Source organism: Trueperella bernardiae (assembly GCF_001469025.1).
GTDB classification, from domain to species: domain Bacteria; phylum Actinomycetota; class Actinomycetes; order Actinomycetales; family Actinomycetaceae; genus Trueperella; species Trueperella bernardiae.
On record NZ_LNIZ01000006.1, the window covers coordinates 57,672 to 115,342 of the forward strand.

Sequence of the window (57,671 nt, forward strand, 5' to 3'; positions counted from 1 at the left end):
TCTGTTCTTGTCCCGGGGAATCGGGGCCGGTGACGCGGTTGCCGTCCAGCTCAACAACTGCCCCGAGCTCATCGAGTGCATCTTCGCACTGTGCCGGATCGGCGCGATCTACGTGCCGATCCACCCGGAGTACACCGTGGAAGAAGCCAGGACGATCATGGCCGATTGCGATGCGCACACGCTCGTGATCGAGCAGTGCTTCTTGGATTTCGACCCGGCTTACGGCGAGGGGCTCGACACGATCGTGGTTGGGGGAGACTGTGTCGATGTGTGCTTCACACAGCTCAAGCAGACCCAGGCCATCACCGCTCCCGCTCGGCGCGTTGAACCGATGCCGATCATGGAGATCCTCTACACGTCAGGGACGACGTCGGCGCCGAAGGGCGTGATGATCACCGAGCAGAACTTCGTCTTCTCGGGGTACTACGTCAACTGGCAACTCCAGATGCGCGAAACCGACAGGTACGTGACGACGATGGCGGCAAGCCACGTCAACATGCAGCTCAGCGCGCTGGCACCTGTTGTGACGGCGGGTGCCACGCTGGTCCTGCTGCGCCGATACTCGGCCAGGCGCTTCTGGACGCAGGTGCGCAAGCATGGCGGGACCCTCGTGCAGGCCATGGCCATGATGGCGAAGACCATGATGGCTCAGCCGGTGAGCCCGGGTGAGACCGAGCACGACGTGCGGGAGGTCCACTACTTCCTGCCCATGTCAGCCGCGGACAAGGAGCGTTTCGAAGCTCGCTTCAACGTGCGCCTGCTCAACAACTACGGCTCGACCGAGGACCTGGTGGGGGTGGTGACGGACTATCCCACCGGGCCCCGCAACTGGCCATCGATCGGCCGTGTCGGCCCCGGCTACAACGCGCGGATCATGGGTGACGACGGCGAGCTCGGGCCCGGCCAGGTGGGCGAGATCCAGATCCAGGGGGTGCCCGGCGTGTCGCTCATGGCGGGCTACTGGAAGAAGCCCGAGCTCACGGCGCAGACCCTCGTGGACGGCTGGCTGCCCACCGGCGATTTCGGTTACGTCGATGAGGAGGGGTGGATCTACTTCACCGACCGTCACACCGACATCATCAAGCGCTCGGGGGAGAACATCTCGTGCGCCGAGGTCGAATCGGTCCTCGCCCGTTACCCGGGAATCGCTGAGGTGGCGGTGGTCGGCGTCGAGGACTCGATTAGGGATCAGGCCGTCAAGGCCGCGATTGTCGCCGAGCCCGGGGCCAGGATCGACGTCGATGACCTCACCGAGTTTTGCCGGAGCTATTTGGCCTACTTCAAGATCCCCACCGTTATCACCTTCCTCGACGCCCTTCCGCGCGGCACGTACGGAAAAGTCCTCAAGTCAGAACTCAAGTAGATACAGTGAAAGGAATTGAACAATGACGATCAAGACCGAGATGGTTGGACAGACCTTTGGTCCGTTCATCCGCGAATACACCTTCCGTGATCTTGAGCTATTTGCCCTGGGTTGCGGTGCGGGAATTGACGGCCGCGATGGCCTGGAGTACCTCAACGAGAAGGACGAGCGCAACCCGCAGCTCAAGGTCCTGCCGATGTTTGGAGCCATGCTCATCGTTGATTCGGAAGTGACCCGGACCATCGACTACGGCTATAACTACGCCGGCTCCCTGCACTGGGGGTTCGACATCCGCTTCCACCAGCCGATCACGAAGATGGCCGACACCGTGCAGACCAAGGTCAAGCTCGAAGGACTCTACGACCGCGGTGAGGGGCGGGGCCTGCTCGCCCAGCATATCGGCGACACCTACGATTCGGACGGCAACCTCCTGTTCACGAACGAGTCCTGGGACTGCCTCATTTACGACGGCGGCTGGGGCGGCCCGGCCGCGCCGAAGGACATCGTTGACATGCCCGAGCGCGAGCCGGATGTCGAGGTGGCCGAGCGCATTCCTGAGAACCAGGCGCTGATCTACCGCCTGTCGGGTGACTACCACCCGCAGCATATCGACTGGGATTACGCGGCAGCCAACGGCGAACCGCGCCCGATCCTCCACGCGATCTCGTATGCGGGCATTGTCATGCGCCACGCGATCAACGAGTTCATGCCGGGCGAACCGGAGCGCATCAAGCGTTTCAAGACCCGCATCACCTCGCCCGTCCACCCGGGCACCACGCTGAAGACCCAGCTGTGGAAGGTCGGCCCCGGCGAACTGCGCTTCCGCCTGGTCGACGTCGACGTCGAAGAGACGGGCGCGAAGCCGCACCTGAACTGGGGAATCATCGAATTCGAAGAGTAGAACGCGTTGGATCCCATGAGTGGGTCGAGCCAAAGAAAGGAGTAACCGTGAACAACGAGCCAAAAGTCAGCCTCGACGATATCGGGATGTCGCCATTCCTCGTGCGGCTCACCGCGTTTTCTGCCGGTGGCCCGTTCCTGGAGGGCTACGTCCACGCGATCATCGGCGTGGCCTTGCTCAAGATGGTTCCCGACCTGGGTATTGACGATACCTGGAAGGGAATGATCGGCGTTGCCGCCCTCGTTGGTCTTTTCTTTGGCGCCATCTTCGGTGGTTACTTGACGGACCTCATTGGCCGAAAGCGGATGTTCATCATCGACGTGATGTCCATTGCGGTGCTCTCGGTCCTGTGCATGTTCGTGAGCGGCCCACTCATGGTGGTCCTTTTGCGTTTCCTTATCGGCGTCGCCGTTGGCGCGGATTACCCCATTGCCACGTCCATCATCGCCGAATTCACCCCGCGCAGGTATCGGGCGATCACGATGGGTTTCCTCGCGGCCGTGTGGTACCTCGGCGCGAACGCCTCGTACCTGGTGGGCTACTTCCTGCTTGACATCGACAACGGTTGGCGGTGGATGCTCGGCTCGTCGGTCATCCCGTGCGTCGTCATCCTTCTTGGCCGCTGGTCGATCCCGGAATCGCCGCGGTGGCTCATGTCGAAGGGGCGCCACGAGGACGCGGCGAGGATCGTACGCGAAACCTTCGGCCAGAACGTGGTGATCGAGGACGAGGTGGCCGAGCATACGTCCTACTCCGCGATCTTCCGCCGGCCCTACTTCAAGCGCATGATCTTCGTCGGGATCATTTGGCTGTGCCAGGCCATCCCGATGTTCGCGGTCTACACCTACGGCCCGGATATCATCGCCGCCTTCGGTCTGGGCGAGGGCAGGGCTGCCCTCATCGGGGAGCTGGTCATCGGCACGTTCTTCATGCTCGGAACGATCCCTGCGATGTTCCTCGCGGAGTACTGGGGCCGCCGCCCGCTGTGCATCTGGTCCTTCGTCATCATGACGGGCGCCCTCGCCATCCTGGGCGTCGTGCCCGCCACCTCGATGGCCTTCGTCATCATTGTTTTCGGCATCTACGCCTTGGCGTCGGGCGGGCCCGGCAATCTGCAGTGGCTCTACCCGAACGAGATCTTCCCGACCTCAATTCGGGCTTCAGCGATGGGCACGGCGATGGCCTTCTCACGCATCTCTACCGTGATCTCGATCTTCGTCCTGCCCGGCTTGCTGTCCACCTACGGCAATGGCCCGATGATGGTCGCCGGCGCGCTGATCTCGCTCATTGGCCTCATCGTCTCGATCGCGTGGGCGCCCGAGACCCGCGGCCTCACCCTGACCGAGGCCGGTTCGAGCGAGTGGAAGGAACGGTAATGTACAGCATCGATGTGCGGGTGGTGGGCTCGTGGAAGGCGAACTGCTACCTGTTGCAGTCCGACTCCGGCGTCGTCATGATCGACCCGGGAGCTGAACCCGAGGTACTCCTTCGCGCCCTGGGGGAGCGCAAGCTGGAGGCCATCCTCCTCACGCACTGCCACTCCGACCACATCGGGGCAGTCAACGAATTGGTCGCCGCCACGGGGGCTCCCGTCTACATTGGCGTGCACGACGCCGTCGGCGCAGCTGACCCCCGACTGTCCGGGTTCGCCGACGAGGGCTCGGACTACGCGGTCGAGGAGGTGACGGCAGAGTGGGACGATGAGACGATCTTCAGCTGGTCGGGCGGCAGGCTCCACGTGATCGCCACACCGGGCCACACGCCAGGATCGATCTGCCTCCTCGACGCCGACAACGAGGTGCTCTACACGGGCGACACGCTCTTTTCCAACGGGATCGGCTCCACGCAGTACGCGCGGGCAAACAGGCGCGACCTGCTCACGTCGCTCAAGAAGCTGGGCACCCTGCCCGACGACATCCGGGTGCTCCCTGGGCACGGGCAGCCAACCACGATGGGAACAGAAAAGCTACGAAATCCGTATTTGGTATGACATCGACCCGGTGTCATACACCCCAAGCTCGCCGGCCGACCTGACGGGCCGGGGCACGAAGTCAAGATGAGGAAGGAGGTCAGTGATCAGGTCATGAGCGTACTCAGGAATCTTTTCCAGGAAGCAGTCAACATCGTTGGGCGGAAGCCAGATGGAGCGCAGGAGCACGGAACCCTCGATGGCGTCCACCAAGCGCACGATCGACACGTCAGACGGGATCTCGCCTGCCTTCTTGTAGTACCACAAGCCTTGGCGCAGGGTCTCCAGCGGGTCGGTGCAGACGTACCGGCACGCTTGCTGGACCACGGGTACATCCGTGGGCGCCTCGACGATGAGTCGGCGGATGGCGGCAGAGTATCGGCCGAGGTAGGCGTGCATGCGCGCGTCAATTTCCTCGAAGAGCACGTCGTACAGGGTCTTCCCCGTGAACTGGCGGCGGGGATAGGCGTGATGAAACGCCGTGAGCAACAGGGTTTCGGCGGTAGGCCAGCGCGAGTACAGCGAGGACTTCCCAACGCGTGCGCGTTCGGCGACCTTCGTCAGATTAAAGCCGCTCCAGCCGGTTTCGCCGTAAAGCAGGAGGGCGGCGTCGTAGACGCGCTCGTGAAGAGAGAGCGTCGCTTCTTCCTGAGGCGCCGTTATCGACAACGAGGTCACTCCCTTCTTCCCGTCGTTGGAAAAGTACAGACAGTCTAACCCTTACCAAGAACCGACAACAGACCAAATAGCAAGACAGGCACCTTCGCGGGTGCTGACAACTACCGAAAATCACAGAAGGAGTGGAAATGTCCATCATCGTGGCATACAAGTACGCGGGTAATCCGCAGGACGCGAAGGTCAGTTCCGACGGCGTCGTCGATTGGGCGCGAGTGAAGAAGGCGGTGTCCGAATACGACCCGGTCGCGGTGGAGCTCGCCAGGAGCCTCGCCGCCGAGGGCGCCGGCGAGGTCGTCGGCGTGTGCGTGGGCGGGGCGGACGTCGCCTCGTCGCTGGCCAAGAAGAACGCCCTGTCCAAGGGGCTCGACCGCGCGCTCGTGGTGGCCGACGACGCGACCGCGGACTGGTCGAACACGCAGACCGCTGCGGCTCTCGCCGAGCTGGTCAAGAGGGTCGACGACGTCAAGGCCGTCTTCACCGGCGACGCTTCGGTGGACGAGGGCGCCGGCGTCATGGGTCCGCTCCTCGCGGGCGCGCTCGGCTGGCCCTGCCTGCTCGAAGTCCTCTCGGTTGAGACGGCCGGCGACGGCGTGAAGATCCGCCAGCGCACCGAGTCCGGTACCCGGACGGTCGAAACCTCCGGGCCCGTGGTGCTGAGCGCGGCCACGGACGCGGTCGAGGTCAAGGCCGCGTCGATGAAGGAGATCCTTGCGGCGGGCAAGAAGCCGCTGGAGACCGTTGCCCTGGCCGACCTCACGGTGGCGGAGGTGGGCCGCAACGTCCAGGCGGCTCGCCAGCCTGAGATGCGCGAGCGCAAGAAGATGGTTTTTGAGGGAGACAACGCGGCGGCGCAGCTGATCGACGCGCTCAAGGCCGACGGTATTTTGTAAAGGAGAGAACACATGTCGACCATTATTGCTTTGAATTCCAACGTCTCGACGATGCTTGCCTGGGCGAACGAACTGCCCGGTGAGGCCGCCGTCATCTCTGTCGGTTCTCCCGACCTGCCGATGGCCCACGCCGACGTGGCGCTGGGCGAGGGCGTCCCGGAGGAGGCCGTCGCTGCCGGCCTCGCCGCCCACGTCGACACCACCGGCTTCGTCTTCCTGCCCGCCACCCCGGCCGGGCGCGTGTTTGCCGGCGCGATCGCCGCGGCGGCAGGCCTGCCCGTCGTCACCGGCGCCAAGGGCGTGCGCGATGGCAAGGTGCTCGCCGCCCGCTTCGGCGGCATTGTCGAGGAGGAGATCGGAGCCCCCGCCGTCGTCCTCGTCTCGGGAGGCGCGCCGGTTGAGGGCGAGCCCGTGGCCGGAGATCCGCTGGCTGCCGACGCCGCCGATCTGCGCGTGAGCGCCACCGAGAGCGCCGAGACCAAGTCGGTCAACCTCGGCGCGGCGAAGAAGATCGTGGCTGTGGGCCGCGGCTTCAAGAATGAGGACGACCTCAAGCTGGCCTTCGACCTCGCCTCCAAGATGGGTGCAGAAGTGGCCTGCTCGCGGCCGATCGCCGAGGGCAACAACTGGCTCGGGCGCGACCGCTACGTGGGCGTATCCGGTCAGCACGTGACCCCCGACCTCTACCTCGCCGCCGGCATCTCCGGCCAGATCCAGCACACCGCGGGCATGAACGAGGCCAAGACGGTCGTCGTCGTGAACTCGGACAAGAACGCACCCTACTTCGAGCAGGCCGACTACGGCATCGTGGGCGACCTGTACTCGGTGCTGCCGGCCCTGACCGAAGCGCTGTAGCCATGGCAGAGGTGGATTTCGACGTCATTGTGGTCGGCGGCGGCGTGGCAGGATCAGTCTGTTCCTACCTGCTCGCCAAAGACGGCTATGAGGTTTTGCTGATCGAGCGCGGTGTCGAGCCGGGGTCGAAGAACCTGTCCGGCGGCGTGTTCTACTGCCGCGTCATGCAGGAGATCTTCGATAACTTCCTCGAGGAGGCACCCATCGAGCGCGTCATCACGCGCAATTGCCTGAGTTTCCTCAACAAGGACAACTTCGTCAACATTGACTACTGGGACGGCCGACTGAGCGAACCGGTCAACGCCGTGACGGTGCTTCGCGCGAAGTTCGATCCGTGGCTCGCCGAGCAGTGCGAGAACGTGGGCGTGACCGTCATGCCCGGCGTCAAGGTCGACGAACTGGTTCGCGACGGCGGCCAGTTCGTGGGCGTGCGCGCCGGCGAGGACGAGCTACGCGCTCATGTCGTGGTGGCAGCCGACGGCGTCAACTCCTTCCTCTCCCAGTATGCGGGCATCCGCGCCAAGGAGCCGAAGGAGAACCTGGCCGTGGGCGTCAAGTCGGTCATCGCCCTCGACCCGGAGGTGATCGCGGAGCGCTTCAACCTGACGGGCGACGAGGGCGCGGCGTACGCCGTCGTGGGTGATTGCACCCAGGGCGTGGCCGGAGGCGGCTTCATGTACACCAACCGCGACTCCATCTCGATTGGTATCGTGGCCCGCCTCGACGACCTCGAGAAGTCGGGCAAGAGCTCCTCCGATTTGCACGACCACTTCCTCACCCACCCGGCGATCGCGCCGTTCCTCAAGGACGGCGAGCTCCTCGAATACGGGTGCCACCTGGTGGCCGAGGGCGGGAAGAAGATGCAGCACGACCTGGTCCACCGCGGACTCCTCGTCATCGGAGACGCCGCGGGATTCACGCTGAACACGGGCTTTACCGTGCGCGGCATGGATCTCGCGGCAGGCTCGGCCCGCGCCGCGGCCTCGGTGATTTCCGACGCGCTCAAGGCCAAGGATTTCTCTGCCGAGGCGCTGGGGAAGTATGTCGAGGAGTACAACGCCTCGTTCGTCGGCAAGGACATGGACACCTATGCCAAGGCCCCGGACTTCCTCGAAAACCCGGCGATGTACGGGGACGTGGGGGAGCTGGTCGCAGACGTCCTCCACGGCGTCTACAACCACGACCTCACGCCGCGTAAGCCGCTGCTCAAGGTCGTCATGGGCGCGGTGAAGAGGTCTCGCCTATCGCTGGCGGGGCTTGCGAAACTCGGTATCAGTGCTGTGAGGTCGATGTAAGATGGCAAACTTCGAACCGGGAACGATCAATGATCGTTTGGCGATGAACGTCTACGAGATTGACGAGGGCAATCCCCACATCGTGGTCAACCAGGAGCGCGTGCGTGAGACCGGCGCGGCGAAGCTGTTGGTCAACGTGTGTCCGGCCCACGTGTACTCGGAAGAAAACGGCGAGGTTGCGGTGGAATACGCCGCCTGTCTCGAATGCGGCACGTGCCTTGCGGTCGCCCCGCCAGGGACGCTGACGTGGCACTACCCGGCAAGCTCGATGGGAGTGGTCTACCGCGAGGGGTAGGAGCGCCGGGCGTTTGAAAACACTGGACGATTCCGGGGCGATCTGCGCATATACGAAGATCGCCCCGGAATCGTCCAGAGTTTTTTAATCTGGCCGAGCGATGAGGGGCGCCCAGGAGAGTAGCCCCTCCGCAGCCCCGGGCTTTGGTCCCAAAACGCGCCGACGCGCCGAAAGTTACGGTTTAGTAACAATGATCACGGGCGCCCACACCTTCCCGCGTCATGGCGTCAGGCGGCCGGCCGAGAAGAGTCCGACGCGCCGCTAACTTACCCTACCGTTCGGTAACTTGCGTTAGTCTGTCCACATGACTGGCCTCGTTGACCACCGCCGGAGCGTCACCTCCACCCAGGACGTGCTACGCACCCTCGCGCGCGCCCCGCACCTGACGACCATCCGCGCCGACGTCCAGACCCAAGGCCGCGGACGCCTCGGCCGCACGTGGGAGTCGGGCGCGGGCCGCTCGCTGCTCGCTTCCACGCTCGTGGTCCTTCCCGCCGTCCCCGCCCTGCGCGAGCGCGGCGGCTTCCTCACCCTCATCGGCGCGCTGTCGATGCGCGCGGCCTTCGCCGACTTCGGCGCGCCCGCGAAGGTCAAGTTCCCCAACGATGTGGTCATCCGCGGCCGCAAGATCTGCGGCGTGCTTGGGGAGTTCTACGCCGACATGTCCGCCGCGCGCGGGGAGCTAAGCGCCGCGATTGGCGTGGGCGCCAACGTCTTCCAGGAGGGCGACGAGCTATTTGAGGGCGCCACCTCGCTTGCCGCCGAGGGCCTCCTTCCCGCCGAGGACCTCCGTCCCGACGACGCCGACCCCGCCGGCATCCTCCTCGATCGCTACCTTGCCGAGCTCGCGGCGCGGGTCGAAGCCTTCGCCGCCGATCCGAACGCCCCCGCCACTGCGCCCATCATCGCCGAGCTCAACGTCCACCTCGCCCAGCGCGGGCAGCAGGTGAGCGTGGCGGGCCGCACCGGCGTCGTTGACGAGATCGGGCCGCACGGCGAGCTCATCCTCACCGCCGCCACCGCCCCCGCGTCCACCAGCGTCCCCGCGTCCAGCGCTCGACCCGAGGTGGCCACCCCCGCACGCATTCGGGTCTACCCGCACGAGGTGGCCATGTTCGCCGAGCACAACTGCTGACAGAAAGGACCTCAATGAAGATCCTCATCGCCAACCGCTCCGAGATCGCCCTGCGCGTGATCCGCACGGCTACGGAGCTGGGAATCGACACCGTGGTCGGCTACGCGGACGCCGACTTCGACACCCCGTTTACGCGCGCGTCCGGTGAGGCCCACGCACTCGGTGGCGACACGCTGGCCGAGACCTACATGAACGGTGACAAGCTCATCGAGCTCGCGCGCGCCACCGGCGCCGCCGCCGTCCACCCCGGCTACGGCTTCCTCTCCGAAAGTCCAGAGTTCGCCGAGGCCGTCGTGGCTGCGGGCCTGACGTGGATTGGGCCGTCGGCGGACACGCTGCGCGAGCTGGGGGACAAGATCAGCACTCGCCAGCTGGCCGAGCGCGTTGGCGTCCAGCCGGTGCCGGGTATCTCCGAGCAGATCAGCGGCCGGGCCGAGGTGGAGGACTTTGTGGCCCGCTGGGGCTACCCGATCGTAACGAAGAAGGCCGACGGGGGCGGTGGGCGCGGCATCACCATCATTCGCGACGACGCCGGGCTCGACCACTTCTTCCAGGCCGCCGGCCCCGACCCGCAGGGCGTGTTTGTGGAGAAGTTCCTCGAGACCGCACGGCACGTAGAGACTCAGTGCATGCGCGACGTCCACGGCAACTTCGCCGTGGTCTCCACGCGTGACTGCTCGGTCCAGCGCCGCAACCAAAAGCTCATCGAGGAGGCCCCCGCGCCTGGGCTCACGACCGAACAGGAGGCGACGCTCGAGCGCTACTCGCAAGCCCTGTTCGACGGGGCCGGCTTCGTGGGGCTGGGCACGTGCGAGTTCCTCGTGGGGGAGGAGATCTTCTTCCTCGAGGTCAACCCGCGCTTGCAGGTGGAGCACACGGTGTCCGAGGAGGTCACGGGCCTTGATCTTGTGGCCGAGCAGATCCGTATCGCCCGCGGCGAGGCCATCAGCCCGGTCCCATCCCCGCGCGCGCATTCCTTCGAGTTCCGCATCACGTGCGAGGACCCGGCGCGCGACATGCAACCCTCGCAGGGCACCGTCGCGGCCCTCACCTGGCCGCTCGGCCACGGCGTTCGTATCGAGACCGGGGTGGTGGCCGGCGACGTCGTTACCTCCGGTTTCGACTCGATGCTCGCCAAGGTCATCGTCACTGCTCCCACGCGCGACGCCGCCATCGCCCGTTCCCTGCGCGCACTCGGCGAGTTCCGCCTGGACGGGCTGGCCACCCCGGTCCCGCTCTACCGTGACATCATCGCCGACCCCGACTTCGCCGCCCTCCACTACTCCACGCGCTGGTTCGAGGAGTCCTTCCTCCCCGCCTGGAACGCCGAGCATGCCGAGCACGCTGGCACGACGCCGGCGCCCGCCCCCGCGGAGGCGCCCGCCGAGCGGCAGACCTTTACCATCGAGATCGACGGGCGTCAGGCCACCCTCACCGTGCCCAAAGGCATGTTCGCCCAGGGAGCGCCCCAAACCCCGCGTCCTCAGCCCCTGCGCCGCTCCTCTCGCTCCAGGACGGTGCCAGAGGCTGGAGAGGCGGCCAGCGGCGACGTCCGCTCGCCGATCCAGGCGATCGTGGTGCGGGTGGTGACGGAGCCGGGTGCCGTCGTCGCCGAAGGAGACCTGCTGGTGGTGCTCGAGTCCATGAAGATGGAGAGCTACGTCTATGCCCCGCTGGCCGGCCGAGTGGAGGACGTGGCCGTGGAGGCCGGCTCGAGCGTGGCGGCCGGCACCGCCCTGCTGACCATCACCCCCGAAGAGAAGGAGTGACCATGTCTCACATTGTTGACGAATCCTTAACGATTGACACTACCTCGCGCGAGATCGACCGGGAGGCCTTCATCGCCTACGCCGCCTCGCTCTCGGTGAAGGCGGAGGGCAAGGCGCTCGAGTGCCAGCACGCCAAGTCAAAGCTCACGGCCCGCGAGCGCATCGCCACCCTCCTGGACGAGGGCAGTTTTTCCGAGATCGGCCAGTTCGTGGGCGGGAATGTGGCCCAGGGCTTTGCCGGCGCGGCGGTGGTGTGCGGGCTGGGCACGATCGGCGGGCGGCGCGTGGCCGTCTACGCCCAGGACTTCTCGGTGCAGGGCGGCACGCTCGGCGAGGCCGAGGGTAACAAGATCATCGCCACGATTGACAAGGCACTGTCCCTGCGTATCCCCGTGATCGGGATCATGGATTCGGGCGGCGCGCGCATCCAGGACGGCGTGGTGGCCCTCGGCCAGTACGGACGCATCTTCAAGCGCACGTGCGCCGCCTCCGGCGTTATCCCGCAGATCTCGCTGATCCTCGGCCCGTGCGCTGGGGGAGCGGTGTACTCCCCGGCCTTGACCGACTTCATTATCATGACCCGCGAGACCTCGCACATGTTCGTCACCGGCCCGGACGTGGTGCGGGCGACGACGGGCGAGGACGTCTCCTTCGCCGACCTCGGCGGGGCGCAGGTCCACAACTTCCAGTCCGGCGTGGCCCACTACCTGGCCGAGGACGAGGAGGACGCGCTCGACTACACCCGCACGCTTCTCACCTACCTGCCAGCCAACTGCGACGACCAGGTCCCCGCCTACGACTTCGACCTGGCGCTCGCGCCTGCGGCCCCCGCGGACCTGTCGGCCCTGGTACCCGAATCGACGAAGGTGCCCTACGACGTCGTCGAAGTTATCGAAGCAATCGTGGACTATGGCGAGTTCGTGCAGATCCAGGAGTTCTTCGCCCGCAACATCGTGATCGGCTTCGCCTGCATTGAGGGCCGCTCGGTGGGGATCGTGGCGAACCAACCACTGCACGACGCCGGCACGCTCGACGTGGACGCTTCGGAGAAGGCGGCCCGCTTCGTTCAGTTCTGCGACGCCTTCAAGATCCCCGTGGTCACGCTGGTGGACGTGCCGGGCTACCGGCCGGGCACCGAGCAGGAGCAAGCCGGTATTATTCGCCGCGGCGCGAAGCTCATCTGGTCTTATGCCACCGCCTCGGTGCCGCTGGTGACCGTCATACTGCGTAAAGCCTACGGAGGGGCCTACATCGTCATGGGCTCCAAGTCGTTGGGCGGGGACCTCGTCTACGCCTGGCCCGGCGCCGAAATCGCGGTGCTCGGGGCCGACGGCGCCGTGGCGATCGTCCACCGCCGTGAGCTTAAGGCCGCCGAGGCTGAGGGTCGTGGCGACGAGGTGTTCGCCGAGCTGTCCGCCCGCTACACCCGCGAGAACGTCAACCCCTACCTGTCCGTGGCACGCGGCGAGCTCGATGGCATCATTGCCCCGAACGCCACCCGCTCCACCATCGCGGTCTCGCTCGAGGCCCTCCAGTCCAAAACCACCATCCACCAGGGCCCTGCCCGACACGGCAACATGCCGATGTAGCCCAAGGAGAAACATGTACGAGATTCATGACCCCTACGTCCTCCAGTTCGCCGGCCAGGCCACCCCGTGGCGTGCCGCCCTCGCCGAGGCGGCCGAGGATCCGGCGATCCGCGACACCCTCGAGCGGCTTCAGGCCCGCGCCGAGGAGCTGCTGGCCTCGGTGTTGCCCGAGCTGACCCGCATCTGCGCCGGCCCGCTCGACCTGCTGGCCACCACCTCGGGCGAGGCCTTCGCCTCCGTGCCCGGCATCTTGCTGGCCCAGTATGGTTCCTACCTCGACCTCCCGCTCGGCGCGCAGCCGCAGGCGGTGGTTGGCCACTCGCAGGGCGTGCTCGCCGTTCACATGCTCGCCTCCGAGCACAAGGCCCACGTCCTCGCCCTGGCCCGCCTGATTGGCGCCGCGGCCACCCAGGCCACCCGTGCTGAGGGTGCCTCCCGCTTCGGCGAGCTCACCCCGATGTTGGCCGTGCGCGACGTGCCCGAGCGTGTGCTGTCCGAGGTGGCCGCCCGTCACGGCGCCCAGATCGCCATCCGCAACACGGCCACCTCCTTCACCCTGGCCGGCTTGCCCGCCTCGCTTGAGGCAGTGCGCCGCGACCTCGACGCCCTCGCCAGTGCCGAGGCCAAGGCTCGCACCGAGAAGACGATCGGCGGCGCTGCCCTGACCCCGATCACCGAGTTCCTCGACGTCTCCGCGCCCTTCCACTCCGCCCTGCTCGCGCCCGGGCTCGAGCAGGTGCTCGCCTGGGTGCGGGCCTGCGGCTGGGCCGAGGATGCCACCGATCCCATCGACATGCACGACGTCGAGCACCTGGCCGCCGCCGTCCTCACCGACCGCCTTGACTGGGACAGTGTCTTTGCCGAGGCAACTAAGGGCGTTGGCTGGGTGGTCGACCTTGGCCCCGGCACGGGCCTGGCCCGAATCACGCGGGACAACGTGCGTGGGCGGGGCATCGGCGTCGTGAACGCGGGCTCTGCTGACGCGCGCGACGCGCTTGCCACGAAGGATGCCTGGGTGCCGGGAGAGGACTGGTCCGCGTTCGCCCCGAAGCTCGCCATGATCGACGACGGGCGCGTGGTGGTCGACACCCGCTTCACGCGCCTGACCGGCCGTGCCCCCGTGCTGCTCGCCGGCATGACCCCCACCACCGTGGAACCCGAGATCGTGGCCGCCGCCGCGAACGCCGGATACTGGGTGGAGATGGCTGGAGGCGGGCAGGTCACGGAGGAGGTCTTCGAGAAGAACCTCGCCGGGCTGGTTGCCGGGCTCGAGGAGGGCCGCACCGCCCAGTTCAACGCGATGTTCATGGACCGCTACCTGTGGAACCTCCAGTTCGGCACCCAGCACATCGTCTCCCGTAACCGCCAAAGTGGAGCCCCGCTGGACGGGGTCGTGATCTCGGCCGGCATTCCCGAGACCGAGGAGGGCGTGGAGCTGGTCGAGCGCCTGCGCGGCGAAGGATTTACGTACGTGGCCTTCAAGCCCGGCACGATCGGGCAGATCCGCCAGGTGCTGAAGATCGCCCGCGCCACCACCGCCCCGATCCTCATCATGGTCGAGGACGGGCACGCCGGAGGCCACCACTCGTGGGAGGACCTCGATCAGCTGCTGCTCGCCACCTATGCCGAGATCCGCGCGCAGGACAACACGGTGCTCATCGTGGGCGGCGGTCTGGGCGTGCCCGAACGCGCCGCAGGCTTCCTCACCGGCACGTGGGCCCTCGAGCATGGCCCGGTGCCCATGCCCGTGGACGCGATCATGATCGGCACTGCCGCGATGACCGCGCGTGAGGCCAAGACCAACGACGACGTCAAGCAGCTCCTCGTCGACACCGCCGGCGTTCCCGTGGATCGCAACGCCGGATGGGTGGGCCAGGGCGCCGTGGACGGTGGGGTGACCTCCGGCCTGTCGCACCTGTTGGCGGACATGTATGAGATCGAGAACTCCGCCTCGCGCGCCGCCCGGCTCATCGTGGAGGTTGCCTCCGACCCCGAGGCGCTCGTCACCCGCCGCGCCGAGATCATCGGGGCGATCGACGCCACCGCCAAGCCTTACTTCGGCGACCTGGAGGACATGACGTACGCCGAGGTGCTGCGCCGCTTCGCCGAGCTGTCCTACCCGTTCACCGACCCGTCGTGGGCCCAGCGCTTCTTCGAGCTGGCCCAGCGCGTGGAGGCCCGCCTCTCGCCCCAGGACTCCGGCGAGCTCGTGTCGATGTTCGATAGCGTGGAGGCGGTCGCCGACCCGGCCGCGGCCATCGACAAGATTGTGGCCGCCTACCCCGACGCCGAGCGCGTGGAGGTCACCACCTTCGATGCGGCCTGGTTCGTGGAGCTGTGCCGCAAGTACCCCAAGCCGGTGCCCTTCGTGTCGATCATTGACGCTGATCTGTTGCGCTCGTGGGGCACGGACGGCCTGTGGCAGTCCCACGATCCGCGCTACACCGCCGATCAGGTGCGCATCATCCCCGGCCCGGTGTCGGTGGCCGGCATCACCACGGTCAACGAGCCCGTGGCCACGATCCTCGCCCGCTACGAGGACGCCACGATTGAGGCGCTCGGGGGCGAGGCGGGTGAGCGCCGCTTCTCGCGCGCGTTTGCCACGGTGGAGGACTACCTGCGCGGGGCGGAGAACATCTCCTGGCACGGTCATGTCATCACCAACCCCGCCCGCGTGGTCGAGAACTACGACATCGTGGCCACCGACGCCGGCTATGACATGGTCATCCACCTCGACACACTGTGGGATGGCAGCGGGGTCCGCCAGCACGCCGTGCGCGAGTTGCGCGTGCCGTTCCGCATCCCGGCCGGCGCCTCGACCGGCGCGATCCCGGTGGTCGACGACGAGCGGCTGCCCGCGGCCATGTTCGCTCTCCTCGCGGTCACGGCCGGTGTGGGGGCGCAGAACGTGCTGGGCGACCACATCGGCGAGCTGCCCGCCATCACCGACTCGGCTGATTCACAGTTCGGCGAGGCCCACTACCGCTTCTCCTTGCGCCCCGAACTTGGCGCCCTGCACGCCGGCGTCACTGCCGACCTGCCCGGCTACAAGCTCGCGCCGATCGTGCCCTCGGCGGTGCTTGGCATGTGTTGGCCCTCTATCTACGCCGCCCTCGGCTCGGCTTTCGTGGGGGACTACCCCGTCATCGAGGGCCTGCTCAACGCGGTCCACCTCGACCACACCGAGGACCTCGATACCGATCGGCTCGCGGGCCTTGACCACCTTGACGCGCGCTCGCGTTGCACGTCGCTGACCGAGTCGAGCTCGGGCCGGGTTGTTGTCGTCGAAACCGAGCTCAGCCACGACGGGGAGCGGGTGGGCGCGTTCACCGAGCGCTTCGCGATCCGCGGGCGAGTGTTCGGCACGGACCTGCCCGCCGACCCGCCGTACGCGGGCGAGGTGGAGCGCGAGATCCGCGACACGCCGCGCTCGCTGCTGCGCCGCGTCACCGTGACCGCGCCGGCGGACATGACGCCGTTTGCAATGGTTTCGGGCGACTATAACCCCATCCACACCTCCTACCGGGCCGCGAAGGTGGCCGGCATGGACGCGCCGCTCGTGCACGGGATGTGGCTGTGCGCCGCGGCCCAGCACGCGGTCAGCGCCACGGGCGAGGACGGCAAGCGCTGGCACATCGCCGGGTGGACCTACCGCATGTACGGCACCGTGGACCTGAACGACGAGGTGGAGATCAGCGTGGAGCGCGTGGGGGTGGTTGACGCCGGCGGGCTCATCCTCGAGGTGACCTGCCGCGTGAACAAGAACGTGGTCTCCGTCGCCTCGGCCCACGTCACCCCGGCCGTCACCGCCTACGTCTACCCGGGCCAGGGAGTGCAGAGCCAGGGCATGACGCTCGACGAGCGCGCCACCTCGCCAGCCGCCCGCGACGTGTGGGAGCGCGCCGATGCCCACACCCGCTCCGCGCTCGGCTTCTCGATCCTGACAATCGTGCGCGACAACCCCACCGAGATCATCGCCGGCGGCGTGGCCTACCGCCACCCGCAGGGCGTGCTCAACCTGACCCAGTTCACTCAGGTGGCACTCGCGACCGTTGCCTTCGCCCAGAGCGAGCGCCTGCGCGAGGCCGGCGTGCTCGTGGAGGGCGCCTACCTTGCGGGCCACTCGCTTGGCGAGTACAACGCCCTGTCCGCCTACGCCGGCATCTTCCCGCTCGAGACCGTCATCGAGATCGTCTTCCACCGCGGCTCGACCATGCACAACCTCGTGCCGCGCGATGCCGAGGGCCGCTCGAACTACCAGATGGCCGCTCTGCGCCCCAACCAGTTCGGGGTGGGCGACGCCGACGTGGCCGCCTACGTCGCCTCGATCGCCGAGGCGAGCGGGGAGTTCATCGAGATCGTCAACTACAACTTGGCCGGCGAACAGTACTCGATCGCCGGCACGGTGGCGGGCCTGGCCGCGCTCGCGGCCGACGCCGAACGCCGAACCGAGGAGGCCGGCGGGCGCAGGCCCTTCATGCTCGTGCCCGGCATCGACGTACCGTTCCACTCCAGTGTGCTGCGCGGCGGGGTGGCGGACTTCCGCGAGCTCCTGCAGGGCCTCCTGCCGGAGCAGATCGACCCGGCGGTGCTCGTGGGGCGCTACATCCCCAACCTCGTGGCCCGCCCCTTCGAGCTGACCGCCGACTTCCTTGACTCCATCCTCGAGGTGGTGCCTGCCGACTCGGTGCGGGCTCTGCGCGAGCGCTGGGACGACGTCGACCTCGCCTCCGAGGCGGGGACGATCACGCGCGAGCTGCTGGTCGAGCTCCTGGCCTGGCAGTTCGCCTCCCCGGTGCGCTGGATCGAAACCCAGGACTACCTCTTTACCCCGCGCCCGGACGGGGCCGGCGTGGAGAGCTTCGTGGAGGTCGGCCTTGGGGCCGCACCGACGCTGGCTAACCTCGCCGCCAAGACCCTCGCCCAGCCGCGCCACGCCTCGGCCTCCGTGGCGGTGGCCAACGTCCAGCGCGATGCCGCCCCCGTCTACTTCACCGACCAAGCGGTCGCGGCCGAGCCCGAAGCGGCAGATGAGATCGCGGAGGCAAAGGCGCAGGCTGGCGAGGCCCCCGCAACGCAGGCCCCCGTGGCTCCCGAGCCGACCCAGCCCGCACCCGAACCGCACGCCGCACCCGCGCAGGTAGGTGCGGCCACGGCGTCGCCGGAGGACCTGGCGTTCGCGGCGGCGGACGCGATTACGGTGCTGCTGGCGGAGTCGAACAAGATCAACCTCGACCAGGTGGGCGCGGCCGACACGGTGGAGTCGCTGACGAACGGCGTGTCCTCCAAGCGCAACCAGGTGCTCATGGACATGTCCGCCGAACTCGGCCTCACGGCCATCGACGGTGCGGCGGACGCGAGCGTGGCCGAGCTGTCGGCCACGGTCAACAAGCTCGCCCACAACTACAAGCCCTTCGGGCCCGTCCTGTCCGATGCGATCGGCGACAGGTTGCGCAAGCTGTTTGGCGCGGCCGGCGTCAAGCCCGACCGTGTGGGCGCCCGCGTCCGCGAGGCATGGGCGCTTGGCCACGGCTGGGGTGCGTGGACCACCGCGGTGCTACTGCTCGAGACCCGCGAGGGCAAGTCCGCCCGCGGCGGGGAGCTGGCCGGTCTGCCCGGTTCACCCGCCACGGCCGCCGAGGTCGACTCCCTCATCGACGCCGCCGTGGAACGCGTGGGCGCCCTGCGCGGGGTGAACGTGGTCAAGCCGAGCGCAGGCGGGGCGAGCGGCGGGGTCGTGGATTCCGCGGCACTCGACGCCTTCTCCTCCCACATCACCACCATCCTCGCCGACAACGCCCGCGACCTGCTGGCCCGCCTCGGCGACGCCGCCCCCGTTGCGGCTAACGAGGCCAGCGACGAGGCCGTGGTGGAGGCCGTGAGCGCCGAGCTCGGCGCGAACTGGGTATCCCAGGTGGCGCCCGCCTTCGACGCGAAGAAGGCCGTGCTCCTCAACGACCGTTGGGCGAGTGCCCGCGAGGACCTCGCCCGATTCGCGGCCGGCGCCGCCGAGCTTCCCGCCGAGGCCACTTTCGTGGGCACTGGTGCCGAGGTGGCCCGCCAGGCCGAGTACTACGCGGACATCGCTGCGTCCGACGCCGACCGCGTGCGTCTGCTCCAGGTGGCGACCGCCGCGCGTGACGAGAGCGCCGGGGAGTTCTCCGGCAAGGTCGCGGTGGTCACGGGCATGACGCCGGAGTCTATCGGCGGCGGCGTCGTGGCACGCCTGCTCGCCGGCGGCGCGACCGTCATCGCCACCGCCTCCCGCGTGGACCAGGCGCGCCTACTCGCCGGGCGCAAGATCTACCGCGAGAACGCGCGCGGGGACGCGGCCCTGTGGCTCGTGCCCGCCAACCTCGCCTCCTACCGCGACATCGACGCGCTCGTGGACTGGATCGGAAACCCCGTGCGCGAGACCGTGGGTGGGGCGACCGTGGAGAAGAAGTCCGCGATGATCCCCGACCTCCTCTTCCCGTTCGCCGCGCCGCGCGTGTTCGGCATGATGAGCGACGCCGGGGGCGCGGCTGAGATCCAGACCCGCCTCATGCTGTGGGGCGTGGAGCGCTTGCTCACCGGGCTCGCCGCCATCGGCGCGGACACCGTGGTGGGCCACCGCCTCCACGCCGTGTTGCCCGGCTCGCCCAACCGCGGAACCTTCGGCGGCGACGGCGCCTACGGCGAGGTCAAGGCAGCCTTCGACGCCGTGGTGAACAAGTGGCACGTGGAGCCGTGGGCGCAGCGCGTGAGCCTGGCCCATGCCCACATCGGGTGGGTGCGCGGCACCGGCCTCATGGGCGGCAACGACCCGCTGGTCGCGGCCGTGGAGGAGCGCGGCGTGCGCACGTGGTCCACCTCCGAGATCGCGGGCGAGCTGATCGCCCTTGCCACCGACGACGCGCGGGAGCGCGCGGCGAGCGCGCCGATCGACGCCGACCTCACCGGCGGTCTGTCGAACATCAACCTCGCCGAGCTCACCCGCCAGATCGAGGCCGCGCCCGCGGCCGCGACTAGCTCCGAGCGCCAGGGCGGCACCATTTCGGCACTGCCGCGCCCGCAGGTGGTGGGCCTGCCCGAGTACGCCGATGTGTGGGGCAGTGGCACCGCCCGCCCCGAGGACACGATCGTCATCGTGGGGGTTGGCGAGGTGGGCCCGTGGGGCTCGGCCCGCACCCGCCACGCCGCCGAGCTCGGCATCAGGGCCGACGGCGACGTGGACCTCACCGCTGCGGGCGTGCTCGAACTGGCGTGGATGACCGGTCTGCTCACCTGGCACGAATCGCCGAAGGCCGGCTGGTACGATGCCGAAGACAACCTGGTGCCCGAGGAGGAGATCTTCGAGCGCTACCGGGACGAGGTGGTGGCCCGCTCCGGCATCCGCCGCCTCACCGACGACGGCCCGATTCAGGCCGGCGGCACGGTGGACATGGTGACCGTCTTCCTCGACAAGCCCGTCATCTTCACGGTGGCCACCGAGGCCGAGGCACGCGCCTACGAGGCGGCCGACCCGCAGTTCACGCAGGTCGCAGCCCCGCAACCGGGAGAGTCGGAGTGGTCGGTGACCCGCATCAAGGGCGCCACCGCACTCGTACCGCGCAAGACCACCCTGTCCCGCTTCGTGGCCGGCCAGCTGCCCACTGACTTCGACCCCACCCGCTGGGGCATCCCGCAGTCGATGGTGGAATCGGTGGACAAGATGGCGGTGTGGAACCTGCTGACCACGGTCGACGCCTTCATCTCCGCCGGCTTCACCCCGGCCGAGCTGCTGGCCCACATTCACCCCACCGAGGTCGGCTCCACTCAGGGCACCGGTTTTGGCGGAATGAGCTCGATGCGCAAGCTGTTCGTGGAGCGCTTCCGCGGGGAGGATATCCCGCAGGACATCCTGCAAGAGACCCTGCCGAACGTGGTTGCCGCACACACCATGCAGACCTACGTGGGCGGCTACGGCGCCATGGTCCAGCCGGTGGCGGCGTGTGCCTCGGCCGCTGTCTCACTCGAGGATGGCGTGGACAAGATCGCAGCCGGCAAGGCGAAGTTCGTGGTCACCGGCGCGGTGGATGACCTGTCGGTGGAGTCCCTCGAGGGCTTCGGCTTCATGAACGCCACCGCGGACTCCGCCTCGCTCGAGGCCCAGGGGATCGCCGACCGCTTCTTCTCCCGCGCCGGCGACCTGCGCCGCGGCGGCTTCGTGGAAGCCATGGGCGGCGGCACCGTGCTCATCGCCCGCGGCGACCTCGCCCTCGAGATGGGCCTGCCCGTCTACGGCGTGGTCGGCTACGTCCAGACCTTCGCCGACGGAGCCCACACCTCCATCCCCGCGCCCGGGCTCGGCGCGCTCGCGGCCGGACTCGGCGGACGGGATTCCCGCCTGGCCCGCCAGCTCGAGGCACTCGGGGCGAGCGTGGACGACGTCGCAGTGCTGTCCAAGCACGACACCTCCACGAACGCCAACGATCCCAACGAGGCCGAGCTCCACGTTCGCCTCGCCCGGGCGCTCGGGCGCAGCGCGGGCAATCCGCTGCACGTCATCTCACAAAAGACACTGACCGGGCACTCGAAGGGTGGCGCGGCACTCTTCCAGATCGCGGGCCTGACCGAGGTGCTCGCCACCGGCGTGGTGCCGGGCAATCGTTCGCTAGACAACCTCGACCCGGTCTTTGCTGAGGACCCCTTCCTCGTGTGGCTCCGCGAGCCACTCGACCTCGGCAAGCGGGGCCAGATCAAGGCGGCGATGGCTACCTCGCTCGGATTTGGCCACGTGTCCTCTCTCCTGGCGATCCTTCACCCGGGCGCCTTCGAGGCTGCGATTCGGCGGGCGCACGGTTGCCAGGCCGCCGATGCGTGGCGCGCTCAGGCGGAGGCTCGCCTCAAGGCCGGCGCCCGCCACCTCGAGCAGGGCATGGTGGGCAATCGGGCCCTGTTCGAGCCGATCGCCTCGCGTCGCTTCGGCGCGGAGCGCCCCGGCTACGACCCGCACGAGGTAGAGGCAGCGATGCTCCTCGACCCGGCGGCCCGCCTTGGCGAGGATGGGCTCTATGCCTAGCGGGCTGGGGGTGGACCTGGTCCACATCCCCACGTTTGCCGAGCAGCTCGCCGCGCCGGGCACGCGCATGGCCCAGGTCTTCTCCGGGGCCGAGATGCGCGGAGCCCGGCGGCGGGCGGCGGCTACCGGCGCCGACGTCGCCCACCACCTCGCCGCCCGCTGGGCCGGCAAGGAGGCCTTCATCAAGGCCTGGTCCTCGACGCTCGTCGGCCGTCCGCCCCTGATCGCGGAACAGGACGTCAACCTCACCGAGATCCAGGTCCTCTCCGACCCCTACCACCGCCCCTACATTGCCCTCACCAGCGCCATCAAGGAGGCCTTCGGGGATACCGACATCCTCCTGTCCCTGTCCCACGACGGCGACTACGCCATCGCCGTCTGCCAGATATCAACCAAAAATAAGGAATACTCATGACTCAGAACTCATCAACCGTCCCCGCCAGCTCCGCCCCCGCTGCCTCCGCCGGCGCGCGCACAACCAAGGCGGGAATTGCCCGCAACGCCCTGGCCATCGGCGCCGGAGTGGTCGTGCTCGCGATCGCCGCCCAGCTCGCCATCCCGTTCAAGCCGGTGCCGGTCACCATGCAGACTCTCGCAGTGGTGCTCGTGGGCTGGGCCCTCGGCGGCGGGCGCAGCCTCGCGGCCGTCAGCATCTACGGCGCGATGGGCGTGGCCGGCCTGCCGATCCTCTCCGCCGGAACGGCGGGCATCTCCCCGTCCACCGGCTACCTGCTCGGTTTCATCGTGTCGGCCGCCTTCGTGGGCTGGATGCAGTCGCGCCAGCCCCTGGCCGGTCTGCGCGCCCTGGCGGTCTTCGCCGTGGCGCTCGCCATGCCGTACATCCCAGGCCTCATCTGGCTCTCGGCCTTCACGGGCATGGGCGCGCCCTGGTCAGCCCAGGTGCTCGCCGCTGGCATGACACCGTTCATTCCCGGCGACATCCTGAAGCTCGTGGCTGCCGCCGCGGTGGCCACCGGCGCCACGGCCCTGCGCCGCTAAGAGCAGCGCGGGGGCCGTCCGAGCTCGGCCGGATTGCGCCCCCGCGCCCGCTTTGTCCTATCCTGTTGCAATGACTGAGGACCTCATCCTGACCGTAAAGTGCCCCGACAAGCCGGGCATCACCTACGCCATCACCGGGCTGCTCGCCTCCGTGGGCGGCAACATCATGGAATCCCAGCAGTTCAATGACCCCGAGTCGGGATACTTCTTCGTCCGCATCCGGGCGCGCGTGCCCGGCGGAAAGGCCACGATTGAGGCGGCGTTCGCCCAGCTCGCGGCCAACCACCAGATGACCTACCAGCTGTCGGAGGCTGACGCGCCCCTGCGCACCCTGGTCATGGTCACGAAGGACGCTCACTGCCTGTCCGACCTCCTGTCGAAAAACCGCGAAGGGCTCCTGCCCATCGACATCGTGGGCGTGGTGGGTAACCACACCACTCTCCAGCCGCTGGCCGACTTCTACAACAAGCGTTTCATCCACATCCCGATCAGCGCCGAGACGAAGGCGGAGGCCGAGGCCGAGCTACTCCAGCTCATCGAGGACGAGGGCGTGGAACTGGTGGTGCTCGCCCGCTACATGCAGATCCTGTCCTCGGAGCTGTGCGAGCGCCTGGCCGGCAACGTCATCAACATCCACCACTCCTTCCTTCCCTCCTTCAAGGGGGCCCGCCCCTACCAGCAGGCCTTCTCGCGCGGGGTCAAGCTCATCGGCGCCACCGCCCACTACGTCACCTCCGACCTGGACGAGGGCCCGATCATCGAGCAGGACGTGGTGCGCGTGGCTCACGACGACGACGAGCGCGAGCTTCGCGCCAAGGGCGCTGAGGTCGAGCGCCAGGTGCTTTCCCGGGCGGTCAAGTGGCACGCCGAGCATCGCATCCTCATGAACGGCAACCGCACCGTTATCTTCTCCTAAACGTCTGGTGGGCGACGCCGGCCGCGCACCATCGCCCGCCGCGCCGGGGACGCGGGCCCACGGCTCGGGCGTCGTTCGCGCTCTAAGACGGTAAGTCTCACAGCTCGTACCGCCCGGTCGGCAAGAAGAAGGGCTGGGGTAGACTGGGCGGGTCGCGACTGGCGTAGGTGGTCACCACCGGGGAGCGGCACAGAATTGACCGCGGGTCGTTCGCCTGGGCACGTGGTCGCATAGGGCCTACGGGCCAGATATGGGGAGATTCTGATGACCGACCTTTTCAACCAGTCGCTGCGCGACCTCGACCCGGACATCGCGAAGGTTCTTGATGATGAGCTGAACCGCCAGCGCGAACAGCTCGAGATGATCGCCTCCGAAAACTTCGTGCCCCGCGCCGTGCTCCAAGCGCAGGGCTCGGTGCTGACCAACAAGTACGCCGAGGGCTACCCTGGCAAGCGCTACTACGGTGGGTGCGAGTTCGTGGACGTGGCCGAATCACTCGCGATCGAGCGAGCCAAGGCCGTGTTCGGCGCCGAGTACGCCAACGTCCAGCCGCACTCGGGCGCCCAGGCGAATGCCGCCATCTACCACGCCCTGCTCAAGCCAGGGGAGACGATCATGGGCCTCGAGCTCTCCCACGGCGGCCACCTCACCCACGGGATGAAGATCAACTTCTCGGGCAAGAACTACAACGTGGTCGCCTACGGCGTCTCGCCCGACACGTATCTCATCGACATGGACGACGTGCGGGCCAAGGCCCTCGAGCACAAGCCGAAGCTCATCATCGCCGGCTGGTCGGCCTACCCGCGCCACCTCGACTTCCAGGCCTTCCGCGACATCGCCGACGAGGTCGGCGCCTACCTGTGGGTGGACATGGCGCACTTCGCGGGCCTTGTGGCCGCCGGCCTGCACCCGAACCCGGTGCCCTATGCCGACGTCGTCACCACCACGATCCACAAGACCATCGGCGGGCCCCGCTCCGGCATGATTCTCTCCCGTGACGCGGAGACCTTCGGCCGTAAGCTCAACTCGGCCGTCTTCCCCGGCCAGCAGGGCGGCCCGCTCATGCATGTGGTGGCGGCCAAGGCGATCGCGCTGAAGATCGCGGCCACGGACGAGTTCAAAGACCGTCAGCGCCGCACGCTCGAGGGCGCGAAGATCCTGGCCGAGCGCCTCGCCCAGCCCGACGTGGCCGAGAAGGGTATCGCGGTGGTCTCCGGTGGCACCGACGTCCACCTCGTGCTGGTGGACCTGCGCGACGCCGAGCTCAACGGCCAGGAGGGGGAGGACCTGCTCCACGAGGTCGGCATCACGGTCAACCGCAACACCGTGCCGTTCGACCCGCGCCCGGCCGCTGTCACCTCCGGCCTGCGCATCGGCACCCCGGCGCTTGCCACCCGCGGCTTTGGCGCGGATGAGTTCCGCGAGGTCGCTGACGTCATCGCCACCGCCCTGCGCGACGGCAAGGATGCGGACGTGGCGGCCCTACGCGCCCGCACTGCCAAGCTCGCCGCCGACTTCCCGCTGTACGAAGGGCTGGACCAGTTCGCATGATCCTCATGGACGGAAAGGCCACGGCGGCCTCGATCAAGGAAGAGGTCGCCGCGCGCACGGCCGCCCTGCGCGAGCGCGGAGTTGTGCTCGGGCTGGGCACGATCCTCGTAGGGGATGACCCGGGGTCGAAGATCTACGTGGACGCCAAGCACCGCGACTGCGCCGAAGTCGGCATCCAGTCGCTGCGCATCGAGCTACCACGGGAGGCCAACACCGAGGACGTGCTCGCCGCCGTCGAGCACTTCAACCAGGCCTCGGCCGTCACCGGCTTCATCGTCCAGCTCCCGCTGCCCCCGCAGTGCGACACGGAGCGGATCGTGGAGGCGATGGCGCCGGCGAAGGACGTGGACGGGCTGAGCCCGCTCAACGTCGGCCGGCTCGCCTCCACCTCGCGCGGCGAGCTGCCCACCCCGATCGCCTGCACTCCGCGCGGCATTGTGGAGCTCGGCCAGCGCCACGGCGTCGAGTGGGCCGGCGCGGTGGTGTGCGTGGTGGGTCAAGGCCAAACTGCCGGCCGCCCGCTCTCCCTCCTGCTCACCCACGAGAAGGTCGGCTCTACGGTCATCTCCTGCCACGTCGGCACCCGCGACCTCGCCCGGCACACCCGGGAGGCCGACGTCGTGGTGGCCGCCGCCGGCGTGGCCGGACTCATCACGCCCGACATGGTCAAGCCCGGATCCGCCGTGTTCGACGTGGGCGTCACCCGAAGGCTCGATCCTGCAACGGGCAAGAACAAGATCATCGGCGACGTCGACCCGGCGGTTCGAGAGGTGGCCGGCTACTTCTCGCCCAACCCGGGCGGGGTGGGGCCGATGACCCGCGCCACTCTCCTGCTCAACGTGGTCGAGGCCGGGGAGAATGCCGCGGCCGGGCGGGTCTAAACGGACGTAACCGGGGGCGCCGGCGTCGTTAGTCACGGGCGTAGCGGCACCGGCCGCCCCTGCGAATGTCGGAGCCAGCCCGTATGCTTGGAGCGAGGAGGTCGCATGCTTGTCGCCACAGTCAACGTCAATGGAATCCGTGCAGCCGCCCGCAAGGGCATGGGGGAGTGGATCGAGGCCGCGGACGCGGACGTCATCTTGCTCCAGGAGGTGCGCGCGCCCGAGGAGCTGGTCGCTGGCCTGATCGGCGATCGCTACCACGTGGTGGAGCAGGCCTCCGCCCTCAAGGGGCGCGCCGGCGTGGCGGTGGCGGTGAAGACCGAGTATGAGCTGGGCGCCGTGCGCCGCGGCCTGCAAGCGGGTTTGGAACCGGACGATGCGGGCGCGCTCGCGGAGCCGGCCGTGGATACTGGGCGCTGGATCGAGGTGGACGTGCCGGAGCTGGGCACCACCTTCGTCTCGGCCTACCTGCATTCGGGGGTGGCGGATAACGCGGAGAAGATGGCGGCCAAGTATTCTCACCTTGACAGGGTGACGTTGCGCTTGGCCGCGCTACGGGCCGAGCGCCCGGCCGACCTCCCGCACGTGCTCGTGGCGGGGGACTTCAACATCGTCCACACCCCGCTCGACATCAAGAACTGGAAGCCCAACCACAACAAGACCGCCGGCGTGCTCGATTCCGAGATCGCCTACCTCGACCGCTGGTTCGCCGACTATGTGGACACGCAGCGGGCGCTGGTGGGCGAGGCGCAGGGCCCATACACGTGGTGGTCCCAGCGCGGCAAGGCCTTCGATAACGACGCCGGGTGGCGCATCGACTACCAGATGACCACCCCGGACCTGGCAGCGCTCGCCGTCGATGCCCGGGTGGATCGGGCCAGCCAGTACGATATGCGCTGGTCGGATCACGCGCCGCTCGTCGTTGACTACCAGGACTAAGGAGAGACATGAGCGCGCAGATCCGAGAAAAGAAAAGCCCTCCGCCGGTGGCGGTGCGCAAGGCCATCCGGCTCGTTGAGTGGGTGATGAACCTGCGGATCGTACGGGCCTTCCAGCGCTACGGGGTGGCTCGCGGCGCCCAGCTCTCCGGCGGCATCGCCTACTCGGCGCTGTTCGCGCTGGCCGGAGCGCTCACCATCGGGCTGACCGTCTTCTCCTATACTCTGGGCGGCAATGATCAGCTGCGCGAAAACCTCTTCGCCACGATCGACACGGCTCTGCCCGGCATCCTCAAGACCGAGGCGAACGCGGGCGGCCTGCTCGATCCGAATGACCTGATCGTGGAGGATCCATTCAACCTGGCCTCCCTCGTTGCGCTGCTCGTGTTGTTATGGTCGTCGATCTCGCTCATGGGCGGGTTGCGCATGACGATCCAGTCGATGTTCGGCATCATCATGGTCCCCCGCAATGCCGTGGCCGCCAAGCTGCTCGACCTGTCGGGATTCCTGGTGCTCGGACTTGGGGTGCTGTCCACCACGCTGCTCGTCTCGGTCACCCAGCTCTTTGGGGAGAGGGTCTTCGACTTCCTCGGCATCTCGGGCGGCGCGGGCAACTCCCTCATCACGGCCGGCACCTACGCGGCGGCCTTCGTCATCGACGCCGCCGTGGTCATGTACCTCATCCGCGTCATGTCCGGGGTCAAGACCCCGCTGCGTGACCTGGCACTCGGCGGGGTGACGGCCGCGATCGGATCAGCCGTGCTGAGAACCGCAGGCACGGCCGTGGTGGGTTCGGCGTCGAACAACGCGCTGCTCGCCGGTTTCGCCGCGATCGCCACGCTGCTTCTGTGGATCAACTTCCTCGGTCGGCTCCTGCTCGTTGCGGCGTGCGTGGCGGCCAACCCGCCCGCCCCCGGCAAGCCCACGCCCTCCCAGGTGGAGCACCTGGAGGAGACCCCGAACTACGTCACGGAATCCGTACCCGACACGAAGAGCTGGGTGCATGACCCGCGCTCGGGCATCATCGCCCCCGACCCGCCCGAGCCCACCGCCGAGCAGACCCCGGAGTGGAAGGGCCTGCGCGAACGGCGCGCCCGGAAGCGGATCGAGGCCGCCGAACAGGGCATGCGCGAGGCCGAGGCCGCGCTCGCCAAGGCCCGCCAGGATTATAAGGATGGGGCGTGGGACGCCTTCTACGCCTCCACTCACTACACCACCAATTCGAAGAACGCCGCCGTCAAGAGGGGCGACGTCGTGATTGAGGATGAGCAATGATCCACGCCATCGTTCCCGCCGGCGGTGCCGGCACGCGCCTGTGGCCGCTCTCGCGGCGCAACTACCCGAAGTTCCTCACCGACCTCACGGGGGCCGGGCGCACGCTCATCCAGCAGACCTATGACCGGCTCGCGCCCGTGTCGGAGACCGTGACGGTGGTGACAGGCGTGGCGCACCGCGACGCGGTGGCCGCCCAGCTGCCCGAGTTGGGGGAGGACGCGATCATCGCCGAGCCCTCACCGCGCGATTCCATGGCCGCCATCGCGCTCGCCGCGGCCGTCATCGCCAAGCGTGCGGGGGACGTCGTGATCGGATCGTTCGCCGCCGATCACCTCATTGCCGACGTACCGGCGTTCCATGCGGCGCTCGCGGAGGCCGAGCGGGCCGCCGAGATGGGGTACCTCACCACCATCGGCATCACTCCCGACCACCCGGCCACCGGCTTTGGCTACATCTACGAGGGGGAGGTGCTTGCGGAAGAGGGGACGGCGCGCCACGTGCAGCGCTTCGTGGAAAAGCCCGACGCCGTCACGGCCGCCAAGTATCTCGCCACCGATCAGTACCGGTGGAACGCGGGGATGTTCGTGGTCAAGGCATCGGTGCTGCTCGGCGCGCTCGAGCGCTTCCAGCCGGGGTTGTACGCGGGGATCATGGCGATCGCGGCGGCCTACGACACGGCGGCGGGGCCGGACGTGCTCGCCGAACACTGGCCGGAGCTGAAGAAGATCGCCATCGACCACGCGATCGCCGAGCCGCTGGCCGAGATGGGCGGGGTCGCCGTCGTGCCGGTGGAGATGGGCTGGTCCGACGTCGGCGACTACGCCTCGCTGCGAGAGCTACTGGACGGGAGCGCGCACGTGGCCCCAGGCGGGAGAGCGCAGCCGGTGATCGCGATCGACTCCCCGGGCGCGCTCGTGTACACGCATTCGAAGCCAGTTGCCGTACTCGGTTTAGAAAATGCGGTGATTGTCGAGTCGGAAAATGCGATTCTCGTCACTAATATCGCGTGTTCGCAAGAAGTGAAAGCTATCGTAGAGCAGATTTCTGCCGTGGGTATGGACGAAATTCGGTAAAATCCCGGGAACATACATTAGTGCACAGATAGCTAATAACTGTTAAACGGGATTATTACGAAAAGATTACAGATTCGTCACTGTGCGAGAACCGCGCACACGCGCGCTAAAGTTGATGTGATCACTGCACAGGGGTAGTGAAAGTAGCACACGAAGGTTACGAAGGAGTTATCCGTGAGGAATTTCAAGAAGTTTGCGGCCGTCTTGGCCTCAACTGCTCTTGCACTCAGCGCCTGCTCTGGCGGCGGGGACAACGGTTCGGAAGGGGGCAAGTCCAACTTTAAGGCCTGCCTCGTCTCGGACGCCGGCGGTTGGGATGACCGCTCGTTCAACGAATCCGCATACAACGGCCTCATGCAGAGCAAGGAGTCGCTCGGTATCCAGGTCAAGACGGCCGAGTCGTCCTCGGACGCGGATTTCGCGCCGAACGTCGAGGCCATGGTCGCTGACGGCTGCAACATGATCATCGGCGTTGGCTTCCTGCTCGAGCAGCCGCTCCAGGATGCCGCTGCGAACAACCCGGACATCGAGTTCGGCCTGGTCGACTCCTTCTTCACCGACGGCGACGCCACCGTCACGGTTGAGAACGGCCGCCCGCTCGTCTTCAACACCGCCGAGGCCGCCTACCTCGCCGGTTACCTGGCAGCTGGCATGACCAAGACCGGCACGGTCGCCACCTTCGGCGGCCTGCAGATCCCGTCGGTCACCATCTTCATGGACGGCTTCGCCGACGGCGTGGCCAAGTACAACGAGGACATGGGCACCTCCGTCAAGCTTCTCGGCTGGGACAAGGCTTCGCAGGCCGGTGCGTTCACCAACTCCTTCGATGACCAGACTCTCGGCAAGCAGCAGGCCCAGCAGTTCATCGACCAGGGCGCTGACGTCATCATGCCGGTTGCCGGCCCGGTCGGCCTCGGTGCCGCCGCTGCCGCCCAAGAGGCTGGCGACGTCATGTTCATCGGTGTTGACTCCGACTGGTTCAATACCGCTCCCGACTACGCCGACCTCATGCTGACCTCGGTCATGAAGGAGATCGCGGCCTCCGTCGAGGATACGATCAAGGCTGGCTCGGAGGGCACGTTCTCGTCCGATCCGTACGTGGGTACCCTCGAGAACGGTGGCGTGTCCATCGCTCCGTACCACAACTTCGAGGACAAGGTTCCGGCCGAGCTGAAGGATGCGATCATCAAGCTCGAGGAGCAGATCAAGTCTGGCGAGCTCAAGGTTGAGTCTGACGCCTCTCCGAAGAGCAACTAGTCCTGTCTAAGCAACCTGGGGAGGCCCGGCCCGTCCAGGGCCGGGCCTCCCCGTTTACTGTCACAGGAAGGCAGACACGTGAAACTCGAACTGAGAGGGATCACCAAGCGGTTTGGGACCCTCGTGGCGAACGACCACATTGACCTTGTGGTCGAACCAGGCCACATCCATGCGCTTCTCGGTGAGAATGGCGCAGGTAAATCAACGTTGATGAATGTTCTCTACGGCCTCTACGAGCCGAACGAGGGCGAAATTCTTCTGGATGATAAGCCCCAGAAGTTCAACGGTCCCGGCGACGCGGTTGCCGCCGGCATCGGCATGGTCCACCAGCACTTCATGCTCATCCCCGTCTTCACGGTCGCCGAGTCGATCGCGTTGGGATACGAGCCCACGAAGGCCGCGGGCCTCATTGATATCGCCAAGGCGCGCAAGCTCGTCAAGGACGTCTCCGCCCGCTTCGGCTTTGACCTTGACCCGGATGCCAAGATTGAGGATCTCCCTGTTGGCGCGCAGCAGCGCGTGGAGATTGTTAAGGCGCTCTCGCGTGACGCCCGCGTCCTCATCCTCGATGAGCCCACTGCTGTGCTCACCCCGCAGGAGACGGACGAGCTGATGGCGATCATGCGCCAGCTCGCGGACGCCGGTACCTCGATCGTCTTTATTACCCATAAGCTTCGTGAGGTCCGCGCCGTTGCGGACGACATCACGGTCATCCGTCGTGGCAAGGTGGTGGGGGCGGCAGACCCGACCTCCACCGAGGCCGAGCTGGCCACCCTCATGGTGGGTCGCCCGGTCATGATGCAGGTGGAGAAGGAGCCGGCCAAACTGGCCGGCCCGGGCCTGGTGGTTGACAACCTCACCGCGTTCGACTCCGCCGGCACCAGGGTGCTCGACGGCGTGAGCTTCGAGGTGAACAAGGGTGAGGTCGTGGCCATCGCAGGTGTGCAGGGCAACGGCCAGACCGAGCTTGCGGAGACCATCGTCGGCCTGCAGGAGCCTGCGGGCGGCACGATTTCGCTCAACGGCACCGATATCACCGCACACGGCGTGCGTCAGACCATCGAAGACGGCATCGGCCAGATCCCCGAGGATCGCTCCAAGGACGGCGTGATTGCCAGCTTCTCGATCGCCGAGAATCTGGTGCTCGACCAGTACCGTGACAAGCCGTTCTCGGCTGGCGGCGTGCTTCGCCCCAAGGTCATTCACAAGAATTCGCTGGACAAGCAGGAGGAGTACGACATCCGCTTGACCTCGGTCTACGACCCAATCTCCACCCTGTCGGGCGGTAACCAGCAGAAGGTGGTCGTGGCCCGTGAGCTCTCGCGTGACCTTGAGCTGCTGATCGCGAACCAGCCCACCCGCGGCGTGGACGTCGGCTCGATCGAGTTCATCCACAAGCGCATCGTGGAGGTGCGCGACGCGGGCACCCCGGTGCTCCTCGTGTCCTCCGAACTGGATGAGGTGGTGGCGCTCGCTGACAGGATCGTCGTCATGTACCGCGGCCGCGTGATCGGCACCGTCCCCGCTGACACCTCGCGTGACGCGCTCGGCCTCATGATGGCCGGCGTGCCCCAGGAGGAGGCCCTGGCGATGTCGCAGACCCCGAAGGAGGAGCTCTAAATGGCTCAGAATACGACCTCCCCGCGCAAGGCGGGCGTGGGCACCTACATCAAGGGCTTGGTCTACAGGTGCGTGCGCTCCGGCTGGCTCGTGTCGGTGCTCGCGGTGCTCATCGCGTTCGTCATCGGTGGCATTCTTATTGCGCTCACCGGCTCGAACGTGCTTGAGGCCTACTATGCGATGTTCCGCGGCGCGATCTTCGACCCGCAGGGTTCGACCTTCGTTCGCCAGATCAAGCCGATTACCGACTCCTTCTTCTATGCCATCCCGCTCATCATCGGCGGCCTGGGCTTGGCTTTCGGCTTCCGCGCCGGCTTGTTCAACATTGGCGGTGCCGGCCAGCTGATCTTCGGCGCGCTCGGCGCGGCGTGGGTGGGCTTCAACATGTCCTTCCCGCCGGTCATCCACACCCTGCTCGCCCTGCTGGCGGGCATCGTGGCCGGCGCGCTGTACGCGGGAATCGCGGGCGTGCTCAAGGCGCGCACGGGCGCGAACGAGGTGATCGTGACGATCATGCTCAACTCGATCGCCACCCTCGCCCTTGGCTACATCCTTTTGCAGCCGGCCTGGCAGGTGCCCGGCTCGTCTTTCCCGAAAACGCCGACCGTGGCCGATTCGGCCGCGCTCAGCCCGTTGCTGCCCGCGCCGTTCAAGCTCCACGCGGGTATCATCATCGCCATCCTGGCCACGATCCTGTTTTGGTGGGTGCTCGAGCGCTCGACCTTCGGTTTCGAGGTCCGCGCGGTGGGCGCCAACCCGAACGCTGCCCGTACCGCGGGCATCTCGGTGGGCAAGGTGACCACGCTGACGATGGTCGTCTCCGGCTCTTTCCTCGGGCTCGCCGGCGCGAACGAGGCGCTCGGCACCATCGGGTACGTCTCGTCGAACGTGGCCGGTACGGTCGGCTTCGACGCGATCACGGTGGCACTCCTTGGCCGCAACAAGCCGCTCGGCACCTTCTTCGCGGGCCTGCTGTTCGGCGCCTTCAAGGCCGGCGGTTACATCATGCAGACCAGGGGCGTGCCGGTTGACATGATCCTCATCTTGCAGTCCATCATCGTTCTCCTCATCGCGGCCCCGGCGCTCGTGCGCTGGATCTTCCGCCTGCCGTCAACGAACACCGTCACGCTGCGCCAGTACATCACGCTGACCGAGCGCGGCATCGACGTGACCGAAGAGAACGCGAATGACCTGGTGGCGGCCGGCGTCGTCACTGAGAGCGTCAAGCCCGTGCGCGACGAGAGCCGGATCAGCGTGGCAGGGGACACCGCGGAAGCGACCGACGAGCTGAACAAGGGAGGCCAGCAATGAGCGTTGACGTTCGCAACGAGGCTCCGCAGGTGGCGGAGAATGAGGAAGTGAAGACTCGCCTGTCGTGGAAGCTTCCGATCACGTACGCGTTGGCGACCCTCCTGTTGGTCTTCTTCGCACTGAACGCCAAGGGTGAGACGATCCTGCGCCTGGGGCACCGTAGCCAGTCCTACACGATGGACGATGCCACGATTGACGCCCCGCTGTTCCTGTGGGTGTTTGCCATCATCGCACTCGCCGGCACCGTCTGGTCGATCCTGTCCACGCTCTCGCGTGGCAAGTACGGCAAGATGGGCCGCACCCTGGACCTGGTGACGATGCTCCTGGTGGGCACCGTGACCATCCTGTCCTTCCTCATCTTCGCGGGCGCCGGTTCGGCGGGCGCGGTCACGCTGACCTCCACCCTGGGTGCGACGGTGGCGATCTCCACCCCGCTCATCTTCGGCGCGATGTCCGGCGTGATCTGTGAGCGCGTGGGCGTGGTTAACATTAGCATTGAGGGCCAGCTCCTGGCGGGTGCGTTTGCGGGCGTGATGGCGGCGTCGTTCTTCAAGAACGCATACATCGGCCTGCTCTTCGCCCCGGTGGCCGGCGCGCTGCTCGGCGCCCTGCTCGCGCTGTTCGCGGTGCGCTACGGCGTGGACCAGATCATCGTGGGCGTGGTGCTCAATGTGCTGGCGCTCGGTCTGACCGCGTTCTTCTACGACACGATCATGACCCAGGACCAGCAGCTGTTCAACACGAACCGCTACTCGCTGAGTGCGATCAAGATCCCGGGCCTGTCCGAGATCCCGGTGATCGGCCCGATGCTGTTCAACCAGACCATCATCGTCTACGTCATGTACGCCGCGGTGATCTTCCTGGCGATCTTCATCTTCCGTTCCCGCTGGGGCCTACGCCTGCGCGCCTGTGGCGAGCATCCGAGGGCCGCGGACACGGTGGGCATCAACGTCAACCGCACCCGCACGCGCAACACGATCCTCGGATCGGCGATGGCCGGCTTCGGTGGCGCCTCGTTCACCATCGGAACGGGCCTGGCGTTCACGGACAACATTTCCGCAGGTAATGGATACATCGCCCTCGCGGCCATGATCCTCGGTAAGTGGCACCCGGTGGGTGCCATGGGCGCGGCCGTCAAGTTCGGCTTCGCCCGCGCGGTTGCCCAACTCGTGCCCTCGCTACACAGCGGTATCCCGTCCAACCTGCTCAACATGATCCCTTACATTGTGACCATCATTGCCGTGGCCGGCTTCGTGGGTAAGTCCAAGCCGCCGGCGGCCGAGAATATCCCCTACATGAAATCATGAATATTGACTGGAACGCCTTAAAAGAACTGGCGATTGAAGCAATGCATAGCGCCTACGCGCCGTACTCGGGTTACCCGGTGGGGGCGGCGGGCGTGACCACCGATGGCCGCTATGTCTCCGGTTGCAACGTGGAGAACGCCTCCTACGGCCTGGGCACGTGTGCGGAGAACGGCATGGTTTCCGCGCTCGTCCGCTCGGGCGGGGGTCAGCTCGCGGCGGTGTGGTGTGTGAAGGGCGACGGCGAAACCGCGGTTCCCTGCGGCCGTTGCCGTCAGTTGCTGTACGAATTTGGAGGGCCGGAGCTGCTGGTGTACATGCCCAAGACGGGACCCCAGCCGATGACGTACGTGCTCCCGGAGGCCTTCGGGCCGCGTGACCTCACCGCGTACGGCAGCGAAGACAGCGTTGACATGGCGAAGACGGTTTTTAAGGACTGATATGACGGAACAGTTTGATGTCGTTGACATCATCCGGGCCAAGCGCAACAAGAACAAGTTGACGCTTCCCGAAATCAATTGGACGATTGACGCCTACACCCGTGGCGTGGTGGGCGATGAGCAGATGGCCGCGCTCGCGATGGCGATCTTCCTCAACGGGATGGACCGGGAGGAGATCGCCCAGTGGACCCAGGCAATGATCAACTCGGGTGAGCGGATGGACTTCGCCTCGTTGGGCAAGCCCACCGCGGACAAGCACTCCACGGGCGGCGTGGGGGATAAGATCACCCTGCCGCTAGCCCCGCTCGTGGCTGTCTACGGCGTGGCCGTCCCACAGCTCTCAGGCCGCGGGCTGGGCCACACGGGCGGCACGCTCGACAAGCTCGAGGCCATCCCCGGCTGGCGCGCGGCGCTCAGCAACGACGAGGTCATGACCCAGCTCGCCGGCTGCGGCGCGGTGATCTGCGCGGCGGGCTCCGGCCTGGCGCCGGCGGACAAGAAGCTGTACGCGCTTCGTGACGTGACGGCTACCGTGGACTGCATCCCGCTCATCGCCTCCTCGATCATGTCGAAGAAGATCGCCGAGGGCACCGACTCGCTCGTCCTCGACGTCAAGGTCGGCTCGGGCGCCTTCATGAAGGACCTGTCGATGGCCCAGGAGTTGGCCCGCACGATGGTCGACCTCGGTACCGACGCCGGCGTCACCACCACCGCCCTGCTCACCGACATGTCCACCCCGCTCGGCCTCAAGGTGGGCAACGCCCCCGAGATCGCCGAGTCGGTGGAGGTGCTCGCGGGCGGGGGACCGGCCGACGTTGTCGAGCTCACCCTGGCGCTCGCGCGCGAGATGCTCACCGCAGCCGGCCAGCCCGACGCGGACATCGAAGAGGCGCTCAAGGACGGGCGTGCCATGGACAAGTGGCGCGAGATGATCCGTGCCCAGGACGGTGATCCGGACGCCCCGCTCCCGGTGGCCAAGCACTCTCACGACGTGTTGGCCGATGAGGATGGTGTGCTCACCGAGCTCGACGCGCTCGCTGTGGGCGTGGCCTCGTGGCGCTTGGGTGCCGGCCGTGCCTTCAAGGAGGAGCCGGTCCAGCTGGCTGCGGGCATCGAGCTGTACAAGAAGCCGGGCGACACGGTGAAGAAGGGCGAGAAGCTCATGACCTTCCTCACCGACGAAGATGGCCGTATCCCGCGTGCGCTTGAGGCGCTCGAGGGCGGCGTCGTGATCGGCGGAGAGTACAGGCCGCGCGAGTCGGTCGTGCTGGATCGCATCGCCAAGTGAACCTGTCCACTATTCTCGCGCGGCTCGCCCGCCCGGTCGTGACCCCGATCCAGTTCTCCTGGCCCGATGATTTCGTGGCCGAGGACTGGTTCGCCGACGACGCGGCGGGCGAGCCATACGGGGGCCGCCGGCTGGCCCAGTCCACGGGTCAGACCTGTGGCGCCATGGTGGTGCTGGCCGCCGGTATGCTCTTCGACCCGCTCCTGCGCGAGCGTGTGGAGCGCGAGGGGCCGGAGCGTGCCGAAGCTGAGATCTACGCCCAGTTGCGCCGCCGGGCGCTCGGCCCGCTCACCTGGCCGGCCGCCTTCGGCTCGCCGCCGTGGGCGGTGGCCAGGGAGATGACGGCGATCGCCCGGCAGGCGGGCTATGACGTCACCTACGTCAGCACGCCCGTGGATACGGACACCGAACGCGGGCGCGCGATCCTGCAATGGGCGTGGCACGCTGCCGGCGTCGGCCTGCCCGTGCCCCTCTTCACCGGGGGAGACCTCGCCGAGGGCGTGGCACGCGCCGTGCCCCGGCACGTCGTGCTGGCACTGCCGGCCGCCGATGACTCACCTGAACTATCCATCTACGACCCGGGGTCGGGATCCGTGTATCGCGTCCCCATCTTTTCCATGGCGCAGCGGTCAACGCCGCTGCCCGCCTTTGGGCACTGGACACGGCTTGTGTGGGCAGTGCTCCCGCAACCTATGAAGGAGTAAACATGACTGAAGTTTCAAAGATGATCGACCACACCCTGCTCAAGCCGGAGGCCACCATCGAGGACGTGGCCAAGCTGGTCGAGGAGGCCAAGGAGCTCGGCACCTTCTCGGTGTGCGTCTCCCCGTCGATGCTCCCGCTGCCGGCCAGCATCGAGCTGGGCGACGTCAAGCTGTGCGTTGTGGTCGGCTTCCCCTCGGGCGCCGTGGCCTCCGAGATCAAGGCCGCCGAGGCCGCCCGCGCGGTTGCCGCCGGTGCCGACGAGGTGGACATGGTCATCAACCTCGGCTACGCCAAGGAGCACGACTGGGACGCGCTCGGCTACGACATCGCCGTGGTCCGCGACGCGATCCCGTACGCCCTGCTCAAGGTCATCATCGAGTCCGCCGTGCTGACGGACGAGGAGATCGTCGAGGCCTGCAAGTGTGCGGCCGAGGCCGGCGCTGACTATGTCAAGACCTCCACTGGATTCCACCCGGCAGGTGGCGCCTCCGCCCACGCCGTCAAGCTCATGCGCGAGACCGTGGGTGAGGACCTCGGGGTCAAGGCCTCCGGCGGCATCCGCGACGCCGAGACCGCCAAGGCGATGATCGAGGCCGGCGCCAGCCGCCTCGGCCTGTCCTCCTCGCGCGCCGTCATCGAAGGATTCGTCAACTAGTATCTACGGAATCGGAGGCGTTGACGCGAGCCGCGTGACTGCCTCCCGCACGTGCGGTCCACGGAGACGCCGCCAGCTGGTGAAACGCGAAGGCCCCCGATTTTTCGGGGGCCTTCGCGTGTACGCAGGTGCTTAGAGTGTGAGCATCTGCGCCACATCTGCCTTGAAGCGCTCCATGCGCTCCTTGGCCGCCTCACGCGCCTGCGGGAGCGAGTCGGCGTCGGCCACGGGCACGATCACTTCGAGGTAGCACTTGACCTTCGGCTCGGTGCCTGATGGGCGTACAATCACGCGGTCGCCCTCGGAGGTGCGGATGCGCAACGCGTCCGTGGGCGGGAGGTCGGCGTTGCCCTCGGACAGGTCCTCGATGGAGGCCACGGGCAGGCCGAGCAGCTCGGTGGGAGGCTCGTTGCGCACCTTCGCCATCGTGGCCGGGATGATCGACAGGTCATCCACGCGCACCGTCACCGGGGCGGTGAGGTACAGGCCGTGGCGGATCGCCAGGGCATCGAGCACGTCCTGGATGGACTTGTCCTCGGCCTTCATCTTCGCCGCCGTGATGGCGAGCACGAGTGCGGTCGAGACGCCGTCCTTGTCCTTCACCAGCTCCGGGTAGGAGCAGAACCCGATGGCCTCCTCGTAGCCGAAGAGGATGTCCTTGGCACGCGCGATCCACTTAAAGCCCGTCAGGGTCGAGTGGTAGTCCAACCCGTGGTGTGCGGCGATCTGGGACAGCAGCTGGGAGGACACGATCGACGAGGCAAGCGAGCCCTTCGTACCGGCGGCTGCCGCGGCTGCGCCCACTTGCTCGCCCAGGACCGAGCCGATCTCGTCGCCTGACAGCTGACGCCAGCCAGACGGGGTGGGGATGGCGGCCGAGCAGCGGTCGGCGTCGGGATCGGAGGCGATGATGATGTCGGCGCCCACCTCCTGCGCCACCTTGATCGCCTCATCCAGCGCGCCGGCCTCCTCCGGGTTGGGGAAGGCGACGGTGGGGAAGTCCGGGTCGGGCTCGATCTGCGAGGGGACGTCGACGACATCGGTGAAGCCCGCTGCCTCGAGCAGCGGGTGGACCAGGCTCTTGCCCACGCCGTGCATGGCGGTGTAGACGATCTTCAGATCGCGCGGGCCGTCTGCCACCTGGGCGAGGGTGTCGGCCACGTAGTCGTCCACGATCGAGGCGGGGATGACATTCCAGCCCTCCGCCATCGGGACCTCGTTCGCCGCGGGGGCGGCCGCGATCTTAGCCGCGATCTCGCTATCGACCGGCGGGATGATCTGCACGCCGTTGCCGTCCGCGCTGGCCGCGCGCCCGCCGAGGTAGACCTTGTAGCCGTTGTCCTTGGGCGGGTTGTGCGAGGCGGTGACCATCACGCCGGCGTCGGCCCCGTACTTGCGCACGGCGTACGCTAGCAATGGGGTGGGCAGCTGGAAGGGCATGAGGTGGGCGGTGCCGCCTGCGGCAGTGACGATCGCGGCCGTGTCGCGCGCGAACTCATCCGAGTGGTAGCGGGCATCGTAGCCGATGACAACCACGAAGTCGTCGGCCACCGTCTCCTTCAGCCACGCGACCAGGCCGGCGGCGGCCCGGCGCACAACCGCCGCGTTCATTCGGTTCGGCCCGGCCTCCATGACGCCGCGCAGGCCGGCGGTGCCGAACTGGAGCGTGCCAGAAAAACGGTCTTCAAGATCGGCCGTGGCATCGGCGTCGCCGGCCTTAGCCGCCGCAAGAAGCGCCTCGAGCTCGGCTCGGTCGGAAGCCGAGGGGTCGGCGGCAATCCACGCCGCGACGTCGTCAAAAAGCTGTGAGGTCATCACATCTCCTTCGCAATTCGTTCAATGATGTCCGCGAGAAGCTGGGAAATGCGCGGGCCGGCAGCCTTGCCAGCCTCGAGCACTTCGGCGTGGTCAAGCTTGACGCTCGCCACACCGGCGGCCAGATTCGTCACGAGCGAGATGCCGAGGATCTCCATCCCCATCTCACGTGCCGCGATCGCCTCGAGTGCGGTGGACATGCCCACGAGGTCGCCGCCGAGCGTGGCCGCCATGCGGACCTCCGCCGGGGTTTCGTAGTGCGGGCCTGGGAACTGGACGTAGACGCCCTCTGCCAGGTCCGGATCGATGTCGTGAGCCATCCCGCGCAGGCGGGACGAGTACAGGTCCGTGAGGTCCACGAAGGTGGCGCCCTCAAGCGGGGAGGTAGCGGTCAGGTTGATGTGATCGGAGATGAGGACGGCGCTACCCGGGCCGGTCTCCTCACGGGTGGAGCCGCATCCATTGGTGAGGATGCAGACCTTCGCTCCGGCGGCCGCCGCAGTGCGCGGGCCGTGAGCGACGGCGCGCACGCCCTTGCCCTCGTAGAAGTGGGTGCGGGCCCCGAGCACCAGGGCGTGCTTGCCATCATTGAGGCGGATCGAGGTGAGTTTGCCTCCGTGGCCGGCCACCGCCGACTTAGAAAAGCCGGGGATCTCCTCGGCCGGGATCTCAGCCACGACCTCACCGATGAGGTCGGCCGCCCCGCCCCAGCCAGAGCCGAGAGTCAGCGCGATGTCATGCTTATCGACGCCCGTCACGTCGGCGATCTTTGCCGCCGCTTCGCGGGCCAAATCCATGTAATCCATGGCCGATATTTTACAGGAGTAGCACGGCCTGTGACCTGTGCCCATGGCATTATATGTGTGTTGCGGTGGTGATGCGTGCCATAACGGGCGAGCGGCGTCGTCGTCGATCCGGGCGGGCATGCACCAGCTGTTCATCTGCGACCTGTACGCTTGCCATATGGCAAAAAAGAAGCGTTACCGTAAGGGCCCCGTGATGTTGCGGGGCAAGCACATTCCGAACACCACCACGGATGCCAGGCTCTTGCGCCCATTCCAGGACCCCTCCTTCATCCACTCCGAGCCCTGGCGGATCATGCGAATCCAGGCCGAGTTCGTAGAAGGCTTCGGCGCGCTGGCCGACCTCGGCCCGGCGATCTCCATCTTTGGTTCCGCCCGCACCCCGGAAGACGACAAGTATTACCAGCTCGCCGAACAGATCGCGCGCGAGCTCGTCTCCCACGGCTACGGCATCATCACCGGCGGCGGCCCCGGCATCATGGAGGCCGGCAACAAGGGCGCACACGAAGCCGGCGGGGTCTCCGTGGGCCTCGGCATTGAGCTGCCTTTCGAACAGGGGATGAACCAGTATGTCGACGTCGGCATCGACTTCCGCTACTTCTTCGTCCGTAAGATGATGTTCGTCAAGTATTCCTTGGGTTTCATCGTCATGCCCGGCGGGTACGGCACGATGGACGAACTGTTCGAGGCCCTCACCCTCGTCCAAACCAACAAGGTCTCCTGCTTCCCTGTGGTGCTCGTGGGCAGCGAGTACTGGACGGGGCTCGTGGACTGGATCGAGGGCCGTCTGCTAGCCGACGGCTATATCTCCGAGGGTCACGAGAAGCTCTTCCAGGTGGTCGACACGGCCGACGACGCCGTCGCGGCCGTCCTCGAGGGCGTCCACCGGCTCGCGGAGGAGAAGCGTTCGAACGGGAAGTAAGCCCGGCGCGCGCCACCGACCTGGGACGGGGCCGCAAGTGAACACCTGACGCGGTCCACGTATTAACGTAGAATATGAGTATCGGGCGCAAACGTGCCCCGGAAGGAGTAACCATGGCAGCCATGAAACCGAGAACGGGAGACGGGCCGCTCGAGGCGGAGCGTGACCTCCACGGAACGACTTTGAGGATGCCTCTGGAAGGCGGAGGGCGCCTCGTGCTCGAACTGAGCGACGAGGAGGTCAAGTCCCTCCACGAGGTCCTGGGTAAGGTCCTTGAGCTTTAGCGCTTGACGCTCACTAACACACCGTCCCCGAGGGGAATGAGGCTGGAGACCAGGTCTTCAGCCTCAATCAATTCCCGGCCAAGGTTGCGCAGGGCCACCGTCGCCTCGTCGCGGCGGGCCGGATCCGCTACCCGATCGTCGTTCAGGGCGTGGGAGAGCACGAGCGTGCCGCCCGGGCGCAGCATCCGCAGGGCCTCAGACACGTCGCCCGCGGCTTCGAGCGGATCGCCGTCCACGAGCACCAGGTCATAGGAGCGTGAGGCGAGCCGGGGGAGTATGTCGGAACTGCGGCCGTTGATGAGCCGGAAGCGGCCGGGGCGAATGTGGGCCGCGGCCAGGTTCTCCCGCGCGTATCCCTGCGCTTCGGCGTCGGTATCAATGGAGGTCAGCACCGAGTCCGTGGAGGCGGCCAACAGGTAGAGGGCCGACACGCCCGTGCCCGTGCCGATCTCCGCAATGGTTTTCACGCCCATCGCGGCGAGGCAGGTGAGGAAATGTCCGGTGGCGGCCGAGAGCGCCTCCACCCCCAGATCCGCGGCGTGCTCACGCGCCACCCGCACCACGTCCGATTCCGCGACGATGTGCTCGGCGTACGTCCACGACTGGGCCTTATCCACTACCGCCCCTTTCTGTTGCTCTTTACCAGCATCTTAACGCGAACGTGGCCGGGGCGATGCCGGCCACGCACACTCTTCGCTGTCACTTACCTTAGTTGTCGATTGGCTTGACCCCGAGCGGGCGGCCGGCCAGCCCGCGGGCACGATGGGCGAGGGTCTTCGCCACCGCCCGGATCACCTCCTGCGCAGGCGACTGGCCCGGCTGGATCGCGAACGGGGTGCCGGCGTCGCCACCCTCGCGCAGGTCCTGCTCGAGCGGAACTTGCGCCAGCAGCGGCACGTTGTAGCCGAGATTGCGCGAGAGCTGGGCGGATACGGCGTCGCCGCCGCCCGCGCCGAAGATCTCCATGCGCGAGCCGTCCGGCATCGCCAGGTAGGACATGTTCTCGATGATGCCCACCACCCGCTGGTCGGTCTGCTTGGCCATGAGGCCCGCGCGCTCCGCCACGTCGGCCGCCGCCACTTGCGGGGTGGTGACCAGCACGATCTCGGACTTGGGGATGAGCGAGGACACCGACAGTGCGATGTCGCCGGTCCCCGGCGGCAGGTCGATGAGGAGGACGTCCAAGTCACCCCAGTACACGTCCGCGAAGAACTGCTCGAGCGCGCGGTGCAGCATCGGGCCGCGCCACACCACCGGGCCGTTCTCCGACATGAAGTTGCCGATTGAGATCGTCTTCACGTCGTGCACCACCGGTGGGATGATCATGTTGTCCACCACCTGCGGCGGGTGGGTCACACCCATCATTTGAGGGATCGAGAAGCCGTAGATATCGGCGTCGACCACGCCCACCTTCAGGCCCTCCTTCGCCATCGCCGAGGCGAGGTTGACGGTCATGGAGGACTTGCCCACGCCGCCCTTGCCGGAGGTGATCGCGTACACGCGCGTGAGGTTATCTGGCTGGGCGAAGGGGATGACCCGCTCGGGTTCGCCCCCGCGCAGGGTCTTCTTCAGCTCGGCGCGTTGCTCATCATTCATCACGCCCATGCTCACGGTCACGGATGCCACGCCTGGCATCGCGCCCACGGCGTTCTGGGTGTCGGCTGTGATCGTGTCCCGCAGCGGGCACCCCGCCGTGGTCAGATCGATCCCGACGACCACGTTGCCGGCCTCGTCGATCTCCACGGAGCGCACCATCCCCAGATCGGTGATCGGGCGCCGAATCTCCGGGTCAATGACCTTGGCGAGCTCGGCCTTAATGTCTTCAATGCTCGGTAAACTCATGCGTTTATCCTATCCTTGACCTTCGCCAGTTTCGAGCTGGGCAAGCCTCGCTTCGAGCTCGACGATCTTCGCGTCTTTCTCCGCGACCTCCTCTTCTCGCTCGAGGAGCCGTTCGCGCAATTCGAACTGGTCACGCATCTCGGAGCGCACGAAATCGCGGGTGGCGAGGTCCTGCATCGACATCCGCAGCGAGGCGATCTCGCGCAGGAGGAACTCGGTGTCGGCGAGCGTGCGCATTGCGTGCTGGCGGTCCTGTTCGGCGCTCACCCGATCGCGATCATCCTGCCGGTTCTGGGCGAGCAGGATGAGCGGGGAGGCGTAGGAGGCCTGCAGGGACAGCATGAGGGTGAGCGCCGTGAAGCCGAGCGCTGCCGAATCGAAGCGCAGGTGATCGGGCGCGAAGCTGTTCCACACCAGCCACAGCCCCACGAACAGGGTGAGCCAGATGATGAACTTCGGGGTGCCAGTGAAGCGGGCGATCCGCTCGGCAATGACCCCGGTGGCCTCCGAATCGACGGAGGCGCGCCACCTGCGCCGCCGCTTACCGAGTGGCTGATCGAAACTCTCAGGCATCGCGGCCCTCCTCGTCGGTGGGGTCTTCTAGCAGATCATCGACATGGCGTTCGTCGATATGGGTATCGATCTGCTCCTCGTCCGCATCGCGCCAATCCTCGGGCATGAGGTGGTCCAGCACGTCGTCGACCGAGACCGCGCCCACCAGCAACCCGTTGTCTACCACCGGCAAGATCGTGAGGTTGTAGGTGGCGAGCAGGCGGGTGATGGTGCCGATCCCGTCGTCGGGGGAGAGCGACTCCACCTGGTCAATGATCGAGCCGACCATCTCCGACGGCGGCTCGCGCAGCGCGCGCTGGAGGTGGACCACGCCCAGATACTGGCCCGTGGGGGTCTCTGTGGGCGGGCGCACGATGAAGCACATGCTGGCGATCGCCGGGGCCAGGTCCTCCCGGCGGGCCGCGGCGAGCAGCATAGAGATCGGGGCGTCGGGGGAGAGAATCATCGGCTCGGTGGTCATGAGGCCACCGGCCGTGCGCTCCCCGTAGGACATGAGGCGGCGCACGTCCTGGGCCTCGTCGGGCTCCATCTTCGACAGGAGGATCTCCGCCTGCGCGGGCGGGAGCTCGTTGATGAGGTCGGCTGCGTCGTCCGGCTCCATCTCCTCCAAGACGTTGGCCGCGCGCTCCACCTCAAGCGCACTCATGACCGTCACCCGGTCCGCGTCCGACATCTCCTCCAGCACGTCCGCCAGCAGGTCATCGTGCATGTGGCGCGAGACCGCGATGATGCGATCATCCGGGAGGTCGGACAGGAGGTCGGCAATATCGGGGGCCTTCAGCTCGTTGATCTGGGCCAGTAGCGCCGTGGCGGCCTGGTTGGCCACGCGCGTGCGCAGGCCCGTGACCGACGTGACGGGCACGATCTTCGTGTTTCCGGCCTCCGGCCCGCCGCGCGCCATCCGCACGTACAACGAGGTGAGCCGCCATTCGCGGTTCCCCTCCTGCTCGATTGCCACGTCCTCCACGACGGCCCGCCCTGAGCCGTCGTTGAACTGGACCTCGCGGTCCAGAATCTCGCCGAGCACCATGGTCTCCGACGGGCGCTTCTCAAAGCGCCGGATGTTGAGCAGGCCGGTGGTGATGACCTGGCCATTGGCGATCGCCGTCACGCGCGTGAGCGGCATGAAGACGCGCCGCTTGCCGGTCACGTCCACCACCAGCCCCACCGCAGACGGCTGGCCGCGCAGGCGGAAAACCACGACCACGTCGTGTACCTTGCCCACCCGGTCACCGATCGGGTCGTAGACGGGTGTGCCTGCTAAGCGTCCAATAAAAACTCGTGTTCTGCTTCCTGACATCTGTGTCCTTTCCCGACGGTGCGGGCTGCTTACTGCTGGAGGTGGGCCATCCACGCCTCCACCGCGTCGGCCGTGCGCGGGATGCCCTCCGAGAGGCGGATCGCCCCGTCCTCCGTGACCAGGATGTCGTCCTCAATCCGCACACCGATCCCGCGGAATCGTTCGGGGACCTTGAGGTCATCCTCACGGAAGTACAGGCCCGGTTCGATCGTGAAGATCATCCCCGGCTCCAGGTAAGAATCCTGGTAGAGCTCGCGCTTGGCCTGCGCGCAGTCATGCACGTCGAGCCCCAGGTGGTGGGACGTGCCGTGCGGCATCCACCGGCGGTGATACTGGGCCTCGGGGGAGAGGGACTCCTCCGCCGACACCGGCAACATCCCCCACCGCTCCAGGTGCTTGGCGATAACCTCCATGGCGGCCGCGTGGATGTCCTTGAACTGCACCTTGTCTTGGGCCACCTCAAGCGCGCGCTCGCAGGCCTCCAGCACGGCGTCGTACACCTCACGCTGGGCCTCAGTGAACTTTCCGTCGATGGGCAGGGTGCGCGTGATGTCGGCCGTGTAGAGCGAATCGACCTCCGCGCCGGCGTCGATAAGGATGAGCTCCCCGTCGCGCAAGCGCCCGTCATTCGTGATCCAGTGCAGTGTGTTGGCGTGATTACCGGCCGCGGCGATCGTGTCGTATCCCAGGCCGTTGCCCTCCTCGCGGGCCTTGGCTTGGAAGGCGCCCTCGATCACGCGCTCGCCGCGCCAGTGATCGATCGCGCGCGGCATTGCGCGGATCATCTCCTCAAAGCCGGATTTGGTGACATCGATGGCCTTGCGGATCTCCGCCACCTCGTAGGCGTCCTTCGTCAGGCGGATCTCCGAGGCGGCCTCGGCCAGGCGCGCGTCCGCCTGCTCCGCGCCCTCGGTCAACCCGTTTTGCTGGCGCAACTCGGCCACGAGGGCCTCCACCGCCGGATCGGACTGCGGGACCACGCGGATCTGTACCGCGCCCAGGTCCTTCGAGATCGCGTCCTTCATCTCATCAATATGGGCCACCTTCAACCCCGTGGCCGTGGACATCTCCTGCGCGCTCAGCCGCGGCCCCACCCAGAACTCGCCATGGCGGGAATCGGCGTAGAACTCCTCCGAGGAGCGCGGGGCGCGCGGGTGGAAGTAGAGGACCGCCTCATGGCCGCCCTCCACCGGGTTGAGCACGAGCACCGCACCCGGCTCGTCCTCCCCGCCCAGGCCGGTGAGGTGAGAAAACGCCGAGTGGGCGCGGAAGCGGTAGTCCGTGTCATTCGAGCGGACCTTCAGATCGCCCGCCGGGAACACGAGTCGCTCGCCCGGAAATAGCTCCGAGAGCCGCTTGTGGCGCGACGGGGTGTAATCAGCGACCTCCATGCGGGCCGGACCGGCGGGCCGCGCGCCCCAATCCTGGCCGATGAACTCGCGAAACGCCTGGCTCTGGGGGCGCTGCGTGCGGTTGTGTGCCTTTTCTTCGTTGGTCTGTTCACTCATATTTCTAGTATCCCACGTGCATCCGACAAACTTGAACCGAGGTTGCTCTAAGCGTGAAGGAAATTTAGCGTGGAGCCATGATCGACTTGCACACCCATTCCGCGCGCTCAGACGGCACGCAGAGCCCCACCGAGCTCATGAATTCCGCCCGCGACGCCGGCCTGACCTGCGTGGGCCTCACCGACCACGACACGATCTCTGGCTGGGACGAAGCCGGCCGTGCCGTTGCGAGAACCGGCGTCAGCCTGGTGCGTGGCATGGAGGTCACCTCCCAGTTTCACGACGACGGCGGGCGGGTCAGCGTCCACATGCTCGCCTACCTCTTTGACCCCTCGGCCCCTAAGCTCTCAGCACACCGCCAGCAGCTGCAGGAAAGACGGGCGGATCGGGCCCGGCAGATTGTCGACCGCCTCGCCCAGGACTTCAACCTGACGTGGGACGCGGTGGCGGACGTGGCCGGCGAGGGCGCCGTTGTCGGAAGACCCCACATTGCCGACGCACTCATCGCAGCCGGGGTGGTGGCGAGCCGCGAGGAGGCGTTCGCGCAGCTCCTGCACCCGCGCGGGAAGTATTACGTGCCGAACTACTCGCCGGACGTCTTCGACGTCATTTCGTGGATCAACGCCGCCGGCGGCCGGGCCGTCTTCGCCCACCCGATGGCCGCCACGCGCGGCAAGACCGTGCCGCTCGAGGCCCTGGACGAGATGGCGGAGGCCGGACTTTTCGGCGTCGAGGTCGATCACCGGGATAACCCCCTCGAGCGGCGGGAGGAGCTGCGCCAGCGAGCGCGATCACTCGAGCTTTTCCAGTTTGGCTCCAGCGATTACCATGGAGCAGGAAAACCGAACCGCTTGGGTGAGCACACCACGGATTCGGACACGCTCGCCGCCCTGGAAGAGGGCGCTTTCCTGGAGGTTATACGCCCGTGAATTTTGATGGGGCGCTGTTCGCGTCCGCCTTCGCCACGCTGCTGGTGATTATTGACCCGCCTGGCAACGTACCCGTGTTCATGGCGCTCACGCGCACCCTGAACAAGGCGGGGCGGAAGAAAGTGGCATTCCAGGCGAACTTCATCGCCCTCGCCCTGTTGCTCCTGTTCGGCTTCTTCGGCTTCTTCCTCTTCGGCTACATGGGCATCTCGCCCGAGGCCCTGCAGATCTCGGGCGGCCTGCTCCTCCTTCTCGTGGCGCTCCAGCTGCTGACGGGCAAGGAGGAGGACCCGGGCTCGGCCGGCGGCACGATCGCGGTGGCCATGGTGCCGCTCGGCACCCCGCTACTGGCGGGCCCGGGTTCGATCGTGGCGTTCATGCTGCTCATGCGCGATTCGGCCGGCGATCCGTGGGCTCAAGCCACCGTGATTGGAGCGGCCGTGACGGTGCTACTGATTTCTTGGATCTCGATGCACTTCGCCGGGGCGATTATGCGCCTGCTCGGCGAGGCCGGCGTCATGCTACTCACCAGGCTCTCGGGCATGCTGCTGGCCGCGATCGCCACCCAGCTCATCATCGCTGGCGTGCTCGGCGTCATTCGGCCACTGACCAGCTAACGCGCGTAAAAGGAAGGTGTCCCTGCAAGAAAGCGGGGACACCTTCCTTTTACGCGCCTTATGCGCGAAGCTTGTGCTTAGGCCTCGGGCGCCTTACGCACCCGACGCCGGCGCGGCTTATCGGTACGCGGCTTATCCGTGCGAGGCTGCTCGGAGGACTCGGACGCCCCGGAGGAGACACGGGTGCGGGTGCGCTTGCGGCCCGAGCGGCCGGCCTCACCCTTACCACGGCCCCCGCGGCCCTTATTACCGCGGCCGCCACGCCCGCGACCGCGCGGGCCCCGGCCGGTCTCGCCCAGGTCCTCGATCTCCTCGGCGTCCAGGCCGGCGCGCGTGCGCTGGGAGCGCGGCAGGCGGCCGGTGACCTCGGGGTCGATGTCGAGGTCGGTGTAGAGGTGGTCGGACGTGTGGTACGTCTCCACAGGCTCGGGGTAGCCGAGGTTCAAGATCTTGTTGATGACCGACCAGCGCGGGGTGTCCTCCCAATCCACGAAGGTCACGGCCGTACCGGCCTGCCCGGCGCGGCCCGTGCGGCCAATCCGGTGCAGGTAGGTCTTCTCGTCCTCCGGGCACTGGTAGTTAATGACGTGGGTGACGTCGTCGACGTCGATACCGCGCGCCGCGACATCGGTGGCAACCAGCACGTCGATCTTGCCGTTGCGGAAGGCGCGCATCGCCTGCTCGCGGGCGCCCTGGCCGAGGTCGCCGTGGAGGGCGCCGGTGGCAAAGCCGCGCGACTCGAGCTCGTCGGCAAGGCGCGCGGCGGCGCGCTTGGTCCGCGTGAAGATGATGGTCAGGCCACGCCCGCGGGCCTGAAGGATGCGGGCCAGAACCTCGCTCTTGTTCAGCGCGTGGCAGCGGTAGACGACCTGCTTGACCTGCTTGACGGTGGCCGAGTCGTCGTCGGGATTCTGTGCCCGAATATGGGTGGGCTTGGACATGTAGCGGCGGGCCATCGTGATGACCGGGCCGGGCATGGTAGCCGAGAACAGCATCGTGTGGCGGTTCGGCGGGGTGGAGGAAAGGATCGCCTCGACGTCCTCGAGGAAGCCCAGGTCGAGCATCTCGTCGGCTTCGTCGAGCACCACGGTATGAGCGTGGGAAAGATCGAGCGTGCGGTGCTTGCCCAGGTCGATGATGCGCCCGGGGGTGCCCACCACGATCTCCGCGCCGCGGGCGAGTTCCTTGACCTGCGGCTCGTAGGCCTTGCCGCCGTAGACCTCAACCACGCGCACGGAGCGCTTCGCGGCGATGTCGCGAAGGTCGCCCGCCACCTGCTTCGCCAGCTCGCGCGTGGGGACGACGACGAGGCCCTGCGGCTTGCCGGGCGCGCGCAGTTTCTCCCAGCCTTCCTCGTCCGGGCCGATGACCTTCTCCACCATCGGGATGCCGAAGCCGAGGGTCTTGCCCGTGCCTGTCTTGGCCTGGCCGATGATGTCCGAGCCCTTGAGCGCCACCGGGAGGGTCAGCGCCTGAATGGGGAAGGGGTGCGTAATGCCCTTCTCGGCCAGGGCCTCGACGATGTCATCCGAGACGCCGAAGTCGGCAAAGCTCTTCGTCTCTAGCTCGAGCTCAGAGCCGGAGGCCTGGATGTCAGCTTTTGGTTCGTTCGCCGGGCGCACGGATGCCCCGGAGGTATTCACAATTCCAGAATGCACAGTATTCACTTTCGACATGGGGGCGCCGTGTGCGCCCGGGCAGCCGATCGTGAAAATTCTTTTGAACAAACGTGACGACCGGTCAACCAAGATTGATTCTACCGCGTGGGGCGCGCCCGCCCGGTGAGGGGTGGCGCGCTACACATTAAAAGCCGAAGCCGACGCGGCGGGCTTCCGCCTCCTTGCACTGCACGTAACCGAGGGCGTCGGTGGGAACGACGACGACGTTGCCCTCCTTATCCGTAAACGAGAGGACGGCCCCGGCGGCGAGCGCCTGCTCCACGCGCTCGGAGACCTCGTGTGCGGTCAGGTCGACGTCGAGGCTCAGTTCGCGGGCGACGTTGCGGATGCCAATGCTGATTTCCATGATTCCTCCAAGACTTGATCTGGCAGTATCGTACCCTGCCGGGGTGGGCGGGAAGATTTCGTGCGGCGCAATTCGGCTGTGGCCGAAAAAATTGTCGGAGGGGGTCGTTAAGCTCGTGAGCATGAACAAGACATGGGATGAGAACCAGGCCGCGGTGCTGGAATTGCGGGCGCCGTGCACGGCGTCGGTGGTCGGTGCGCCCGGCACGGGGAAGAGCGCGCTCGTGGTGGAGCTGGCGGCGCGGATCATGCGGGAGGATCCGGGGGCGCGCGTGGCGCTGCTTTCGCCAGATCGGCGGGCGGCCTCCGATCTGCGCAACAGGATCTCGGTGGAGCTGGGCTACCTGCCGGGGACGCTGCAGGTGCAGTCGCTCACGGCGTTCGCGTTCGGGATCGTCTCCACGTACGCCCAGTTCATGGGGCGGCGCGAACCCGAACTGATCTCGGGCCCGGCGCAGGATTCGCTCATTAAGGAGCGCTTCGAGCTTGCCCTTGAGCTGGGGGAGGCCGGGATAGACGAGGAGGTGGCGCAGCTGCCGGCCTACCGCGCTGAGTTCCGTGATCTGCTCACGCGCGCCGCGGAGCTGGAGCTGTCACCTGCCGATCTGGTGGACCTCGCCCGGCGTTATGATGAGCCGATTTGGGAGGCCGGTGCCACGGTGATCAAGGATTATGACCTGGCACTCGCCACCCAGTCCGCGCTGGGGCACGCCAACCCTGACCTGGTGGACCATGCGCGGGTCATCACCCAGGCCGCCGCGATGCTGCGCGGCTGGGAGGCGGCAACCCCCAGAGGGCAAGGCGGCCTCGACATCGCCAAGCCGCGCTGGGACTGGGCGATTGTGGATGACGTGCAGAACGCCACCCTCGCCCTGCGGACGCTCCTCCTTGCTCTGCAGGAGGACGGTACGTCGGTGGTGACGTTCGGCGATCCGGACGTGGCCGTCCAGGGTTTCCGCGGGGGCATTGCCCACCTCCCGGCGCTGCTGTGCAAGCCGGCGGCGGGCGGGGGAATCGGCGCGTCGCAGATGGTCCTCGGCACCGGCTATCGGTGCGATGGTCAGGTTCGCGTTCTCCTGGATAAGGTGATCAGCGGCATCCACACGGCGGGAGTGAGTGGCCATCGCCGGCACGCCAATGCGGCGGAGGATGGGTCCACCGTCCGGGCCCTCACCTTCCCTCACGGCGATGAGGAGCTTGCCTTCGTGGCCACGGAGCTTCGCCGGCGCCACCTTGAGGAGCAGGTGCCGTACGCGAATATGGCGGTGATCAGCAGGTCGACGTCGTCGCACGGCAGCATCCGCCGCACGCTCCTCCACTACGGTGTGCCGGTTCAGACCATCGTCAATGATCAGCCGCTGCGGGAACAGCGGGCAGTGGCATCGATCATCGAGCTACTGGAGATTGCGCTCTCTGATGGCCCGGTGGAGGGCGAACGGATCGAGGCGATGCTCACCGGCCTGCTCTTCGGCATCGATCCGCTGCGCCTGCGGGCCCTCATGAGGGAGATGCGCGGCTGGGAGCTGGCGGCCAAAGGGCGGCGCACGAAAGCCGAGCTTTGGCAGGACATCGTGGCGGGCGGAGAGGTGTCAGCCAAGATCCCGGAGTTCGCACGCGTTACGGAGGTACTGTCCTCCATCCGGCAGGCCGCAGCCGCCTGTGGCCTTGGAGAAGAGGTGCTCTGGGCGGCGTGGGACGGGGTCGGTGTCGCCGAATCCTGGCGCGAGCAGGCGAGGGCGGGAGGCCCAACGGGCGACATCGCTGATCAGGATCTTGACTCGGTCATCTCCCTGTTCCGCATCGCCCAGCGCCAGGCGGATCGGGACGTCACAAACGCCACTATCCACGCGCTCCTTGAGCTGCTCGAGAACCAGGACCTGCCCGAAGACTCGATCGCGCGCATGGGCGGGGGTGCTGACGAGGTCGCGCTCGTGTCGCCGTCGGCCACGGTGGGACGCGAATGGGATGTCGTGGCGATCGTGGGCGTCAATGACGGCGCGTGGCCCAACACGCGCCTGCGCAACCCGCTGACAAAGGTGCCCAAGCTGGTCAACATCGTGGTCGGCTCCGCGATGGCAGGGCAGGACATCGAGCCGAGCCAGCTGGTCAGCGAGGTGATTGATGATGAGCTGCGCATGCTCGCCCAGGCGGTCAGTCGCGCGCGGCGCGAGGTGCTGATCACCGCCCAGGAAAACGACGAGGCGCGGCCATCCCGGTTCTTGACCTGGCTGTTTCCGGAGCTTGAGCGCGGGAAGGCAAGCCCGGCAACGCTCGATGAGGCGGGCCTCGTGGGCAAGTTGCGCCAGGCCTTGCGGAGCGGGGATGGGCATCTTGAACGGGAAGCCGCCGTTCTACTCGAGGAGCTCGCGGCGGCGGGCGTGCGCGGTGCCGACCGGTCGACATGGGTCGATGAGCTGGCACTCTCCACTGAGGAGCCGGTGATCGCGGGGGATTCGGCGCTGTCGCCGTCACGCGTGGAGGGCCTATTGAAATGCCCGCTGTCGGCCTTCCTCGATCGTTCGAATGCCACGTCGGAGGAGTCGGGAATCTCTGCCGAGATCGGGACTCTCATTCATGGGCTCGCCGAGGATTTCCCAGCCGGGCCGCGCGAGGCGATCGAACAGGCGTGTGCGGAGAGGATCTCCGCGATCGAGTTTCCGGACGGGCTCGAGGGGGTTCTGCTCCGCGACCGCGTGAACGCCATGGCGCGTAACCTTGGCGATTATCTCGAAAACAGCGCACCGTACGTCCTCCTGGAGCAGGAGGCGTGCGCCAGCCTCGACGGAAAAGACCACACGATCAATGTCAGCGCGCGCATCGATCGACTCGAGGCTGTCGGCTTTGGGGTGGGGGTGGTTGATTTCAAGACTGGCAAGCAGCCGATCACTGTGAAAGAGACCGGCAGCAACCCGCAGTTGCTGCTCTACCAGTGGCTCCTGAACGCCCACGGCATCAAGGGCTACGCCACGTCTGAGGGGGCGCGGCTCGTCTATGTAGGGACAGGCGAGGGCAAAGTAGTGGTACGCGAGCAGGGTCCGCTTGAGGCCGAGGACCTTGACCAGGTAGCCGAGATGATTCGGCAAGCGGACCTCGCCCAACGCGGCCCCGACTATGCCGCTCTACCCGGCTCACATTGCCGGAACTGCCGTTACGTTTCCTCGTGTCCGGCCATGGGGCCAGGAAGGATTTTCTCATGATCCCTTACGAAGACTTCGCCAAGACGCTCGCGTTTGCCCCCACCGCCGAGCAGGAGGCCGTGATCCGGAGCGAGGACCGCGCCATCGCCGTCATCGCGGGGGCCGGATCGGGCAAGACAGCCACGATGTCGCAGCGGATCGCCTGGCACGTGGTCAACGGGAACGTGCGCCCGGACGAGGTGCTGGGGCTCACCTTTACCACGAAGGCGGCAGGTGAGCTCGCCGAACGAGTCGAGAGCCAGTTGCGCGAGGCGGCGGCGAAGGGGCTCCTGCCCGGCCTCGTTGAACCTCAGGAAGAATCTGGTGAGGACGATCGGTCGGACGCGATTCATCGCGCCCTGGCGCGGCCGACCATCGCCACATATAACTCCTTCGCCTCTGAGATCGCCTCGGCGTATTCCATGCTCATCGGGGAGGACCCGCGCGCCCGGCTCATCACGGACGCGGAGCGCTTCCAGATCATGGGACGTATCGTCAACGGCATCGACATAGTCGACCCACGATACGCGGTCCTTCGGGCATCGGCGGTCTCGACCATCATTAGTCGCGCTCTGCACCTCGTCGATGAGATGGTGGGCAACGAAGTCGATGCAGGCGAGTTCCGCGCCTACCTCGAGCGCGAGCTGAGCGCTGTCTTCCAGCTCCACGGCGTCACCGGCAAGCGCGGGACGGGCACGGAGGCCTCGCGCGCCGAACAGAGCAAGCTCACGGGGATGATCGCCGGGATGAACTATCGCGTGGCTCTCAGCTACCTCGTCGAGGAGTACGTGGCGTATAAGAGGGACAACTCCCTCATCGAGTTTGCCGATCAAATCGTTCGCGCCCGCAAGATCCTGTCCTCCGTCCCCGAGGTCCGCCAGGAGCTCAGCAAGCGCTACAAGCTCGTCTTGCTTGACGAATATCAGGACACGTCTGCGAGCCAGGCGGAGTTCATCGAGGCGGCGTTCACGGACTCGTGGTCGGTGTGTGCTGTGGGAGACCCGAATCAGGCCATCTACTCCTGGCGCGGCGCGTCCTCGGCAGCGCTGTCCGACTTCATGGACAGGTTCGGTGTGGCACGGAACCTCACCCTGTCCACGGCCTTCCGCAACGGGCGCAGGATCCTCGACGTGGCCAACGCCCTGACCGAGGGCAAGCTCAGCTACGCGAAGCTCACTGTCAAAACACTCCAGCCGCATGCAAAATCGCAAGATGGCCGGGTGGTCCACGTGCATCGCGCCTTCCGCTATGACTCTTACAGGGATATGGCCGACTACTTCAAGGAGGCCTTCGACCAGGCTCAAGCCGAGGCGGCAAGGGCGATCGGGGAAGGCCGAGATCCTGGACGGGCTCCCACCGCGGCGATCCTGTGCCGGGCCCGGTCCTACATGGATCACGCGATCGCGGCGCTGGAAGAAGCCGGCGTGCCCTATGAGATGGTGGGCGGCCAGATGCTGATCGAAAGGCAGGAGATCCGCCTCGTGCGGTGCGTTCTGGGCCTGAGCGTGAACCCGGCGCGCAACGATCTCCTCGTCCCACTTCTGACCTACTTCGCGATCGGTGCGAGGGACATCGCGGCGCTTTCGGCGCTCGCGGGCCGCCTTGCCCGAACCACTCGCCAAGAGTTGAGCGAGCAGGTGGGTGACGGGCTTGACGTCCCGACCAACCTGGTGGAGGCTTTGGCGGCGTTACCGGATGGCCCAGTGGCCGGAATGAGCGAGGAGGGCTACCGCCGCCTCGTTCACCTTGCTCGCCTGCTCGAGCGGGCGCGGAACAGCAGGCACTTGGCCATCCCGGAGGCGATTTCCGCCGCAATCGACCTGCTCGATCTGCGCGCCCATGCCAAGGCCCGCAGGACGGGCGGCGCCCCGGTGACCGCCGCACTCGCCAGCTTCATTGGCTTGGGTGCGGATTACGCGAAGAGCATTCCCGGTTCGCGTCTGGAGAGCTTCGTCGAGTGGGTGGACATGGTCGAGGCCCACGAGCGCTTGGGCGAGGACGAATCGGGTGGGGACGTCCCCGTTTTCGGCGAATGGGAGATCGAGCCAGAGTCGGGCGTCGTCCAACTGCTCACCGTCCACGCCGCAAAGGGGCTCGAGTGGGACCTCGTTGGCATTCCGGACATGAAGGTGGATGGCTTCGACGAAAAGACGAGCGAAAAGCTCTGGCAAGAATCGCGCGACGGGTTGCCCTACGCCCTGCGCCAGGATCGCGAACACCTGCCCGATCTGTCCATCGCTGACATCGTGGGCAAGAGCGGCGTGGTCACGCCGCTGAACAAGGTGGGCCTCCTTGAGGAGGTCCACGCCTACCGCCAAACGGCCTTTACCCAACACCATGTGGCTGAGAGCCGCCGTCTCGCCTACGTGGCAGTCACCCGCCCACGCAGCCTGCTCATCCTGTCCTCGTATGATCTCACCGGCCCGGAGCAGGCGGAGGCGGCCCTGAAGAAGCTCGCACGGAGTGTTGGCCATGAGGACGCGGCCGAGGCGCAGATGCCCCAAAACACGTTCATCACGGATGTCGAGCCGTTCACCGAGGCAGATCCGGACAACGATCCGGTGCTGACTGGGGTTGATCTCGAATTCATTGCGTTGGCAGCGACCCAGATAAGCGTGGTTCCGGACGCCAAGGTGTGGCCGGCGGACGTCGATCGTCGCCTCGAACGTGGGCCCGTTCCCGTCGTCACTGCCGATCGCGCCGTGGTCGAGCAGTGGAGGAGGGAAGCGGAGGTGATCATGGCGGAGCGGGAGGCGCCACCGCAAGCTCGGGGGCTCGTGCGCGACTACCTCACGGCGTCCGACGTCGTGGCGCTCGCCCAGGACCAGGACGCCTTCCTGGACGAGCAGTACCGACCGATCCCACGCCGCCCCTCACGCGCAGCACGCACCGGCGTACTCGTCCACGCGGCCATCGCCCACTCTTTCGACGCCGCCTCTACGATGGACATCGACGCAGTGGCCGACCCGGACGAGATGCCGATCGACGTCGTGCCCCTGGACGATGAGCGGATCGCCGAGCTGATCGCGCGCTTCGGGGGCTCGCGCTACGCCTCGTGTCCGGCGCTCGCGATCGAGGAGGGGATCGACGTGCGGGTGGGGGACTACCCGGTGCGCTGCGTGATAGACGCGGTGCTTGACACCTCGGGCGTGCCCGGCCTGCCCCCGGTCACGATCGTCGATTGGAAGACGGGCCGCAGGCCCAGCGCCCAGCAGGTCGCCTCCCGCCAGTTCCAGCTCGGGCTCTACCGCCTGGCGTGGTCGCGCGCCACGGGAACCGCGATGGAGGATATCGCGGCGTGCTTCTACTACCTCGGCGATGATGACCCGGAGCGGCGTGAGCTTCACGCCGGCAACATGAGCGAGGAGCAGATCGCGGACTACCTCCGCACCCACCTGCCCCCGGCAGAACGGTCGGAGAGGAGGGGCTAGTCAAAGGAGCTGGTAGTGAAGCCGGCGCCGTCGGCCGCCTCTGCCTCCACCTCGGTGGCGCGACTGACGGCCCAGGTGGGCCCGGTGGCCAGCTCGGGGTCGGCCTCTACCTCGGCGGCGAGCTCGTCCATCATGGTGCGGGCCTCGTCTACGATCTGGTGCTGGCCGCTGCGCGAGCCGAAGAGCATCCAGCGTGCGAGTGCCAGCTCGGACAGGAGCACGGCGCGGTTGAAGAAGTGCTCGTCGACGGGCTGGCCGATCGCGTTCTCGTAGGAGGTGAGCACCGCCTCGAACAGCTCCTCGTCCAGGCCCGAGACGAGGGTGGAGAAGTCGAGCGCCGGGTCGCCCACGTGTGCCGAGCCAAATCCGAGCACGCAGGAGATTGAGCAGTCGGACCACATGAACTGGTCCGGGCCCACGTCCCCGTGCACTACCCGCGGCTCGAAGTCCCA

At 67.0% G+C, this 57,671-nt stretch carries 45 protein-coding genes and 1 riboswitch (2 of these 46 cut by a window edge); of the genes, 34 read left to right on the forward strand and 11 right to left on the reverse strand.

Translation table 11 applies throughout. The features are described from left to right. The 4 genes in view from AQZ59_RS06685 to AQZ59_RS06700 are tightly spaced (at most 47 nt apart) and all read left to right on the forward strand, a layout consistent with a single transcriptional unit that may run on beyond the window. Positions 1-1,363: the 3' portion of an AMP-binding protein gene (locus AQZ59_RS06685; RefSeq protein WP_236698687.1), read on the forward strand. The gene continues 161 nt to the left of window position 1, outside the view; 1,363 of the gene's 1,524 nt are visible here — the last part of the coding sequence; the start codon falls outside the window, past its left edge; it ends in the stop codon at positions 1,361-1,363. Positions 1,364-1,385: 22 nt separating this feature from the next. Continuing rightward, positions 1,386-2,264, forward strand: a complete 879-nt coding sequence (locus AQZ59_RS06690; protein ID WP_062613901.1) for a MaoC/PaaZ C-terminal domain-containing protein — start codon at positions 1,386-1,388, stop codon at positions 2,262-2,264. 47 nt (positions 2,265-2,311) lie between these two features. Beyond that, positions 2,312-3,640, forward strand: a complete 1,329-nt coding sequence (locus tag AQZ59_RS06695) for an MFS transporter (protein ID WP_236698688.1) — start codon at positions 2,312-2,314, stop codon at positions 3,638-3,640. Beyond that, positions 3,640-4,254 carry an MBL fold metallo-hydrolase gene (locus AQZ59_RS06700; protein ID WP_070444965.1) on the forward strand — a complete coding sequence of 205 codons (615 nt, stop codon included), beginning with the start codon at positions 3,640-3,642 and terminating at the stop codon, positions 4,252-4,254. The genes AQZ59_RS06695 and AQZ59_RS06700 overlap by 1 nt, the downstream gene beginning before the upstream one ends. Here the strand turns inward: AQZ59_RS06700 and AQZ59_RS06705 are convergent. Further along, complete coding sequence (locus AQZ59_RS06705) at positions 4,231-4,902, reverse strand: TetR/AcrR family transcriptional regulator (protein ID WP_160326880.1); 672 nt, start codon at positions 4,900-4,902, stop codon at positions 4,231-4,233. The genes AQZ59_RS06700 and AQZ59_RS06705 overlap by 24 nt on opposite strands. Positions 4,903-5,039: 137 nt before the next feature. Between AQZ59_RS06705 and AQZ59_RS06710 the strand changes: the two genes are divergently transcribed. The 24 genes from AQZ59_RS06710 to deoC all read left to right on the forward strand — a co-directional run bounded on the left by AQZ59_RS06710 (position 5,040) and on the right by deoC (position 37,995). Beyond that, positions 5,040-5,801, forward strand: coding sequence for an electron transfer flavoprotein subunit beta/FixA family protein (locus AQZ59_RS06710; RefSeq protein WP_062613903.1), 762 nt, complete (start codon positions 5,040-5,042; stop codon positions 5,799-5,801). A gap of 12 nt (positions 5,802-5,813) precedes the next feature. Further along, a complete protein-coding gene (locus AQZ59_RS06715; protein ID WP_062613904.1) occupies positions 5,814-6,656 on the forward strand; it encodes an electron transfer flavoprotein subunit alpha/FixB family protein in 843 nt (280 codons plus the stop codon). A gap of 2 nt (positions 6,657-6,658) precedes the next feature. Next, on the forward strand, positions 6,659-7,951 hold the full coding sequence (locus AQZ59_RS06720; RefSeq protein WP_062613905.1) for an FAD-dependent oxidoreductase: 1,293 nt from the start codon (positions 6,659-6,661) through the stop codon (positions 7,949-7,951). A 1-nt stretch (position 7,952) separates the two neighbouring features. Beyond that, on the forward strand, positions 7,953-8,246 hold the full coding sequence (locus tag AQZ59_RS06725; RefSeq protein ID WP_062613906.1) for a ferredoxin family protein: 294 nt from the start codon (positions 7,953-7,955) through the stop codon (positions 8,244-8,246). Between the two features lie 304 nt (positions 8,247-8,550). Next, a complete protein-coding gene (locus AQZ59_RS06730) occupies positions 8,551-9,381 on the forward strand; it encodes a biotin--[acetyl-CoA-carboxylase] ligase (RefSeq protein ID WP_062613907.1) in 831 nt (276 codons plus the stop codon). 14 nt (positions 9,382-9,395) lie between these two features. After that, a complete protein-coding gene (locus AQZ59_RS06735; protein ID WP_082661208.1) occupies positions 9,396-11,150 on the forward strand; it encodes an acetyl/propionyl/methylcrotonyl-CoA carboxylase subunit alpha in 1,755 nt (584 codons plus the stop codon). Positions 11,151-11,152: 2 nt separating this feature from the next. Further along, complete coding sequence (locus AQZ59_RS06740; protein WP_062613908.1) at positions 11,153-12,739, forward strand: acyl-CoA carboxylase subunit beta; 1,587 nt, start codon at positions 11,153-11,155, stop codon at positions 12,737-12,739. A 13-nt stretch (positions 12,740-12,752) separates the two neighbouring features. Beyond that, complete coding sequence (locus AQZ59_RS06745) at positions 12,753-21,782, forward strand: type I polyketide synthase (protein WP_062613909.1); 9,030 nt, start codon at positions 12,753-12,755, stop codon at positions 21,780-21,782. After that, positions 21,775-22,197 carry a holo-ACP synthase AcpS gene (gene acpS / locus AQZ59_RS06750; RefSeq protein WP_062613910.1) on the forward strand — a complete coding sequence of 141 codons (423 nt, stop codon included), beginning with the start codon at positions 21,775-21,777 and terminating at the stop codon, positions 22,195-22,197. The genes AQZ59_RS06745 and acpS overlap by 8 nt, the downstream gene beginning before the upstream one ends. After that, positions 22,194-22,781, forward strand: a complete 588-nt coding sequence (locus AQZ59_RS06755; RefSeq protein ID WP_062613911.1) for a biotin transporter BioY — start codon at positions 22,194-22,196, stop codon at positions 22,779-22,781. Before acpS ends, AQZ59_RS06755 begins: the two co-directional genes overlap by 4 nt. A gap of 70 nt (positions 22,782-22,851) precedes the next feature. Continuing rightward, positions 22,852-23,697, forward strand: a complete 846-nt coding sequence (gene purU, locus AQZ59_RS06760; protein ID WP_062613912.1) for a formyltetrahydrofolate deformylase — start codon at positions 22,852-22,854, stop codon at positions 23,695-23,697. Between the two features lie 144 nt (positions 23,698-23,841). Continuing rightward, positions 23,842-23,924: riboswitch (ZMP/ZTP riboswitch) on the forward strand. A gap of 37 nt (positions 23,925-23,961) precedes the next feature. Beyond that, positions 23,962-25,248 (forward strand): serine hydroxymethyltransferase, encoded by a 1,287-nt coding sequence (gene glyA / locus AQZ59_RS06765; protein ID WP_062613913.1) that lies wholly within the window; start codon positions 23,962-23,964, stop codon positions 25,246-25,248. Continuing rightward, on the forward strand, positions 25,245-26,129 hold the full coding sequence (locus AQZ59_RS06770; RefSeq protein WP_062613914.1) for a tetrahydrofolate dehydrogenase/cyclohydrolase catalytic domain-containing protein: 885 nt from the start codon (positions 25,245-25,247) through the stop codon (positions 26,127-26,129). The genes glyA and AQZ59_RS06770 overlap by 4 nt, the downstream gene beginning before the upstream one ends. Positions 26,130-26,234: 105 nt before the next feature. Beyond that, the gene (locus AQZ59_RS06775) at positions 26,235-27,068 is read left to right on the forward strand and encodes an exodeoxyribonuclease III (protein WP_062613915.1); all 834 of its coding nucleotides are present in this window, start codon (positions 26,235-26,237) and stop codon (positions 27,066-27,068) included. Positions 27,069-27,076: 8 nt separating this feature from the next. Beyond that, the gene (locus tag AQZ59_RS06780) at positions 27,077-28,342 is read left to right on the forward strand and encodes a YihY/virulence factor BrkB family protein (protein ID WP_062613916.1); all 1,266 of its coding nucleotides are present in this window, start codon (positions 27,077-27,079) and stop codon (positions 28,340-28,342) included. Next, entirely contained in the window at positions 28,339-29,415 is a 1,077-nt protein-coding gene (locus tag AQZ59_RS06785) for a mannose-1-phosphate guanylyltransferase (protein WP_062613917.1), read from the forward strand. The genes AQZ59_RS06780 and AQZ59_RS06785 overlap by 4 nt, the downstream gene beginning before the upstream one ends. Positions 29,416-29,589: 174 nt before the next feature. After that, positions 29,590-30,672 carry a BMP family lipoprotein gene (locus AQZ59_RS06790; RefSeq protein ID WP_062613918.1) on the forward strand — a complete coding sequence of 361 codons (1,083 nt, stop codon included), beginning with the start codon at positions 29,590-29,592 and terminating at the stop codon, positions 30,670-30,672. A gap of 78 nt (positions 30,673-30,750) precedes the next feature. Then, on the forward strand, positions 30,751-32,292 hold the full coding sequence (locus tag AQZ59_RS06795) for an ABC transporter ATP-binding protein (protein ID WP_062613919.1): 1,542 nt from the start codon (positions 30,751-30,753) through the stop codon (positions 32,290-32,292). Next, the gene (locus tag AQZ59_RS06800) at positions 32,293-33,603 is read left to right on the forward strand and encodes an ABC transporter permease (protein ID WP_082661210.1); all 1,311 of its coding nucleotides are present in this window, start codon (positions 32,293-32,295) and stop codon (positions 33,601-33,603) included. Then, the gene (locus AQZ59_RS06805) at positions 33,600-34,910 is read left to right on the forward strand and encodes an ABC transporter permease (protein WP_062613920.1); all 1,311 of its coding nucleotides are present in this window, start codon (positions 33,600-33,602) and stop codon (positions 34,908-34,910) included. The genes AQZ59_RS06800 and AQZ59_RS06805 overlap by 4 nt, the downstream gene beginning before the upstream one ends. After that, positions 34,907-35,347: a cytidine deaminase gene (locus tag AQZ59_RS06810; protein WP_062613921.1), complete on the forward strand. Its 441-nt coding sequence runs from the start codon at positions 34,907-34,909 to the stop codon at positions 35,345-35,347. Before AQZ59_RS06805 ends, AQZ59_RS06810 begins: the two co-directional genes overlap by 4 nt. A 1-nt stretch (position 35,348) precedes the next feature. Further along, positions 35,349-36,635: a thymidine phosphorylase gene (locus AQZ59_RS06815; RefSeq protein ID WP_062613922.1), complete on the forward strand. Its 1,287-nt coding sequence runs from the start codon at positions 35,349-35,351 to the stop codon at positions 36,633-36,635. Continuing rightward, a complete protein-coding gene (locus tag AQZ59_RS06820; protein ID WP_062613923.1) occupies positions 36,632-37,339 on the forward strand; it encodes a hypothetical protein in 708 nt (235 codons plus the stop codon). Before AQZ59_RS06815 ends, AQZ59_RS06820 begins: the two co-directional genes overlap by 4 nt. 2 nt (positions 37,340-37,341) lie before the next feature. Then, complete coding sequence (gene deoC / locus AQZ59_RS06825; RefSeq protein WP_062613924.1) at positions 37,342-37,995, forward strand: deoxyribose-phosphate aldolase; 654 nt, start codon at positions 37,342-37,344, stop codon at positions 37,993-37,995. Between the two features lie 132 nt (positions 37,996-38,127). Here the strand turns inward: deoC and AQZ59_RS06830 are convergent, their stop codons facing one another. Further along, entirely contained in the window at positions 38,128-39,810 is a 1,683-nt protein-coding gene (locus tag AQZ59_RS06830) for a phospho-sugar mutase (RefSeq protein ID WP_062613925.1), read from the reverse strand. After that, the gene (locus AQZ59_RS06835) at positions 39,810-40,616 is read right to left on the reverse strand and encodes a purine-nucleoside phosphorylase (protein WP_152994731.1); all 807 of its coding nucleotides are present in this window, start codon (positions 40,614-40,616) and stop codon (positions 39,810-39,812) included. The genes AQZ59_RS06830 and AQZ59_RS06835 overlap by 1 nt, the downstream gene beginning before the upstream one ends. 157 nt (positions 40,617-40,773) lie before the next feature. Here AQZ59_RS06835 and AQZ59_RS06840 point away from each other — a divergent pair, with 157 nt between their 5' ends. Both AQZ59_RS06840 and AQZ59_RS08990 read left to right on the forward strand, forming a co-directional pair. Next, a complete protein-coding gene (locus tag AQZ59_RS06840) occupies positions 40,774-41,535 on the forward strand; it encodes an LOG family protein (protein WP_062613959.1) in 762 nt (253 codons plus the stop codon). A 113-nt stretch (positions 41,536-41,648) separates the two neighbouring features. After that, a complete protein-coding gene (locus AQZ59_RS08990; RefSeq protein ID WP_068538472.1) occupies positions 41,649-41,819 on the forward strand; it encodes a DUF3117 domain-containing protein in 171 nt (56 codons plus the stop codon). Here AQZ59_RS08990 and AQZ59_RS06845 read toward each other — a convergent pair. The 5 genes from AQZ59_RS06845 to AQZ59_RS06865 form a co-directional block, all read right to left on the reverse strand. Next, entirely contained in the window at positions 41,816-42,436 is a 621-nt protein-coding gene (locus tag AQZ59_RS06845) for an O-methyltransferase (RefSeq protein WP_062613927.1), read from the reverse strand. The two genes, AQZ59_RS08990 and AQZ59_RS06845, sit on opposite strands and share 4 nt — an antisense overlap. Before the next feature lie 91 nt (positions 42,437-42,527). Beyond that, complete coding sequence (locus AQZ59_RS06850) at positions 42,528-43,661, reverse strand: Mrp/NBP35 family ATP-binding protein (RefSeq protein WP_062613928.1); 1,134 nt, start codon at positions 43,659-43,661, stop codon at positions 42,528-42,530. Positions 43,662-43,670: 9 nt separating this feature from the next. Next, positions 43,671-44,234 (reverse strand): DUF1003 domain-containing protein, encoded by a 564-nt coding sequence (locus AQZ59_RS06855; RefSeq protein WP_062613929.1) that lies wholly within the window; start codon positions 44,232-44,234, stop codon positions 43,671-43,673. Next, positions 44,227-45,534 carry a magnesium transporter MgtE N-terminal domain-containing protein gene (locus AQZ59_RS06860; protein WP_062613930.1) on the reverse strand — a complete coding sequence of 436 codons (1,308 nt, stop codon included), beginning with the start codon at positions 45,532-45,534 and terminating at the stop codon, positions 44,227-44,229. The genes AQZ59_RS06855 and AQZ59_RS06860 overlap by 8 nt, the downstream gene beginning before the upstream one ends. A 29-nt stretch (positions 45,535-45,563) precedes the next feature. Then, entirely contained in the window at positions 45,564-47,042 is a 1,479-nt protein-coding gene (locus tag AQZ59_RS06865) for an aminopeptidase P family protein (protein ID WP_062613931.1), read from the reverse strand. 77 nt (positions 47,043-47,119) lie between these two features. Between AQZ59_RS06865 and AQZ59_RS06870 the strand changes: the two genes are divergently transcribed. Continuing rightward, positions 47,120-47,971 carry a PHP domain-containing protein gene (locus tag AQZ59_RS06870; protein WP_062613932.1) on the forward strand — a complete coding sequence of 284 codons (852 nt, stop codon included), beginning with the start codon at positions 47,120-47,122 and terminating at the stop codon, positions 47,969-47,971. Further along, positions 47,968-48,588 (forward strand): MarC family protein, encoded by a 621-nt coding sequence (locus AQZ59_RS06875; protein WP_062613933.1) that lies wholly within the window; start codon positions 47,968-47,970, stop codon positions 48,586-48,588. Before AQZ59_RS06870 ends, AQZ59_RS06875 begins: the two co-directional genes overlap by 4 nt. A gap of 77 nt (positions 48,589-48,665) precedes the next feature. On the opposite strand, the gene AQZ59_RS06880 is transcribed toward AQZ59_RS06875, so the two are convergent. Beyond that, the gene (locus tag AQZ59_RS06880) at positions 48,666-50,264 is read right to left on the reverse strand and encodes a DEAD/DEAH box helicase (protein WP_062613934.1); all 1,599 of its coding nucleotides are present in this window, start codon (positions 50,262-50,264) and stop codon (positions 48,666-48,668) included. A 127-nt stretch (positions 50,265-50,391) separates the two neighbouring features. After that, a complete protein-coding gene (locus tag AQZ59_RS06885) occupies positions 50,392-50,613 on the reverse strand; it encodes a DUF3107 domain-containing protein (RefSeq protein ID WP_062613935.1) in 222 nt (73 codons plus the stop codon). A 121-nt stretch (positions 50,614-50,734) separates the two neighbouring features. Between AQZ59_RS06885 and AQZ59_RS06890 the strand changes: the two genes are divergently transcribed. After that, positions 50,735-53,809, forward strand: a complete 3,075-nt coding sequence (locus AQZ59_RS06890) for a UrvD/REP family ATP-dependent DNA helicase (protein ID WP_160326881.1) — start codon at positions 50,735-50,737, stop codon at positions 53,807-53,809. Beyond that, positions 53,806-57,219: a UvrD-helicase domain-containing protein gene (locus tag AQZ59_RS06895; protein WP_062613937.1), complete on the forward strand. Its 3,414-nt coding sequence runs from the start codon at positions 53,806-53,808 to the stop codon at positions 57,217-57,219. The genes AQZ59_RS06890 and AQZ59_RS06895 overlap by 4 nt, the downstream gene beginning before the upstream one ends. Here AQZ59_RS06895 and AQZ59_RS06900 read toward each other — a convergent pair. Further along, positions 57,216-57,671 carry the 3' portion of a phosphotransferase gene (locus AQZ59_RS06900; protein ID WP_062613938.1) on the reverse strand. 552 nt of this gene lie beyond the right edge of the window, so 456 of the gene's 1,008 nt are visible here — the last part of the coding sequence; its start codon lies off the right edge, out of view — the gene reads right to left on this strand; the stop codon is at positions 57,216-57,218. The two genes, AQZ59_RS06895 and AQZ59_RS06900, sit on opposite strands and share 4 nt — an antisense overlap.

Coding starts and splice junctions, on each gene's coding strand:
- AQZ59_RS06895 (WP_062613937.1), top strand. CDS start 53,806: ATGATCCCTTACGAAGACTTCGCCAAGACGCTCGCGTTTGCCCCCACC.
- AQZ59_RS06885 (WP_062613935.1), bottom strand. CDS start 50,613: ATGGAAATCAGCATTGGCATCCGCAACGTCGCCCGCGAACTGAGCCTC.
- AQZ59_RS06805 (WP_062613920.1), top strand. CDS start 33,600: ATGAGCGTTGACGTTCGCAACGAGGCTCCGCAGGTGGCGGAGAATGAG.
- AQZ59_RS06720 (WP_062613905.1), top strand. CDS start 6,659: ATGGCAGAGGTGGATTTCGACGTCATTGTGGTCGGCGGCGGCGTGGCA.
- AQZ59_RS06755 (WP_062613911.1), top strand. CDS start 22,194: ATGACTCAGAACTCATCAACCGTCCCCGCCAGCTCCGCCCCCGCTGCC.
- AQZ59_RS06690 (WP_062613901.1), top strand. CDS start 1,386: ATGACGATCAAGACCGAGATGGTTGGACAGACCTTTGGTCCGTTCATC.
- AQZ59_RS06700 (WP_070444965.1), top strand. CDS start 3,640: ATGTACAGCATCGATGTGCGGGTGGTGGGCTCGTGGAAGGCGAACTGC.
- AQZ59_RS06785 (WP_062613917.1), top strand. CDS start 28,339: ATGATCCACGCCATCGTTCCCGCCGGCGGTGCCGGCACGCGCCTGTGG.
- AQZ59_RS08990 (WP_068538472.1), top strand. CDS start 41,649: ATGGCAGCCATGAAACCGAGAACGGGAGACGGGCCGCTCGAGGCGGAG.
- AQZ59_RS06810 (WP_062613921.1), top strand. CDS start 34,907: ATGAATATTGACTGGAACGCCTTAAAAGAACTGGCGATTGAAGCAATG.
- AQZ59_RS06880 (WP_062613934.1), bottom strand. CDS start 50,264: ATGTCGAAAGTGAATACTGTGCATTCTGGAATTGTGAATACCTCCGGG.
- AQZ59_RS06860 (WP_062613930.1), bottom strand. CDS start 45,534: ATGTCAGGAAGCAGAACACGAGTTTTTATTGGACGCTTAGCAGGCACA.
- AQZ59_RS06835 (WP_152994731.1), bottom strand. CDS start 40,616: ATGGATTACATGGATTTGGCCCGCGAAGCGGCGGCAAAGATCGCCGAC.
- purU (WP_062613912.1), top strand. CDS start 22,852: ATGACTGAGGACCTCATCCTGACCGTAAAGTGCCCCGACAAGCCGGGC.
- AQZ59_RS06770 (WP_062613914.1), top strand. CDS start 25,245: ATGATCCTCATGGACGGAAAGGCCACGGCGGCCTCGATCAAGGAAGAG.
- AQZ59_RS06740 (WP_062613908.1), top strand. CDS start 11,153: ATGTCTCACATTGTTGACGAATCCTTAACGATTGACACTACCTCGCGC.
- acpS (WP_062613910.1), top strand. CDS start 21,775: ATGCCTAGCGGGCTGGGGGTGGACCTGGTCCACATCCCCACGTTTGCC.
- AQZ59_RS06730 (WP_062613907.1), top strand. CDS start 8,551: ATGACTGGCCTCGTTGACCACCGCCGGAGCGTCACCTCCACCCAGGAC.
- AQZ59_RS06840 (WP_062613959.1), top strand. CDS start 40,774: ATGGCAAAAAAGAAGCGTTACCGTAAGGGCCCCGTGATGTTGCGGGGC.
- glyA (WP_062613913.1), top strand. CDS start 23,962: ATGACCGACCTTTTCAACCAGTCGCTGCGCGACCTCGACCCGGACATC.
- AQZ59_RS06800 (WP_082661210.1), top strand. CDS start 32,293: ATGGCTCAGAATACGACCTCCCCGCGCAAGGCGGGCGTGGGCACCTAC.
- AQZ59_RS06870 (WP_062613932.1), top strand. CDS start 47,120: ATGATCGACTTGCACACCCATTCCGCGCGCTCAGACGGCACGCAGAGC.
- AQZ59_RS06780 (WP_062613916.1), top strand. CDS start 27,077: ATGAGCGCGCAGATCCGAGAAAAGAAAAGCCCTCCGCCGGTGGCGGTG.
- AQZ59_RS06830 (WP_062613925.1), bottom strand. CDS start 39,810: ATGACCTCACAGCTTTTTGACGACGTCGCGGCGTGGATTGCCGCCGAC.
- AQZ59_RS06775 (WP_062613915.1), top strand. CDS start 26,235: ATGCTTGTCGCCACAGTCAACGTCAATGGAATCCGTGCAGCCGCCCGC.
- AQZ59_RS06710 (WP_062613903.1), top strand. CDS start 5,040: ATGTCCATCATCGTGGCATACAAGTACGCGGGTAATCCGCAGGACGCG.
- AQZ59_RS06865 (WP_062613931.1), bottom strand. CDS start 47,042: ATGAGTGAACAGACCAACGAAGAAAAGGCACACAACCGCACGCAGCGC.
- AQZ59_RS06815 (WP_062613922.1), top strand. CDS start 35,349: ATGACGGAACAGTTTGATGTCGTTGACATCATCCGGGCCAAGCGCAAC.
- deoC (WP_062613924.1), top strand. CDS start 37,342: ATGACTGAAGTTTCAAAGATGATCGACCACACCCTGCTCAAGCCGGAG.
- AQZ59_RS06850 (WP_062613928.1), bottom strand. CDS start 43,661: ATGAGTTTACCGAGCATTGAAGACATTAAGGCCGAGCTCGCCAAGGTC.
- AQZ59_RS06725 (WP_062613906.1), top strand. CDS start 7,953: ATGGCAAACTTCGAACCGGGAACGATCAATGATCGTTTGGCGATGAAC.
- AQZ59_RS06745 (WP_062613909.1), top strand. CDS start 12,753: ATGTACGAGATTCATGACCCCTACGTCCTCCAGTTCGCCGGCCAGGCC.
- AQZ59_RS06715 (WP_062613904.1), top strand. CDS start 5,814: ATGTCGACCATTATTGCTTTGAATTCCAACGTCTCGACGATGCTTGCC.
- AQZ59_RS06855 (WP_062613929.1), bottom strand. CDS start 44,234: ATGCCTGAGAGTTTCGATCAGCCACTCGGTAAGCGGCGGCGCAGGTGG.
- AQZ59_RS06735 (WP_082661208.1), top strand. CDS start 9,396: ATGAAGATCCTCATCGCCAACCGCTCCGAGATCGCCCTGCGCGTGATC.
- AQZ59_RS06890 (WP_160326881.1), top strand. CDS start 50,735: ATGAACAAGACATGGGATGAGAACCAGGCCGCGGTGCTGGAATTGCGG.